This window comes from Domibacillus mangrovi (assembly GCF_001906925.1).
GTDB classification, from domain to species: Bacteria; Bacillota; Bacilli; order Bacillales; family Domibacillaceae; genus Domibacillus; species Domibacillus mangrovi.
This window is the reverse complement of sequence record NZ_MRWQ01000015.1, coordinates 1-57671: the sequence shown is the minus strand read 5'-3', so window position 1 is coordinate 57671 and position 57671 is coordinate 1. Positions and strand designations below refer to the sequence as shown.

The following is a 57671-nucleotide window of genomic DNA, read 5'->3' as shown; positions in this document are numbered from 1 at the left end:
ATGATGATTTCCACGCCGTCATTGCGCATTTTCTGTATGTCTTTCTCTACTTGTTCACGGATTTCTATGCTATCCTGCCAGCCTTCATAACCGAGTGCGCCGACGTTTATTCCTTTAACTTCCGTTTCAAAGTGATTGTCATAGCCAAAATATCCGATCTTTTCTTTTTCCAGATTCACAATCGTGTCATCATAGCCTTGCTGCAAGTAATCATATATATGGTTATTCGCCAAGTTGACCGCTTCAATCCCACCCATTGTCAAAATTTGCGCATAGTCGGGATCCCCTTTAAAGCGGAACTTCTTCTCTGCTTTTTTCGTTGCTTCTGTTAATGTTGTTTCTAAATTAACCGTCGACAGATCATCTTCTTTAAACACACCGCCAAGCCCGCTGACAAAGTGTGACAATCCCTTTTTCTCTGCTTCATGCGGAAATGATCCTTCATATGTGAACGACTCATCCGTACCGAGCGTAAAATCGCCGGCTGCGCTAATCGTAATCGTTGTTTTTTCCGGTTCTTTCGTTTCCACTATTTGTTTCGGCTGCTGCTCAATTTCTACATTGCTCACTTCTTGCTTTGTCGTCACCACATTCACCATAAGTGCCCCGATAATTAATAAAAAAAAGGCTGCTACCGTGAGCCGTATCGACCGTTTCAACCGACGCTTTTTCCGTCTTACCCCACTTCTTTGCCCTGTCATGTAAACATGTGCTCCCCTACTTTTTTGGCTATTATACTATAAAAAACCAAAATAAGCAGACCATACTAGATAAATTATGGTAATATATGCATTTATTCTATTAAAATTGATCTATCATTTCACCATAATAATGGTTATATTTTAATCAAGGAGTGATCTATTTTGAAAATGAAATATTTAACTTTAGGGTTACTTCTTGTTTCATTCATTGGATTTATTGCAATAGAATGGTTATTTACGATACCACCTGATACAACCTCTGGTAATGGAAATCTTGGTATTTTAGCGATATCAGGGTTATCCCCGTTCTTTATTGCCGCCTATTTCCTTACAGCTAAGATGACGAGGACGATACTTATAGATAGAATTAGTAAGAAATTAAACATGATTATCTTAACTCTTTGTTTTGTAAGCTGTTTCTTATTACTATTTTTAATAATTGAGCATACGAATGAACTTGTAGCTGCACTAGGGGGGCGCTAGCCAATGAAAACTCACGAATTTATCGCTTCGGTTGGTTTAACCAATATACAAATAGTCTTTTTTTCAATGTTTATACATTCTTACTAATCTACCTATTGAGTGTTATCGTTGGAGTTCTTTCGTTAGTCAGAAAATCTGATTAAATAGGATAAAGTGAAACTTCATTCAGTGGAGATTAGGTTCACAGGATGTGAATCATGCAGACGTTGTCACAGGACGTGACGATCTTAGTCTGCGTTCCGCTTATCCCCCACTGAATAAAAAGGAACTCAGGTAAAGAGCGCCGCGTCCTGCGGCAATACCTAAGTGACCGGCTTCAGCCGGCCCGAACCAATCGGGCTTTTACGGACAGTTGATCCCCCGCTTATCCTTCTTTTCGACGTCTTGAAACGGGGGTCTTACTGCCCGTTAATGCGGGATAAAAAAACTTCCCATTGACTTCTTATGGAAGGTTACACCTAAGCTTCTCTGTAAAACGTCCTTTTTGTCAGCGCTTTGCTTAACTTGATGGCTATAAGATAATACCCCCTGCTTTTTATGCGTATTCTTTTTCCTTAGAGAGCTTAAGCAATCGGTATTGTATTTCTGTCGGATTAACGATCTTTTGGGCAACACCCGTTTCTATTGCTGCTTTTGCAACAGCGGAAGCTACATATGCGGCTACTCTTCGATCAAATGGATCTGGAATCACATAATCTGTATGGAGGTTTTCAGAGACTAATTCAGCAATCGCATAGACGGCGGCAAGCTTCATTTCTTCGTTAATTTCTTTTGCCTGAACATCTAAAGCCCCACGGAAAATGCCTGGAAATGCAAGTACATTATTGACTTGATTCGGGAAATCAGAACGGCCTGTCCCTACAACGAATGCACCGGCTGCTTTCGCCTTATCTGGAAAAATTTCAGGTGTAGGATTAGCCATCGCGAAAACAATCGGATGATGATTCATAGATCGAACCATCTCTTCCGTGACGGCTCCTGCAGCAGATACGCCGATAAATACATCTGTTCCTACAAGAGCTTCTGCCAATGTCCCTTGTTTTAATTCCTTATTCGTAATACGAGCTAATCTCTCCTTGAATAGGTTCATCCCATCAGGACGACCTTCATAAATAATTCCTTTTGTGTCACATAATAGGACTTCTTTCACTCCTATACGAAGAAGGAGATGAATAATCGCCACCCCTGCAGCACCCGCCCCATTTATCACAACACGAATTTCTTCTACTTTTTTGTCTGCTAGTTTCAAAGCATTGATTAGCCCAGCAACCGTGACAATCGCTGTTCCATGTTGGTCATCATGAAAAACAGGAATTTGACAAACCTTTTTTAAACGAGCTTCTATTTCAAAACATTGAGGGGCCGCAATGTCTTCTAAATTCACTCCACCAAAGGTGGGTTCCAACACTCGAACTGTTTCGACCACTTTATCAGGATCTTCTGTATTTAGACAAAGAGGGAATGCATCAATATCTGCAAATGATTTGAATAATGCTGCTTTTCCTTCCATAACGGGCATGGCTGCTTTCGGGCCAATATTCCCGAGACCAAGTACAGCCGTTCCATTTGATACGACCGCCACAAGATTCCCCTTCATTGTATAATCGTAAACTTTATCCTCATCTTTATGAATTTCTAAGCAAGGCTCCGCTACACCGGGAGAATATGCAAGACTTAAATCTGTTGCATCACGTACTGGAACCTTTAAAGAAACACTTAGTTTCCCTTTCTTTTCTTTGTGCATGTTGAGAGCTTCTTCCCGCAAATTTGACATATTCTCTTTCTCCTAACGTTGCGAATTTTCTTTCCCTTTTAGGCTTTTTCTCTATCATCTATTTTGTTTCTAAACCTCTTATATAAAAAGTACAAAGGTCTGAGACCTTCGTACTTTCAATGTTTAGTATTATGTTATTAACTAACTTTTTCTTTTTCTTCATTGAAGCTTTTTTTTTCTGCCTCATTTTTAAAGGACTTCAATAAAGAGAACATTGTAAGTATCAAAATGATGGCTAGTGGGAATCCAATAATGATTAACGCACTGACTATGGCGCCTAAGCCCCCAGACCATAACAGAATAACGGCAGTTAATGATTGTAGAATACCCCAAATAAATTTCATGGAATTTGATGGATTTAAATTACCATTAGTGCTTTGCATAGCTAGGACGTATGTTCCGGAATCTGCAGTTGTAATAAAGAATGTTCCTATTAATAGAATTCCTAGGAATGATATTATTGTACCTAATGGTAATCCCTTCAATATAGTAAATAATGCAACTTCTACTCCTTGATTTTCCATAATTTCTTTTACTCCAAAATGATCAAACATTTCTAAAGAAATTGCGGTGCCACCGAATACACTAAACCACAATATTCCGAAAATTGTTGGTACGATAAGCACGCCTAATACAAACTCACGTACTGTTCTTCCTTTAGAAACACGTGCAATAAAAGAACCAGCAAATGGCGCAGCAGCAACCCACCAAGCCCAATAAAAAACTGTCCAGTCTTGAAACCAAGAAGATTGCTCAAATGGACGTTGGTTTAAGCTCATATTTGGTAAATTTTGAATGTAATCACCAAATGATGATGTAAACACATTCAGAATAAAGGTTGTTGGTCCTGTAAAAAACACAAAAACCAGTAAGAAGATCGCAAGTATAACATTCGTATTACTTAAATATTTAATTCCTCGCTCAAGACCCGTTTTGGCAGATAGCATAAATAGAACTGTAACAACTCCGATAACGATTACTTGAGTTGTAAAGTTATTTTGTATACCTGTTAAATAGGAAATACCTCCACTAATTTGTGTTGCACCCATCCCTAGTGGACCTGAAATAGCAAAAACAGTTGCCATGATGAAGATGACATTGATAGCTCGTCCAAGTCCACCGTCTACTTTATTGCCCAATATTGGGCGTAATATTTCACTTGGTACTTGTGAAGCCCCTTTCCTAAATGCAAAATATGCTATCGCTAATCCTGTTATAGCGTAAATAGCCCACGCATGAAATCCCCAATGAAAGAATGAATAGCGCATTGCTAAGGCCGCAGATTCAGCTGATTCACCTTTTCCAAACGGTGGATTATGGAAGTGACTAATTGGTTCAGCAGCCCCCCAGAAAACAAGACCGATCCCCATACCTGCACTAAACACCATTGCTAACCAGGTAAAAGTACTAAATTCAGGTTTATCAGTATCTTTCCCTAATCTGATTTGACCATAACGAGAAAAAGCTAAATAAAGTAAAAATACTAAGAATGCGGTAGCAGCAGTTAAATAAAGCCATCCAAAATTCCCTTGTAAAAACGTTTGAATCACACTAGTTACTGAACTCAGATTTTCAGGTACTAATGCACCCCATATAATAAAAATCAATGTTATTGCTGATGAAATAATAAATACTGGCGACAACTTTTTCATTGAAATCCACCTCGCGTTTTTAAGTAAGCCCTTTCAAAAGATGAAAGGAAAATAAATTTATCCATTTTTCATAAGTAACATAAATGACCTTCTTGATCCATGTGAACGACATGAATCAAGAAGATGTGTTAATTAAACTGTTTCAGTAAGCTCTTGTTCATCTTCGTTCTTTGAATGGTCTTGAAATGAAACAACCGTTCTTCCCACATTTACCCCACAACAATCATGGAATCCGTCAAATGCTTTATTAATATCTTCTAATGGAAGTGTATTTAAAATTAATTCATCAAGCATTAATTTTCCGTCTAAATAAAGCTGTGCAAGATTTCGAATGTCGCGAAGTGGATTAATATCTCCGTAGCTGCTTCCTTTTAATGTTTTTCCACGGCGGTGAAACAATTCAGCATTAATGGTTAATTCTTTCGTAGTGTAGAATCCTACAACAACGACTACTCCACCTTTTCGTGTAATATCCCACGCACTTGCAGTTGCCTTCGTATTCCCTGTTGCATCAATCGCAAACTGAACACCAACACCGTCCGTTAATGATTTAACCACTTCTTCTAAATTTCCATCGGCAGGATTCACAACATGTGTAGCACCAAATTTTTTCGCAGCTTCTAAGTTTTGCGGTTTCATATCAACGGCAATTATTTTACTTGCACCTGCAATTCGTGCACCTTGAATCGCGTTAATTCCTACACCCCCACAGCCAAACACTGCAACCGATGATCCTGGTGTAACTTTTGCTGCATTTACTACTGCCCCGTAACCTGTCGCAACACCGCAACCTAATAGTGCTGCTTGCTCTAGCGGCATTGCATCTGGAAGCTTCACACATGACATCTCGTCAACAACTGCATATTCTGCAAACGTTGACAAAACAGAATCATGATAAATCATCTCTCCATCTTTACTTAAACGTGATGATCCCTCTGGTAAGAAACCCTTCTCCATAGGACCGAATGCTGATTCACAAAGATGTACTTGTCCATTTGTACAATATACACACACACCACAATACGGAATCCAGCTTAATGTTACTTTGTCACCCGGCTTTACGCTTTTAACATTTTCTCCAACTTCAACTACTACACCCGCTCCTTCATGCCCAAGAACTACTGGTTTTGGTGTTCCTGGACTTTCCTGTGCAATCAAATCACTGTGACAAACACCTGAAGCTGCGATTTTAACCAGAACCTCGTTGGATTTTGGCGGAGCTAAATCAATTGTTTCAATTTGTAAAGGCTTTCCTACTTCTCTTAAAACAGCTGCTTTCATTTTCATTTAAAGATGTACCCCCGTTATCATTTTATAAATTTTTTATAATAAAATATTGTTAATATTCATTCAACCTTATAAGTGATGCTTCGCTTAGAAATTAAAGGCCTAAAGAAACATATTTTGTTTCTAAATACGGCTCAATGCCTTCAATACCACCTTCACGACCGATACCGCTTTCTTTCATACCACCAAACGGTGCTTGTGCCGTTGACGGTAATGCATCATTCCATCCAACAATACCGTAGTCCAATGATTCCATAATCTTCGTTCCGCGAGTTACGCTTTCTGTGTAAAAATATGCTGAAAGACCATATGGAGTATTATTTGCAAACTCAATTACTTCTTCTTCAGTTTCAAACTTTTGTATGGGTGCGACAGGTCCAAATGTCTCTTCACTCATAATGACCATTTCAGGTGTTACATCTTTTATTATTGTTGGATGATAGAAGCAAGCATTGTCATTTAGGACTTCACCTTGACCACCAATGACTACTTCTGCGCCTTTACTAACTGCGTCCTGTACATGCTTATCAACCTTTTCATACCCTGCTTTATTAATCATTGGCCCAATGTCCACACCTTCATCTAGACCATTTCCTACTTTTAATTGACTAACAGCTTCTTTAAAAGCTGATACAAATTTTTCATACACATTTGCTTGAACATAGATTCTGTTTATGCAAATACACGTTTGACCTGCATTACGGTATTTTGAAGCAATTGCACCTTGAACCGCTTTTTCAATATCCGCATCATCAAAAATAATTAATGGTGCATGGCCACCAAGCTCAAGCGAAATATTTTTCACTGTATCAGCACTTTGTCGAATTAAATGTTTTCCGACTGCTGTTGATCCAGTAAATGTTACTTTACGAACTTTTGGATTACTCATAAACGCTTCCCCAATTTCTCCGGGGTTACCAGTAACTAAGTTGACAACACCTTTTGGCACTCCCGCTTCTTCACAAAATTCCATTAACTTCATTGCTGTTAACGGTGTAGATTCTGCAGGTTTAATAACAATTGTGCATCCTGCCGCAAGTGCCGGACCCAATTTACGAGTAATCATTGCTGCCGGGAAGTTCCATGGTGTAATCGCCGCAACGACGCCAACTGGCTGTTTAACAATTTGAATACGGTTGTTCGCACTTCTACCTGGAACAGTACGTCCATATACACGTCTTGCTTCCTCGGCATACCACTCTAAGAAAGATGCAGCATAATTTACTTCCCCCCTTGATTCAGCAAGTGGTTTCCCCATTTCTAATGTCATGATTTTTGCCAGTTCCTCTTTATTTTCATGCATCATTTCCGCAACTTTTCTTAAAATTTGAGCACGCTCTGTGGCTGCAGTCTTTGACCAGCTTTGAAAGGCTGTATGTGCCGCTTCAATTGCTTCATCTGTTTCAGCTTTTCCACTGTTTGGCACCTTCGCAATTACTTCACCGTTGGCTGGATTAATCACATCAAATGTTTTTAAATTGCCACCGGTCCACTCACCATTAATGAAGTTTAAATGTTTTTCTGCTGCTAGCTGTACGTTTGACATGTTATAACCTCCTGTAAATTTATTCATTCCCCTGCATTTAAACGAGTTTTACACCCTTTTTGTACCTTCAATGGGGGATACCATGCTATATATCTGCCATTACAAACAAATAATGAAAACGCTAACAATGATTCATTCAGAATAAAAAGATGTTCCCATGATAATTTATTACTTCATTCCTCCCTGAAGATATGTTCACATAACGAACATTTTTTTCTTTATTTGAAATCATGCTCAAATTATAATTCGTAATTTGTGAGTTTGTCAATTCAATATTTTCAAAAAAATATTTTAATTAATAGCTCTCTGCGATTTTATTGCGATTATATATATGAAGTATAATGACATCGTTTATCCCCCCAAAAAAGTTAGTATTTCAAAAAAATAGATTTAAAAATTTTTGTTTGACACTTAGCAAATATCTGCTTTATAATTTTAAATAATTCGCGAAACGAAATTTTTGTTCACAATGCGAAAAAATAAGGAGCTGAAAAATATGAAAAATCTTGAAGTAACGAAAGAAGCACAGGAATTATTAACATATTTAGATGGGAAATTTGGTGAAGCGTTTGGTGGAGAGGCGCCAAATGGAAGTCATATAAATGTAATTATTGCAAGAAGAGGATCTAATTCTCATGCTGAAGCAGTTAGAACATTAGCAAACCCTTCAAAAGGGCATGTACCATTTCTTGTTTGCCTAGGACTAGGTAATGTCATCAAACCAGCAACCATTGTAATTAATAAAATTACAATTGAAGATGAAAAATATGAGCGATTCTTTTATGGAGCTGCACAATTAGGTATTGGTCAAGGAGTTTTAGATGCGGTTAAAGAAGGCCTTTTAGATAAAGATTTTTTAGGGGACATTTCGTTACTCGTTGCTTGCTGGATTGATCCGCAATGTGAGGACGAAACAAAAATCAAAGTAAATTCACGTGAAGCAATGTTTAATGCGATTAAAAATGCGCTTATGGCACCTTCAGAGGAAAAAATGTATATTCAAAATCAACTTGAAACATATGAGAGCGCTACAAATAACTTCTACAGCGGTGAATAACGAATCAATTGATAGGAATAACTGCGGAGACAATGACAAGGATATAGCATTACGATATAATATTGATATGAATAATTTGAATAATACAACTAACCAAAAACCGAATAAAAAGCAGGAAGTTTCCTCCGTTCAAGCAGTCGATCGCGCACTGAAATTGCTTACATTAATAGCGGATAGTAATACACCCGTTTTAGCCGCTGACCTAGCGGTTAAAGCAAATTTGAACCGCACAACAGTATGGCGTTTACTTGCTACGTTAGAAGGACAAGACTTTATAGAGCGGGATCCATTCACAAAAGGTTATCAGCTCGGTTATGCATCAACAAAACTTATAAGCGGGATGGATCAATACAATCCGCTCATTCGTCGAGCACGTAGAGCAATGGAGCAATTGCTTGAGAAAGTCCATGAATCTGTTCTCTTAAGTGTACCAAAAACATTTGGTGTACTAACCATTGATCAAATCAATCCTTCTAATCAGAGCATCCGTGTCGCAGATTATATTAACTCGACAATGCCTCTTCATGGAACATCGAACGGGAAGCTTTTATTAAGCTATCTTAGTCAGAATGAGCTAGACATTTTGTTGGATCGAAAGCTTGAACAGTTTACCCTCCATACCATTACGGACCGTGAAAAACTGTATGAAGAAATTGAGCTTATCCGAAAGCAAGGATTCGCAACAAACTTTTTAGAATCAGATGAAAATGAGAACGGTATTTCAGCACCGATTTTAGACAAACAAGGTAATCTCGTTTCCTTTCTTAGCGTAAGCGGTCCAAGCTTCCGTTTTTCAAAGGAAAAGGTATTAAGTTGGGCACCTACTGTTATCGCTTCTGCAAAAGAAATTACACACAATCTTGAAAAATAAGCCCCTATCTTTTAAAAGATGTAATGCACCGTTATAAAATCTAACTTACACATAAAAAGAGGGATCAAATCGGTAAAGTGGGAGAGATATCAATGTATATCGTACATGTTTCAATTCTCGTAAAGGAGGAATATCTCTCTTCTTTCAAGGCAGCAACCATTGAGAATGCCTCAAACAGTTTAAAAGAATCCGGCGTTATTCGCTTTGACGTGTTACAAGACTCAGATGTCCCTTGCCAGTTCGTATTAGTTGAAATGTATCATACACAGGCAGATCAGTTAAAACATCGAGAAACAGAGCATTTCAAAAATTGGCGTGCAGCCATAACTAATATGCTAGTCCAGCCATATTCATTCAAAAGATATAATAATGTATTTACAGGCTAATAGTTATGAAACATTAGCCAGCATGATTAAAATGACATGCGGTAATTTCAGACTCATTCAACGGCTTTTTACACAAATCAAAAGAATCCTAGATATTAATCAACTTACTTCGATTACAACAGAAATTGTAGATGCCGCACTTGACAGTTTAGTTATAGGCATCAAAATAGCATAAAAGCTATCTTTCAGAAAAGGAAAGATAGCTTTTATGCTAGGTGCTAACATGCGTAATTTATCGCCTAAAATGACATCTTTTTTGAACCAGAATGCTTGGTTGGGGTATTTCCTGCCGAGAGCTTTCCAACAGAAATCCGCTCTTCTTGCGTAGGACTTGCAACAGCTGAAAGTAGGTTAAGTGCGGCAGTTGGTACGTTCTTGCTTCCAATGGGGATTGCAAGTATAGGGATTCAATATACAATGCTCTGTCTTACAGCTGTACTTGTTATTAGCGCAATTGTATCAATCGCTTGGGCTCCTGAAACGAAATCACTTACACTAAGCGAGGCAATTATTACCAATAATAAACATTAAAGGTTATTTATAAACCAAACTTGCTACAGGTTATTGTTTTCTCAGCTTACAGAAAAATCCTTCATCTTTTCTGTAAGCTTTTTTGGTTTTTATGTAACTAAAAACTCTGCACTTATAAGTGAGCAGGGGTCCATCCATGGATATATTATTGATCTTTTTACTTCAATTAATTTATGTACCTGTCTATACGCTGCGGATTATTTTTTTAGTAAAAGAAAAGAAGTTCCTTGCTTCTATTTTAGGATTTATAGAAGCTTTAATATATGTATTTGGTTTAGCCATTATCTTTACCGGGGAGCAAAGCATTTGCGCCATGCTTGTATATGCGATTGGTTTTGCTTTAGGTATTGCTATTGGTGGATATGTAGAGGGGAAACTTGCAATTGGGTATACCACAATTGTCGCAAATATTACGAATAGAAATGATGATTTCATCTCATCATTACGCCAAGAAGGCTTTGGTGTCACATTGTTTGTAGGAGAAGGAAAAGACAGTCAACGTTTTCAACTCGAAATTTTAACATTACGAAGCAGGGAAAAAGAGGTATTTTCGATCATACAAGAATATGAGCCTTCCGCTTTTTTAATTTCTTATGAAGCAAGAAAGTTTAAAGGCGGCTACCTAGCGAAATCAGTAAAAAAGCATTCTATATAAGCTCAACTGTGCTCTGTAAAATGGACAGTTTTAAACAAGCTAGGTGCTTATGCATCTAGTTGATGACCTGGGTATTGTGTTATGGCCCCTATCAAGTAAACAAGACTAAAAAGATCTACTTTAGGTTGTAAAAAAAGATCCACCTTTTTGGTTTGTTGTCGAGGTATATCCCCACACCTTACCAATAGGTGGATTTATATTTTATTGATTTATAGAACTTCGAGAAGCCAAAGATTGAGAGTTAAAATCAGCTTGGATAAATCATGATTTTCAGTGTGTTTGTTTTATCATGAATCGCTCTTTCAAAAGCTTCCGCTGTTTCAGCTAATGGATATTCATTTGTAATCATTTTTTCAATATCAATTTTACCTGATGCAAGCATTTCAATGGCCGTTGGATACGTATCGTGGTAACGGAAAATACCTTTAATATCAACTTCTTTGTCGATCATACTAGAAATGCTCATAGGAACTTCATCTTGAGGTGACATTCCCACAATGGCTACTCTTCCACCTTTTCGTACGGATGAAAGTGTTCCTTGAACTGCTTTAGGATTGCCAGCTGTTTCAATTGCCAGGTCTACGCCAAAACCATTCGTATATTCATTCACTTTTTCTTCTAGCTTTTCTTCACGCAAATTAATCGTATGAGTAGCACCCATTTCTTTTGCAACATCCAAACGATTTTGTTCTAAATCGACTCCGATAATCATTTTCGCTCCTGCCACTTTAGCAGCTGCAGCTGTTACTAATCCAATCGGGCCCATTCCCATGATAATAACTGTTTCACCCGGCTGGAGATCGCCCCGGCGAATCGCATGTACCCCTACTGAAAATGGCTCTACTAGTGCAGCTGTTTCATAGCTCATACTGTCTGGAATAGGGAAGACCAAATCAGCTCTCATCGCTATGTACTCACAGAAAGCTCCATCATAAGGAGGAGTAGCAAGGAATTCTACACTTGGACACAAGTTATAACGGCCTTCTTTACAATGGACACACTCACCACAAGTTGCTCCTGGTTCGATTGATACACGCTGACCTTCTTTAAGATGCGTCACATCCTTCCCTACTTTAACGATGTCTCCGGATGCTTCATGACCTAAAATAATTGGTTTTTCGACAATAAAGTTTCCGACTTTACCATGCTCATAATAATGAACGTCCGATCCGCAGAGGCCAACCGCTTTTACACGAATCAAAACTTCATCATTCTTTAGTGTTGGAATATCAATTTGCTGCAATTCGATATTCTTTACACTTGTAAGCACTGCTGACTTCATCGTGCCTTTAAGATCTGTAAAATCTTCTGTTTTTATTGCATCTTTTATCACATTCAACTGCTCCTTCTCCAACATTTTTTAATTATTTTTGCAAGTATTCATCTACGTTTTCTTTTGTTACTAGCTCAAATGGAATTTCATACTTTTTCTCAATTGTTTCACCTTTTGCTGCATTCACTGCCTGTTCAACGACTGTTTTTCCTTGTTCAATTGCATTTTGATAAACTGTTGCAATCATTTCATCTTTTTTCACTGCTTGAAGAGCGTCTTTCACCCCATCAACTCCAACGACCGGTAAATCATTCATGTTTTGAGCACGCAATGCATTGATTGCTCCAATAGCCATTTCATCATTTTGTGCGATAACCGCATCAATTTTATCACCGTGAGTTTGAATCCAGTTTTCCATGATTGTCATCGCTTCTGCTCTTGACCAGTTTGCTGTTTGTTCTGCAATCACCTTAATTTCCGGATTTTTATTAAGGACGTTATAAATACCTTCTTTTCTTTGTGTTTGACCTGTTTGTCCAATTGGTCCTTCAAAAATAACAACATTTCCTTTTCCACCTAAAGCATCTACAATTTCTTGCGCTTCTGTTTCGCCTGCAACTACATCGGGTGAACCAACATAAGAAGTCAACTTTTCAGCTGATAAGAATGCATTCACACCTAATACAGGAATACCCCCATCGACAATGCCATTCACAGTGTTATTTAGAGCTTCTTGATCGATAGGATTAACAATAATCGCATCTACTTGCTGGCTTTCTAAGTTTTTCAATTGTGAAATAGCTGTACTAACATCATAATTTCCATCCATTACGACAAGTTTTACTCCCAATTCTTTTGCTTGTTCTTTCATAGCATTCGTTAAATTTGTCGCAAATTCTCCTCGTAAACCATATACTTGGAAACCAATTGTAATAGAATCTGTATCTTTCTTTTCACTGTTGTCTTTACTGCCTGAATTTGTTTGTAGATTGGAGCTGCATGCTGCCATTAAGAACGTTGCCAAAATAACAAGCATTAAAAATGAACTTTTGATCTTTTTCATGAAAAATTCCCCCTATATTTTAATGTTTATAAAAAAAGGTTGATCCCTTCTCCTACCTTGATTACGTTCGCTTACGGTCAACTAAAACGGCGATAATAATAATGGCTCCTTTAATCACCTGCTGCCAATAAGATGATACAGCCAATAAATCTAATCCATTATTTAAAACACCAATAATGAGTGCCCCGACCAATGTTCCCCATAATCGGCCACGGCCTCCCATTAAACTTGTTCCGCCAATAACAACTGCTGCAATGGCATCTAGTTCATAAGAAACCCCTGATTGCGGTAAACCGGATGAAATACGTGATGTAAGAAGAACCCCTGCAAGTCCCGCAAGCAAGCCGCTAATACAATAAACAGACATTAACGTTCGATCGACATTTAAACCGGATGTTCTAGCAGCATTCTCATTGCCACCCACTGCATAAACATATCGCCCAAATTTCGTACGATAGAGCAATATACTGCAAATGGCAAAGGTAATTAAAACAATCCATACAGCAAATGGTATACCGATAAAACCACCTGTTCCAATGATAAGAAAAGCATCCGATAAACCAGAAATCGGCTGACCTTCACTGTAAATATAAGTAAGTCCCCTTGCAATGGCCATCATTCCTAATGTCGCAATGAATGGGGTTACTTTCCACTTGGCAACGATGATACCATTAACAGCTCCAAGTAATAATCCGGCTCCAAGGCCTGCAATAATTCCAAGAAATAAATTTGTATCGTTTCCTACAACGAAAGAGGCTGTAATAATACCTGAGAAAGCTAAGATGGAACCAACGGATAAATCAATGCCTTTTGTTAAAATAACAAAGGTCATTCCAATAGCTAAAACGGCGTTAATTGATACTTGTTTAAAGAGGTTTAACATATTAGCTGACGTTAAAAAGTTAGGACTTAAAATTGTTAATACAACCACCATACCGAGTAAAGCAAGCAAAATTCCATATTCTGATAACATATGTTTAACATTAGCTTTTCCTTTTGTTTCTTTATAGGTGTTTGTCGATAATTGGCTATTCATTTTAGACCTCCATCTTGTTGGCTGTAGCCAAACTTAAGATTTTTTCCTGCGTAGCGTCTATTGAACTTAGTGTTCCCATCACCTTACCTTCACTAAGTACGATGATCCGATCGCTCATGCCCAACACTTCAGGCATTTCCGATGAAATCATGATAATAGAGTATCCTTCTTGCGTAAGGTGATCCATCAGCTTATAAATCTCTGTTTTAGCGCCTATATCGATGCCTCTCGTTGGTTCATCTAAAATTAAGATCTGTGGATTTGTTAAAAGCCATTTAGCTAAAACAATTTTCTGCTGATTTCCTCCACTCAGCGTTTCTACAAGCTGATTCCGATGATACGTTTTAATTTTGAGTCGCTTAATCATATCATCAGCTACTTCATTTTCATTCTTCCTTTTCATCATAGGTCCTGATGAGACATCCTTTAATGATGTCAGAGTAATATTTTGCTTAACGGACATAGGAAGCACTAGTCCTTCTTCTTTTCGATCTTCTGTTACGAAAGCAATTCCATGTTTAATCGCATCTTTCGGTTCCTTAATTTTTATCGGTTCACCTTTAAGTTTAATGGATCCACTTTCAATAGGGATCATGCCGAATATCGCTTTGGCTACTTCTGTTCTCCCTGCTCCCATTAAACCGGTTAAGCCTAAAATTTCTCCTTTCTTCACTTGAAAACTGACATTTTCAAAATAACCTGGTGCAGAAATTCCTTCGACACTAAGAGCCATTTCCTCTTTAATCGAAGGGCTTCTCTCTGGAAAAACATCTGTAAGCTCTCGACCAACCATTTGTTTAATTAATGTTTCCTGATCCAGATCTTTTGCTAAGTTTGTAGAAATGTATTCTCCATCTCTAAAAACGGTGATATCATCAGCAATACGGAAAATTTCATCCATTTTGTGTGAGATATAAATAATCCCTTTCCCATCTTTTTTCAATCGATTAATAATGCTAAATAGTTGTTCTACTTCTTTATCAGCTAGAGAGGAGGTAGGTTCATCCATAATAATTACTTTCGAATCGTAAGAGACCGCTTTCACAATTTCAACCATTTGAATCTCTGAAACACTTAATTCTTTCATCTTCTTTTTTGGGTTAATCGATAAATCAAGATTTTCAAACATTTTTTTCGTATCTTTATACATTTTGGGATAGTTCACTAAATGGACTTTCGGATATAACGGCTCTCTGCCTAGAAATATATTTTCAGCTACTGTCATTTCAAAAATGGGGCTCAATTCTTGATGAATCATCGCAATTCCATAGTCTAAAGCTGCTTTAGGTGTATGGGGAAAAACTTCTTTCCCCTCCATCAGAATGGTTCCTTCAGTCGGTTTATAAATGCCAGATAAAATCTTCATCGTTGTTGATTTTCCTGCTCCATTTTCACCCATTAATGCATGAACTGTTCCTTTACGGATGTTTAAATTGACATTGCTGATGGCTTTAATTCCATTGAAAAACTTTGAAATCCCTTTCATTTCTATTAAAAATGGTTGAACAGTCATCCAATATCTCTCCTTTCTTAAACGTTTAAGTTCAAGTTAATAAAAATCATGTGGACCCTTATTTTACTGTTCCACATGATTCACGAATAATTAGCTGCAGCGGCAAAGAAGTTGAGATCACTTCTTCACTTGATTTTAATTTGTGTAAGGCATGAACAGCCTGTCTTCCCATTTCAAAAGCTGGTTGAGCGACAATCGTAAAGGTAGGATCGCTTATTTCTTGCCACGGATGATCATCAAAACCGATAAAGCTCATATCTGTAGGAATACGAAGCTTGAGTTCCTTTATCGCTTTCACCGCTCCCATCATTAACAGATGGTTGGTCGCAAAAATAGCGGTTGGAGGTGAGGGCAGTTTCATCATATTCATAACAGCTTGATAGCCCCCGTTCATTTGAGCCTTCGTCCCTGTATAGTTGCCGCCAAATTGAATGAGTTCATCATCTACTTTTATATTTTGGCTGTTTAATGCATCTATGTAGCCTTGTCTTCTCTCTACGGTAGTACTAATTCCTGGTGAAGCTAGTATAAGACCAATTCTCTTATGACCATTTTTCAGTAACGTCTTTGTTGCTTTAAAACTTCCATCAATATTATCTGCTTTTATGACAGACAGCTTCATATTTTCTACTTCACGGTCAATTAATACCATTGGTGCATTTTCGATCATTTTCAATGGGCCCAGTGTATGTGATACAGGTGCTAAAATAATACCGCTTACTTGTTGGGCAGATAGTAATCCAATGAGTTGATTCTGTTTTTTTTCACTTTCTTCCGAATTCGCTACAACAACTTGCCAGTCATAATATTCGCATTCTTCTTGAATGCCGTCTAATATTTCAGTGAAAAATGGGTTATTATCGGGTACGATTAGCCCAATTAATTTACTTTCTCCACTTTTTAAACTTCTAGCCGATTCATTTCTAGAATACCCAAGATACTTTATGGCCTCATTGACCCTCTTCACTGTTTCTGCACTTGCTTCGTCTTTATTATTTAGAACATTGGAGACAGTTGCTATCGAAACGTTAGCCTCTTTTGCCACATCATATAACGTTGGCCTCTTTTTCTTCATTATTTTCTAACTCCCTTTACTGGTAGACCACATTATTTAGCCGATAGCTTTTTGTATATGTCTTGATACTTTGTAAAGCTTTCCTCATATAAATCACAATGCTCTTCATTAGGGGTAATTAAGTCTTTGTTCATCACTTTTTCGGTTGCTTCATCTGGTGTTTTCCAGTGATCAACACCAATACCTGCCAAGATTGCTGCACCTATTGCAGGTCCTTCAAACTGAGCAGATTTTTTTAGAGACACTCCTAATACATCAGCTAAAATTTGACTCCACAATTCACTCTTTACGGCACCGCCTGTTATGACAAAGGAATCTACAGTCGCAATGTTTTTAATCAGCTCATGACAATCTTTTAAGCTGTATGAAACCCCCTCCATCACTGAACGAATAAAATGTCCTTTACGATGGGTCAAATTCATGCCGTAGAAAACACCTCTAGCATTCGAATCATTATGTGGAGTACGTTCTCCTGATAAGTAAGGAGTAAAGATGAGTCCTCCTGATCCCGGGCCCACTGCCTTTGCTTTCATTATTAAGCTTTGGAAGTCATCCTCGATTTCGAATGCATGCCGAAACCATTTAAGCGATTCACCGGCAGTTAACGTAACACCCATGGCGTACCATGTATTTGGCAGAGCGTGACAAAAAATATGAAGAGAAGAATTTGTTTTTGTTAAAAATTCCTTGTCTGGTCTGTTTTTTATAGGTACTAGTACAACTCCTGAGGTACCTATACTAATCAACCCTTTGTCTTCCTTAAAGACACCGTTTCCAATTGCGGCTGCAGCGTTGTCTGCAGCTCCAGCGATAACAGGTATTCCTTCTTTTAATCCAATCGCTTTTGCAACAGCATGTTTGACTTTTCCAATCACCTCTACACTTTCGTATAGGGGAGGAAACCATTCCGGATTGAGTTCAAGTTCTTCGATTATATTTGAATTCCACTCTCGATTATAAACGTCGAAAATTCCTGTCCCGCTAGCATCTGTAACATCAGTTGCCACAACTCCGGTTAATTTATAATTGATAAAATCTTTAGGCATGAAAACCGTCGATATTCGCTCGTAATGTTCTGGCTCATTCTTTTTGAGCCACATGATTTTTGGAAGTGTAAACCCTGGAAAAAGTGTATTCATCGTTAATGTTCGATATTTATCTTCCCCTATATGGTTTAAAACTTCTTTACATTCTACTTCAGTTCTTTGATCGTTCCACAAAATGGCTTTTCGAATAACAGCACCTTGTGAATCCAGTAGTACACTGCTATGCATCTGGCCAGTGACGCCAATCGCTTCCACTTTAGCGGGGTCGTTGTATTCAAATAGTTTAGTTAGCGCTTTCAACGTCGCTGTCCACCATTCATTTGGATCATGTTCACTCCAACCTTCTTTCGGAACATCAAATGAATATGAAATTTCAGACGCCTCAACTAGTTGTCCTTCTTTATTAAGTAAGATCACTTTTGTACCGCCTGATCCTATATCTATACCAAGAAACAATGCGTGTTCCCCCCTTAATTTCAAAGTGACTTAAACGTTTTAGTTAATTTCTTAAGCTTATTAAATTATATTTTTTGATTATTGTCAATCTAATTTTATATCTTTTCACACATGACATCACCTGCCTAATGAGCATGCTGCAGTCATATTCTGAAAAATCGTTCCTACTTCGTGTAGAAACCCTATGTTAAAGCAAAAAAGCAAACAGAGAGATAACAATCCCGCTTCGCTTATTGAAGCGGGATTGTTCCGTTTCCTTCCCTAGCTACTTCCATTCATACAAAATAATGCGATCATAAACGGGATCGAAAAGCGCATTTGATTTAAATTCTTTTACTTTTTTAATTCGGCTCGCAACATTGGGTTCCTGATTTTCAAACCCTTTCAGCACTTTATCGGTTAATAAGATTTTACTGTTTTTATAATAAGATTGGTCATGAAGAAAAACAGAATACGTTTCAACCTGATTGGAGGAAACCGGAACATTCAAGTACTCTAATACTCTCGTTTCTTCCCACGCGTAGATCACAGCAGGCTCATTAAGCTTTTTTAAGTAGCTGGCCAGCTGATACGTCGCTGGCTCGGAAGTAGCTTGTTCTTTTAGAAGCAAAAAAGAGTGAAATGATTGTCCGAGTAAGAGCATCATAAAAAGAATCAACATAATCGAATGGCTAAACTTATGTAATACGTTTACTAACAATAAAAAAAGAAGGAACATAGCTATAGGGAGAATGTGCCTCGGCTTATCAATATTTTGAGCAAAAAGAGCCCAGAAGAAATAAGACATACTCATGATGACAGCTAACTGCGGAGCAGAATGTTGTTTTAGCATACTCCATCTAAAACGATAGAAACACAAACTAATCAATACAACATATAGTACACATAAAAAGAGTGACTGAGAAGAGACGCCAGTCCATATGACGTTATCCACTATCAATATTTTTGCTCTTTCGAAGAAGGGTATGCTGCTTGACACTGCTGTATTGCCCCAGCTATTGAAATGGCCGCTTGTAAAGGCAAGTGATAATTTTACAAATCCTTTTAAACTGCCTTCAGAGACAATAAGAGCCCCTACCCATACAAATTGAAACAGCATGGCTGCACCTAAATGAAAAACAATTTGTTTTATTGTGTACGTTTTCAATGCCCACTTTTTATAAAACAGGTAAAACAGGCCAACAGCGAATGGCAAGTAAGACAGCCGAATGCCTAGCAAAGCACTAAACAAAAACAGTGGTAACACCTTAGCCGTACGGCTGTTTTCCTTGATTGCTTTTTCGATGCTCCAAAAGTACCACCATAAACAAGCGATGGCCGCCCCTTCCGACATGGGCTGATTGACAATAACGAGCATGTAGCTGGAAGAGTATAGAAGAGCAGCCATAAGCAAACTAGAGGAGCGGGTAAGATACTCTCTTGCCAATTGATACATTGGAAATAAAGCGCTAAAGTAAAACAAACTATTAAAAATCGTTAAGGCAGCTGTTTGATTTTCTATCCATATATTTATTAATTTACCACCTAAAATGAAATAAGGATATCCCGGGAAATGCGGCTGCATGGCCATTAGATCATAGCGATCCAATGCCAATGAAAAATCAACCTGATCCCAAGTAGCCGCAAAAGAATTCATATACGTAAATTGAGTCCACAGCAGCAAACCTATAGATAGAATGCTTATCATCATCATGATGCTGGTTAATTGTTTAACAAAAGGTTCTTTCTTCACTATGTCGCCATCCCTTTCTGATGCTCGCCCTTAAGTACTTTTTCAAATGGAAAAAGTACAAGGCATCTGCCTTGTACTCTATGTAGATCATATATTTCCATTATGCTTGTGATTTTATCACGTTGATCTCGTTTGATACTTTTTTCTTCTCAATCCCTTTATTTGATGTTAACAAATAAATTCCGACAAAGTAGCCAATGTATGCAATGACTTCTTCAATGGATGGCATAGAGGAATACCCGAATAACGCTTTCAGAAAAATCCCAATATCTCCTGATAAGAGAGGTGCAACGCCATGATCCCGTAAATAGTGATCATAATCGATCGGATGCTCTGGAAGAAACCACGTCAGATCATACAGGTGCGGAACCACACTTCCGATAATACTTAAATCTTGCATCATTGAAATAGCTTGAACGAAAAGACCTGCGGCAATCAAAATAATAAACGCTCCGGTAATTTTAAAGAATGTTTTAAGCGGGACTTTCATCGTTCCTTTAAAGAAGAAGTAAGAAACCATAACCGCAATGATAACCCCTGTTATAGCTCCCCAGCCCTGCATCGCAGCACCGATATTGCCTCCTGTAATCGCGGCAAAGAAAAAGACCGTTTCGACCCCTTCACGTAAAACAACTAAAAAGGAATGAATGACCATGCCAACGACATTACCGGTTGAAATAAAGCCGTTCATTTTGCCTTCCATCTCGCCTTTTAAATCTTTGCTGTGGCTTGCCATCCAAAATACCATCTGGGTGAGCAAAAGAGCCGAGATGAGCATAATGCCGATCTTTAAATACATTTCGCTGCCCATTGATGTAAAACCGGTCAACACAATTTGGAACAGCATGGCCACGCCAGCACTTGCCAGTACAGCTAGACCTGCACCGAGCCATACGTACTTCGTATATTGTTTATTGTCCATTCGTTTTAAATAAGTCGTAATAATCCCAATAATCAATAAGGCTTCCAATACCTCACGGAACATGATTAACAATGCCTGTACTTCCAAAGTCTGTTCCCCTCCTCATATGGGAAATATGAAGGATGAATGTTTACGATCTTTTACGTTTTGCCACAACTATAACGCCAATGAGCAGTCCGACAATGAGTAAAAGCGGTATCCAATTTCGTATATTTGAAATATCCGTCCATTCATTTTTTCCGTTATCTGTTTCTGTCGCGCTTTCTGAAAAATGTCCAATTTCCAAACTCTTTAAGTCAAACTCTTTTTGAAGTAAAGTTAAAATTGTTTCCTTGCTCGCATTAAACTGGTCTAAATCTGCTTCTTGTTTTCCAACACCAAAGAGTCCCGGATTTCCTAATGCATTTAACGCTTGATCAAACTCAGTTTTTACTTCTTGATCCAATTCTGGATTGCTGGATTCGACTTTAGCAGATAAAGCTTCATATGTCGCATGACCTTTTGCTAGCAGCCGCTTACTCGTATCATATTCCGAGAAGTTTTTTTCTATGTTTTCCAATCGTCTCGCTATATTGAGAACAAGAAGCTTATCCATATTCTTCATTACTTGTTCTTTATCTTCATCTTCAATATTTTGAAGAATGAGTTTTGCCGGTTCCGGCCCCATATGCATGTCCACTTCTTTTTTTATTGTCTCGAAGTGCTTTTTCGCCGTAGTGTAATCGGCTGGTTTTTCATCTAATTCAATCATCATTTTTTTGTATACTTCTGCTAATGCCTCTTCATTGGGGTCTCCATACGTATAAGCATTGGCAGATAATATATTTATATTGCTCAAAATAAATACGAATAAAAAACAAGAAAGTAAACACTTTTTCATTGTACATCCTCCTCTATAATGATAATCATTATCATCTCAAAAGTCAATTTTTATTTTACACTTATGACCGTCGTTTCTTGCTTTTTTATTTTTAATATGCGGTTGTCTCTCACATCTATCTTATGGGCACTAGCATCTATTTCTACTTTTTGAACAGGCCGCCTTAATTCTTTCCAGATGGCCGGTATAACGGACAGCAAGTACCCTCTAAATGTAATAAACGATTCTCCCGTCTCACGCACCTGATATTGAATAGGCACTTCCTTTACGCGAAATCCTTGTCTGACAAGATTAAAGGTCAACACTTGTGCATAATTGTAATCGTGGATAATTTCTCCATGCTTAAGTGCCTGACGTGTAAATGCTCTCATTCCAGATTGTCCATCAAAAATCCACTTTTTCAGTACGAGGCTTTGAAGAAGGGTAAATACATAATTGCCAAGGCGGCGGTGAAGTTTCATGCCTTTGATCGTCCCTAAAAAACGGGAGCCCATCGTATAATCCGCTTCACCTGCAAAGATTGGCTGCAATAGATCCGGAATCTGATTGGCAGGGTATTCACCATCTGCATCAATCATCACCCCAATATCCGCTCCTCTGTCAAAGCATTCCTTTAATCCTGCCCGCACTGCCGCCCCTAAACCGCGGTTTTTTTCAAAGCTGACGATAAAATCAGCTCCTGCAGATTTGGCTACACTAACTGTATTATCTTTTGATCCATCATCGATAACTAGCACTTTTACGTCCACTTGATGATGAAAATGTCTTGGAATACGCTGAATGACTTCTCCAATCGACTGTTCTTCATTATACGCTGGCAGAAAAACAATCACCTGCTGTTTTTTCATGGTTTCTTCTCTTCTTTCTGCACAATGGCGTCCATTAACACTTTTCCCCGGCTATGGCTTGGATAAGGGGCCCCTAACAGATAAGATAAGGTTGGCGCTAATGAAACGAGGCTTTGTTTTTCTTCTACTTTTTTCCCTTTGGCAATATTCGGTCCATGCACAAAGAATGGAACGAAGCGCTCACCTTCATCTAAATGGCCATGCCCGCCAATTCCATCTGCCTGTCCGTGATCTGCACAAATGAAAAGCGTTGTATCGTTCATTTTGCCTTCCCTCTTCAGCCAGGAAACAAAGTCTTCTACTAACGCATCGGCTTCTTGTATTTTTTGTATATATTCATCATATAATACACCTCTACTATGGCCCGTTTGGTCCGTGGCGATCATCTGGACGATAAATAAGTCGGGGTCCTGTTCTTTCATGATCTTTTTCGCTCTTTCCATGATGTTTGGATCGGCTTTGTCGTTATGCATCACAGCGGTCACCGTTTCCACATCACTTCCCATCGAATCCACCAAATGGGCAATGCCGAGCAATCTGCCTGTTTTGCCTACTTTTCGCAAGGAATCAAAAATACTCTCAACCTTGATCCCGAGCTTCCAGACCATATTGGATTTAATGCCGTGCTCCATCGGATAGGTTCCAGTGAACATCGATGAAAAGCAGACGACCGTTCTGGCAGGATAGACGGTTTCCATATTCATGTATTCTGTGCCATTTTCTTTTAAAGAATCCAAAAACGGTGTATGAGCTTCATAAAAGCGCTCTTTTCTCATGCCATCAATGACAATGACTACTACTTTTTCAGAAAGGCTTTTCGCCGGTTCTGGAAACGCTTCTTTCGTGTAACGTTCATACATGGCTGGTTTCCAATCAAAAAGGTTACGGTGAAGGATGTAGGCAAACAGGAAAATAAACCCATAAAACAAACTTAAGTCCATCATATCGACTTCTCCGCCTATTTGGTTTTGACCAAAAATCCATTCCCAAATGGATAAAACCAATAAAAACTTTGGCAGCTGTTCCTGCGCATTGCCACTTGTCGAGTCACTGTTTTTCATAACAAGCTTCCAAAAACGAGTAAAGTTCAACCACGACGTTCCAATGCGCAAGTGATAATAAAAAGTTCCCCAAAAAAACACGGTAAAAAAGAAATAAAGACCGACCGCAAAAAACAGAAGCTCAATCTCTACTTTGTTCCATACAATTAAATAAACGATAAACGGGACCCATAAATAATTTCTTAAAAACAGCGGAAAATCAAACAAATAAAAAAGGATTAACAACGGAACCACGTAAATAAACGCCCCAAAAAGGGCCAACGCTTCGTCCATCGATCCAAGAGCGGCCAAATGATACAATAGCATTGTTCCAACAACAAAAATAGGTGTAAACGGTTTTCCTTCATTTAGTAAATTCCAACAGCGTGCAGCCACTTTCTCAAATTTAGAGGCACTTTTCATTTTTCTCTCACTCTCCTTATCTTGATCCATTCCTTCAATGTGCGAAATGAGACCGGATACAGCAGAAGCACAACGGCTCCCGTTATATACGATATAGCAAATTTCAACGCATGCGTGACAACAGCGATCGTGTAGCCTTCCCTGACCGGAAAGCCAAATAAAGTTAAGGCAAACACAAGAAAGCTTTCATAATTGCCGATGCCGCCTGGCGTGATTTGAAGAACCTGCCCTGCAATTGTCACACTATTGGCAAATACCGATGCCAAAAAAGACAAATCTCCTTGCACCATCATCACTGTCCCATACAAAATGCTGGCTTCAAACAGCCAGCTTAAAAAGGTGCAAGCAATAATGAAAAGCCCCGTTTTCCCAGAAAACGCTTTTTTGAACATTTGAATATGCTTGTTCCAAAAAACGGGCGCATAATGATGGATTGCGGCTAAAACAAGCAGACTAATAAAGCTGCTAACGATAACGAGCCACAGCGGGAAACGGAATTGAACCTTTAAAGCCGATAAGCCGATCATCGCTATCCCAACGAGGCAAAACATATCCAGCAATCTCAATACAACAACAGAATGAAAAGCCTCATCATCTTTCAGCATCGGCTCTCTTGTGCTGGCTATTTTTGCCCGTACCACGTCTCCCACTTTGACAGGAAGCAGATGATTGATTAATAAGCTGTATAAAATGCCGATTAGACAAGTTGAATAGCGGGCTTTCCCATTTAAATACAGTTTCCATGCCGCTGCTTTTAAGCAAAAGGAAAGAAAATAAACGATCAGAATAGCTGCGAGCAGAACAGGTTGCTGAAAGATTTTTTGTATACTGTTTCCTAAATGATTTTCATCGAAGGAATGAATCGTTAAAAAGGCAAAACCAACAAGTGTTAAAATGGAGAGGACCTTTTTAAAGAAACGCTTCATTCTCTTTTGCCCATTTTACGGTTTCAGCGAGCCCTGTTTTAAAATCCACTTTTGGCTCATAGCCAAGCTGCCGTTTCGCTTTGCTAATATCCGCCCACGTTTTGAATACATCTCCGGCACGGGACGTTTCCTTGTTTATTTTCATAGCCGGGAAATGCTGTTGTAATTCCTGCAATAACGTATCCATCGTAATCGGCCTTCCGGAGCCTATATTTAAAACGTCACTGTTCGTTTGGACGGTTAGCGTTAAATAAATCCCTCTGATGATATCCTCTATATAGGTGAAATCACGGACTCTTCCTTCACCAAACACGGTAATTTCTTCCCCGCGCATTAGTTGCTTAATAAACGTGCCGATCGCCATGTCCGGGCGGCCCCATGGACCATACACCGTAAAAAAACGTAAAATATTCATTTGAAAACCGTACAAACCTTCATACACATGGCAAAAAGATTCCGCTGAAAACTTGGAAGCCGCGTAAGGTGAAATCACTTTTCCAACCGCCATTTCCTCGGCAGAAGGCCCCTCTTGATTTCCATATACAGAAGAAGAAGATGCAAACACAACCTTTGAAGCACCGGATTTCCCTGCGGCTTCTAACACATTGATGGTCGCTTTAATATCAAAGTCAACGTACTCAAGCGGTTTTTCAATGGAATAGGCCACGCCTGGCAGAGCAGCTAAATGAATGATTGCGTTCGGCTGTATTCGGATAAATTCATTGATTGTTTCATCCCGGTTCAATAAATTAAGGTCACTAAAATGAAAAGCGCCGTTTGATTCAATTAAGGTTAAGTGTTTTCTCTTTCTCTCAATAGCGTAATAAGGATGGAGAGAATCTATTATGTATACTTCATGGCCTTCTTTTATTAGTTTTTTAGCCAGATGGCTGCCGATAAATCCGGCCCCGCCTGTTACAATGATTTTCAAGCCTAACACCTCAGTCATTTATTCGATTAAACGCTTCTTCTCTATCTTATCAATCCTTTAAGATAAAGTGAAACTTCATTCAGTGGGGGTTAGGTTCACAGGATGTGAATCACGCAGACGTTGTCACAGGACGTGACGATCTTAGTCTGCGTTCCGCTGTCCCCACTGAATAAAAAGGAACTCAGGTAACGAGCGCCGCGTCCTGCGGCAATACCTGAGTGACCGGCTTCTGCCGGCCCGAACCAATCGGGCTTTTACGGGCAGTTGATCCCCCACTTATCCTTCTTTTCTTTTCGAAGTCTTGAAGTAGGGGGCTTACTACCCGTTAATGCGGGATAAAAGGAAAAAACCTTGTGAAATAAACAAGGTTTTTTCAAGTAAAAGACGATTTACTTTGCTTTTTCAATGACTGATTGCAATGTTGCTTCCAATTCTTTCAATACAGGTTCGCCTGCTGCTTTATCTTTTGCTTTTGATGCTTCAAGATACTGCTGTGCTTGTTCTGTTAATTGTGTATAAGCTTCCTCGCCAAGCAATGTTTGAATATCTTGTCCGATTACATCAATGAACAGGGCGCCTTCCAAAGCGGTAATAACCGATTTATCTTCTCCCCATGCTTCCATGCTTTCTTTGTACTCATCAATCGCTGTTTGAGCAAATCCGCGTACAAAGGCTTTATTTACTTGAGCAGCATCTACTGTTTTCACATCTGTCTGTAAATCAAATTGTTTTTCAATAAAAGCGGCTTCTTCAGGCGCATGATTTGCTAAATATTTTGAAACAGACTGATAAAAAGCCCATCCTTCTGCTTGTACCACTTTTGCCATCTGCTCATCTTTCACCGCTTCTGTTGCTACCTTTGTTGCATAGCCATTTGGAATGGCACCTGCTGCGAAGTAGAACGTTTTGATTAATGTTTTATCAACCACTTGTTTTCCAAGCTGGAAGGCAAGCAGGTCGTCGGCTTCAACGGCTTTATCGATTTCGTCAAATCCACCGGCAATCGCATCGACCATTGTGGTTTCGTATGCAGCATCGCGCTTTTCAACGGTTGATTGAATGATGGCATAAAATTCTTTTGCTTCCTCAACTTCCGCTTTGACTGCTTCTTTATCTGCCCAGTTATCAGCCGCTTCCGTAAATTCATGCTTCATTGTTGTATAAAACACTTTTTGCATCAATTTATCAAACACTTGCTTTGCGACAACTTTGTCCATTGAACCATCTTTTCCAGCCTGCAATGCTGCTATAATTTGCTCGTCGTGCTTGCTTTCAAGTTCTGCATCCCGTTCTTGAACTAAACTTTGCAGATTGTTCGTATACAGATCCGTCACTTTATCGAAATCGACTTCTTTTCCTTCTTTTGCTTTATCCAGTTCCGTTTTTGCTTCCTCAAACACTTGAGCGTAGTTTACTTCCTCTGTTGCTTCATCATCCGCCGCATCTTCTGCTGGTGCTGTTTCCTCAGTCGTTTCTGCAGGTTCTTTCGTTTCTCCACCGCTGTTGCAAGCAGTTAAAAGGGTTACGCTGGCACCTACCATTAAGAACTTGGCAAAAATTCGTTTTAATTCTCTTTTTTTCATGAAACTATCCCCTGTCTCGTTAATTTTATGTATTTTGATAATGATTTTCATTTACATTCCGAATTATAAAGAGATTGATTTTCATTGTCAATGAAAATTTATCATTAATTAAACCTTTTTATTTGACTTATGGAATTTATTAACGTATTCTTTCTTGTTTTCGTACATTGCTTTTTGTATAACATAAGAAGACAGCTGCGTTTTACTATTATGCATTGAAAGGAATTATTATGAACAATATTACAATCATAGGTGCGGGACACGTAGGCCTCATAACGGGTGTCTGTTTATCAGATATAGGCCATCACGTGACATGCTGTGATCTAGATCAAGAAAAAGTAGATCAATTACATACAGGTATTTCCCCTTTTTATGAACCGGGGCTCGATGAGTTACTGAAAAAGAATGTGAACAACCACCGCTTATTTTTTACAAACAGCCCTGAGAAAGCCTTATCAGATGCGGACATTATTTATATTGCAGTCGGAACACCAAAACAGCTAAACGGCGACATCGACCTTACCTCTATTTACAAGGCAGCTCGAATGATTGGTGAATATGCGACGAAACATGACGTAATCGTTGTCACAAAAAGCACGGTGCCTGTCGGAACAAATACAGTCATTAAGCAAATCATACAAAAAACGGCCCGAAAAATACGAAACATGACGATCGTGTCAAATCCTGAGTTTTTAAGAGAAGGTTCGGCGATTCGAGATGTTTTTTACGCAGACCGAATCATTGTCGGTTCAGATTGTCCAGAATCTGCCGCAATCATTGAAGAGATCAACAAACCATTTAACGTTCCTATTTTTAGCACAGATCTTCATAGCGCAGAAATGATTAAGTACAGTTCGAATGCTTTTTTGGCCATGAAAATCAGTTTTATCAATGAACTCGCTCATTTATGTGAGAAAGTCGGGGCTGACATAGAAGAAGTTGCTGTTGGAATGGGGCTTGATTCCCGGATTGGCGGTCAATTCTTGAAGGCTGGAATTGGATATGGAGGTTCTTGCTTCCCGAAAGATACCCATGCCATGCTGAAAATGAGTGAAGAAGCTGGAGAAAAACTAGATATCTTAAAGGCCGTGATGAACGTGAATCGCCGTCAACACGATGTATTGGTGGAAAAAGCAAAGAATTACTTTGGGAGCTTGAAAGGAAAAAGAGCCGCGGTATTAGGCTTGTCATTTAAGCCCAATACCGATGATATTCGTGAATCACCGTCCATCCTGATCATAAACGAGTTACTAAAAAACGGTGTATCCATTACGGCCTATGACCCAAAAGCAATGGAAAATACAAAAAAAATGATCGGAGAAAAAATCCAGTACGCAGCGTCTATTGAAGAAACACTGACTGATACAGATATGGTGTTTATCCATACAGATTGGGATGAGATTAAAACATTCCCTCTCAGTCAATACGAAAAGCTGATGAATAAACCGGTTATATTTGATGGCCGGAATTGTTACTCTTTAAACAGAGTATCGGCATACAAGATCGACTATTTTTCAATTGGCAGACAGCCGCACTTTCATGCTTTAAATAGAACTTGAACACCAACACACATAAGACGATCATTTAAATCCCCTCCCTATCTCGCTGAAGAAGGAGGGGATTTTTCCGGAACATCAAGCGTTAGTACATCCGATACGTATAAGGCTCTTTTGGCTCTTCAATTGAATGCCATTCCTCCACTAAAAGAAATGGAATGGTCGCTTTGAAAGGCTGATAATAAACGGATGATAATGTCCCTTTTACATGGATCCATTCATCATCTTGCAGATCCATTTCTTCAGGAAATTCTACTAACATGCCAAAAGCTCCTGAATCGGCTACGCAATGAATCACACCAAAGCGCAGTACAAAGAGTTGGCGATCATTCACGGATTCTCCTTTAAATGAAAAACCATCAAACTCAATCGTTTTGTTCATAAATTCACCCGGGAAATTATAAATGGTTTCCATTCCTTTTAAGAAGTTATCATCCTTTAACACAACGCTCTCTTTAGAGGTGAATTTCTTCAGCTCTTCCTCCATCAATTCATCGTATCCTTCTTTTCCATAATACACACTCGTATCAGGCCGTAAATATTGAGTCTGGGCATATTGATCGGATGCTTCAACCGCTTCAATGGTTTGGAAAGAAAACCCCTTCGATTTCACAAGAGTTGAATCAAGCGTTGCAATCGGTAAAAAAAGACCTGTCATCAATGGAAAAATAAAAATCCCATAATGTATCCATCTCCAAAACAGCGGTTTATCTTTTTCATGCTCATGTGAATGATCACAGCAATGCTTATCTTCAGAATCTGTCGCCACATTATATATTTGTACAATCGTGAGAATAGCAAACGTAAAAATAGCGATATAGGAAATATACTCATATTTCATATTAATATATTTCGATAGGTTCCCTGATGTATGAAGATGCCAAAAGAAATACGTAAAAACCATTAAAACCACTGCACGAAACATTTATTTCCTCCCTCCTTACAAGAGCAGTGAGCCTAGAAATACAAACAGCGCAATAAGACCTATTAAATAAAAAACAAATCGTTTGTTAAATACACTAAGCATCATGAACATATTTTTAATATCAACCATCGGTCCAAAAACGAGGAAAGCGACCAATGCACCTGTTGAAAATGTCCCTCTAAAGGACGAGGCGATAAATGCATCAGCCTCTGAGCATAGTGATAAAATATAGGCCAATCCCATCATGACGAGTGAAGAGGTTGCCTCTGTTTGACCAAGTTCAATCAATGTCGATGTTTTCAAAAATGTCTGCATCGATGCGGCAATAAAAGCGCCGATAATTAAATACTTACCAACTGAAAAAAATTCATCGACCGCATGACGAAGCATATCGATAAACTTTCCCAGGAATGTTTGAGAAGCAGGCTGATGGCTGTGTGTATGCGCTGCTTTTTTCAACAGTTCATTGCCTTTATATTGATAAGATAAAAGAATACCAATTAAAAGGGCAACGACCAAAGACAGTCCACCCCGGTACAGCACCATATCCCACTGATTTCCAAAAGCGATATAGGTCGAAAACAATACGACAGGATTAATAATAGGCCCTGTTAACATAAATGGAATAGCGGTATGAAGAGGTACCCCTTTTAACAATAACCTGCGGACAATCGGAACAATTCCACATTCACAAGCTGGAAATAAAGCACCTATCAATGTTCCATATAAAACGGCCAGGAAGCGGTTCTTCGGCACTACTTTCGCGACCATTTCTTCACTAACAAACATCTGAATAAATCCGGCGACAAAAACACCAATTAACACAAACGGAAATGCTTCTATTAAGATGCTAATAAATATCGTATTTAATTGTAAAAAAACAGACAAAGTAAGCCTTTCCTCTCCATTTTTATTCGATTATTTTTCATGCGTATTTATAATAACACGCACCGTATAAAAACGTTGAATTATCGGCTTTACTAAATAATTAATAAGGTTCAGTTTGATAAAAATAATTTGGCTTTTTAATTTCATTTTCATATGACTTATGAAAAACATGTGTGGCAGCAGGCGCTAATGGCGGGATGAGCCAAGCCCAATTACCCGTAACGGACCTTCCCATATCCATTTCTTTTTCTTCAAATTTTTTAAACTGTTGGGCCGCCGTATGATGATCAACGATACTCACCCCATCTTCCTTAAAAGAATGTAAGACGGCTGTATTCAATTCTAGAAGTGCCCTGTCCTTCCATAAAGATAAATTACTTCTTACATCCAATCCCATTAAAGATCCTATCTGGGGAAGTGTATTATACCGCCATTCATCAGCTAAGTTTCGTGCCCCTATCTCCGTGCCCATGTACCATCCATTAAAGGGAGCCGCCGTATAGGTAATGCCCCCTATTTCAAGCTTCATGTCTGAGACCATCGGGACTGCATACCATTTAAGTTGTAAGTCTTCAAACCACCGGTAATGAGGATGACGAATTGGTACTTGAAGAAGGAGATGATCTGGAATTTCAACTAAACGTGGACGTTGCTCATTTAGTTGAATGACTAAAGGTAAAACATCAAATTTTCCCCGTTTTGGTTCCCAGCCTAGTTTTATGCATATCTCCGTAAAAGCTAAGGAAGCCGGGTCCCCTACAACACCTTGTTCCGTCTGATAACCTGCGTAGCGAATTAATTGGTGATTCCATATACGTACCGTTTTATGAGCAGCCTTCTGTGAGAAAATCGTGATCGTAGGGCGTATCCGGCCTTTATTCGTTGCCGTCTCTATATGCTCAAATAAAGCCTCAATGATCTCATCTTCGGTGTTTAAATGTCTCTTATCTCTTACATCTAAATTTTCCCAAAACAATCTTCCTATACATCGGTTACTGTTTCGCCAAGCCATTTTTGCTCCATATTCTAGTTCCTCTGCTGTATGTTCATAATATCCTTTGCTTCCTACCTGCTTCTGAATATGATTCAGCCTATTTTCTAATTCCTGCTCCGTTTTATGTAATTCCCTATAACAAGAACGAATAAAGTCCTCTGCCTCTTTTAGTATACCGTTCATCATAATATATCCTCCTATGGGCTATCTAGGTCATCATATACCATAAGAAGAGGTGAATCAAAACGAAGCATATCGTTTTTACACAAACTGATTGCAAGAGACGGTAACATGAAGTCATCTCTCCTCGAATACAATAGGTCTGGGTAATACAATAGAAGGAGGAATGTGCGATTCCTACATTTGTGACACAATCATTGGAGGAAATTCAGTTTTGGTCACGGATTATGAAAGAACACGCTTTCTTTTTAAGTCTCGGATTTACCGCAAATGATACAGAACTGATTACAGAAGCTAAACAATTTATTGCGGTGTTTGAACGGATTGAGGAACAAATTAGCCATTATAATGAAAAAACCGATCCCGAGATCATTCGAAAACTAAACATTCAAGTGTATCAAGCCGCTGCTTCCATTTGGGCGTATAAACGAAAAGTACTAGGCTTAATCTTATGTTGTAAAATCACTTCCAACAATATTCCATTATTAGTCGATCATACAAGCCGGGAAGCGTATTATTTTGCGAAACGATTAAAGGAATTAAATGAAGGAATACTGATACCTTTACCTGAAGCCATCATTAAAGAGAATGTGTTTTTCTTAAAGATTATGGCGGATCACTCAAAGTTTATTGGCCATTTGTTAGATCCTTCCGAAAGGAAACTCGTTGATCAAGCCAGAGAATTCAGCAATGATTTTGATCAACTTCTTTTCCAAGCGCAAGATTTAGACAGCATGCGTCCACAATCTGAAACAAAACCACTTTTGGAGCAGTTTCTTGATCAAAACCGAGTATCTGTTGTGTCACTACGAGACTTTAAGAAAACCGCACGGGATTTAATTGAGGCTTGTAAAATTAAGAGCAACATCCCTGCACTTCTTGCTGATCATGTCTACCGCGAAGCAGACCATTTCCTTCATATTATTGATGCGTTCGACGCACACCTTACATCACAAAAGGGGTAACACTTAATACCTGCATTTGAACAAATTGAATGAGGTTTCCCAGAAGAAAAGATGGCGGGATTCGTGTGTCTATCAGCGGAATCTGTCATTAATTAGGGCTTATTCCGCGGTTGGGCCTCATTATCCCGCCATTACGCTCAAAAATCCCGCCAACCTCCAGTGAAATCCTGCCAAAACAAGGAGAAATCCCGCCATTAGACGTTCTGTTTTAAAAACGACAAGAGGCTGTCTCAAAATAGTACTTTTGAGACAGCCTTTTCATTTCATCTTTCTTTATCTTTACTACCTGAGCATTATACGACTAATCGAATGGTATTTCCTGATGGATCTTCCGTCACAAAAAAATCACCTTCAGCCATCACGGAAGCACCGATTTCCTGCAATTGTTCCATTACTTGTCCTCTTGCTTCTTCATTTGGAAAGACGAGTGTATACCAATTTAAACCGACGCTGTTTTTCTTCGGTGCCGGGGCACCTGCACCTTGCCATGTATTTAAGGCAATGTGATGATGATAACCACCTGTAGCGATAAAAACCGCTTGAGGATAATGACTGACGACCGTAAAACCGAGACCTTTCACGTAAAATTCTTCTGCTTTTTGCAGGTCGGATACGTGCAAATGAATATGACCCATTACCGTATCAGCCGGCAGCCCACTCCACTCTGAATCGCTTTCCGCGAGAAGACTTTCTCCATCCAAAGGATCCGTTGCCATCGAGACTTCCTCATTGGACCATGTCCATTCAGAAGATGGCCGATCTCTGTACACTTCAATGCCATTTCCGTCCGGATCCGTAATATAAAGTGCCTCACTGACAAGATGATCCGAAGCGCCAAATCGGTAGCCTGTCTGAAGCAAATGCCGTAAAAAGACAGACAAGTCAGCACGAGTTGGCAGTAAAAGGGCAAAATGATATAAACCGGATGTTCTCCCTTCTTTCGGTGTGACATCAATCGGTTGCTCAAGCGTTAATAACGCTGTTTTTCCGTCTGTCGTTAAGACTGCTTTACGATCTGTTTGTTGTAATATTTGAAACCCGATCACATCTTGATAAAAAGCAAGGGCAGAATCCAAATTGGTTACGTTTATATTGACCTGTCCGACAAATGTATTTGGTTTGCCATGATAATTCTCCATTTTTATGATCTTCCTTTCTTATTTTTCTACGGTATCTGTCCATTGAGGCGGCGCGCCGTTCCCTACAAAGCCCCCGCCAGTCCGCCATCTATATTCACTGCTGTCCCTGTTACATAGGAGGCTGCATCTGAAACAAGAAACGTAATGACTTTAGCTGCCTCTTCTGTATTCCCGATACGTCCGAGAGGGATTTGATGGTCTTTATTCGTTGCATATTGTTCCCATGTAAATTCAGGCGCTTGTTGTTTCCACTTTTTTTCGATTTGATCACTTCGAATTAAGCCGATGCAGACTGTATTCACCCGAATGTTGTCGGGACCGAGGTCTTTGCTCATTGCTTTTGTGAGGGCCATACCTGCCGCTCGGCTCACCGTAGTCGGCAATGAAGAGGCTGGCGGCGTTTTGGCGATCGCCGCGGTCACATTCACAATCGCCCCGCCGCCGACTTGTCGCATGTACGGGATCGCATAGCGGGAACAGTGAATGGCGCCAAATAATTTTAAATCAAGATCTTGATGCCAAAGTTCCGTCCCCACTTGTTCAAATGGGTTTGCAGAGGAAGTGCCGGCATTATTCACAACAATGTCCAATCGCCCATATTTCTCTATGGTGGACGTGATCATTTTTTCACAGTCCTCTTCCTTGCTTACATCCGCTTCAATATAATGTACATGAACAGCTGTTTCTTCAAAAATACGATTCGCAGCAGCCTGTAGATTGGCACTGTTACGCGCACATATCGTGACCTTTACGCCTTCCTTTACTAATTGCAAAGCGGTTTCTAGCCCAATCCCTTTACTTGAACCCGTAATAAGGGCGACTTTTCCCTTTAACCCTAATTCCATTGCTGTCTCCCTTCCACAGCTTACTCATTTGCAGTTTTATGAAACAAAGCCCCGTCAACTGACCAAAGCTTGCTTCCGTTTCCTGCTAAAAATAGAGCGATGACTAAAAAGGCAAGATCAAGTTCGTAACCGGCCATTTCTGCTGTTCCTAAGAAACCGATAGCAAATTTCACTTTTAGTATAGCCCCAATCATAACGAAAGCGAGCAGTGCAGAAACAATTTGTGTTCCCAGTCCTAAAACGAGTGCAATTCCGCCAACCAATTCAATTGTTCCAACAACATAGGCTAAAAATCCGGGGATGCCAATACTTTCAAACCATCCGGCCGTATTACCGATACCGCCTTGGAATTTCACGAGTCCATGTACGAAGAAACTAATTCCTAACACCATTCTTAATAAAAATATACTTATCCCTAATTTATTCATATTTATTTCCTCCAATGTTTTTATTATTTATTAGTTAAGTTTTTGAACCACACTGTAAAATCATTGTAGTTTTCGTTTGAAACGGTATGACCTTGCGGATAGCCAATGAATGTTGAATCAGCTCCATGCTGTTTATAAAATGCTTCGGCCGCAACACCCCATTCAAATGGCAAAACCTGATCATGCTCGCCGTGTGAAATGAACGCCGCCACTTGATCTATCGTTTGAATGTCGTACTCTTCTTTTACGAAAGCCGGGATATAACCGCTTAGGGCTATAATTCCTTTTATGCGGGTTCCGAGCTTTAATCCAAGTGTCATCGAAAGAATCGCCCCTTGGCTAAATCCCATGAAAAAGATCTCGTTCGTATCAACCGGGTACTTTTCTATCGCATAGTCTATAAAATTCTCAAGTTTATGGATTGCACTGTCAAACGCGTCTCTATGCGGGTTTCCGAATCCTTGAATCGTAAAAAAAGCATAACCCGGCGGCTGTTGGATAGGTCCTCTTATACTGAAAACAAACCGGTTTTTATCCATCCCTGAGACGAGCGGCATCATATTCTGTTCGTTGCTACCCATTCCATGTAATAAGAAAATGGCTGGATATTTCTTTCCTGGTTCCATGTTTTCCGGTCGGCGAAGTTCATAAACAAGCTGATTTTCCATATCTTTAAACCCCTCCTCTTATATTCTTTTAAAAATATATTATTCTTATTAGTAAACTATTTCCGTAAAAAAAGAAAGTTAAACGATCTTTATCTTTGATTAAACTTCGCTTTTTAACTTATCTCCAACAGCAAATCGATTTTTCGGCACTTCCTCGACGACGATACGAATGCTTTCCAACGGAATATCCAATGATTTTTGAACCGTACGTGCTACATCACGCATACATTGTTCAATGATTTCATCCTCTCTGCCTTCCAGCATCGTTATGTGTATAATCGGCATCTTTTTCTCCTTTCACGTGATGAATAAAGTATTCTTTTATGAATATTTGTTTTTCATAAGATAACATCATTCTGTAGATATTGTCAATACACTTATGTTACGATATAGGCTACATACCACTATTTTTGGAGGAATGAACGTGGAAATTGGCTCGAAAATACGGGACATTCGTAAACGAAAGAACATAACGATTGCACAAATGAGCGAACAAATAGGGCTGTCAAAAGGGTTCATAAGCAACATCGAAAACGACAATACGTCCCCCTCTCTCAATACACTGCAAGCCATCGCAACCTTTCTAGACGTCCCGCTGCCTTACTTACTTCTTGAAAAAAAGCAGCATATGAAAGTCGTGAGAAAAGACGAAAGAGTGTACACAACGTTTAATGACATTAAAATAGAACATCTTACCTCCAGGAGCGGCCTGCGGATGATGCACGTCGAAGTACCGCCTGGTGCATCGACCGGTGAAGCCATTGCCCATGAAGGAGAAGAAAGTCATCTCGTGCTAAAAGGCACCGTCCTCGCTGAACAAGGCGAAGATTCCATCATTGCAAAGGAAGGCGATTCATTCAGCTGGAATGCCAGTGTACCCCACTTCGTAAAAAATATCGGAGAAGAAGAAGCGATCTTACTGATTGCCGTCCACTCCGAAGATAACAGATTATAATAGCGGCCCTCACAAAAAGGGAGCTGCCCGATCAGTCGGTACATTTTTGACTGAATGGGCAGCTCTTTTGAATTTTACTTATTTCGATTAAAAAAGGAATAGGAGAAGATGTCGAATAAGATTAACCGTTTGACGCCTCTTTCCATATACATATAATAGAAAGGAGTTTCATTATGAATATTTCGTTTTCTATTTTGCTGTTGGCGGCTGCGGTAAGTTTAGATAGTTTTAGCGTGGGGCTCTCTTACGGTCTTAAAAACATGAAGGTCCCTGTAAAATCAATTGTGATAATTGCTCTTTGCTCGGCTTTCTCATTGTTAATCGCCATGATTTTAGGCGAGATGATTCAACCGCTTTTACCTCCCTATATAGCGAATCGAATTGGCGGCATTATTTTCATTTTGATAGGCGGATGGGCATTGTTTCAGTTTTTCCGGCAAAAAGGACCGATCGATGCTGACTTTGACCGCTCCGGAACGATCACGGGTCTTGAGGCTGTCGTACTCGGTTTCGCTCTATCTTTAGATTCATTTGGAGCTGGGATTGCTGCCGCTATCATTGGTTATCCTCCCGTTACACTAGCTGTCTTCATTGCCGTGATGAGTTTTTTATTTTTGACAGCTGGATTGAATATAGGACGAATCTTCTCGCATCTTGGCTGGGTAAAACGGGTATCGTTCTTGCCCGGTGTATTACTCGTTTTAATTGGCATATTAAAGATTAGATAACTACGCCGCCACCTACTTACTTATTTAAGGCCTTGTCGATTGACGACAGATTGAAACTGGAAGCCTCACTGTGAATTAAGGTTTCCTTTGAAAATAGGACGAACCGTGCAAATTACATTTCTCATCTTTATCTCCCCCTTTAAAATCAAGTCCCTTTATATGATATAAAGTTTAGCCCAGTTTGACACTTAGCTTAAGCATCGTCATCCCTTTTCAATTTCCATTGCACAGAAATTGTTCCATTAATTTAAGGAAATGATCCTTTCATTATCATTGTGAAACCTGTACAAAACCTTTGTGAAAATCTTCATGAGGTTCTACACAGCACAAAAAAGGATAGATAAAAGCGGATAAGTTCCGCTTTTATCTATCCTTTTGTTTTTAAAAACGATGCAGCCGTCTTTTTCCACAATATGACCATCATCACCGTCACAACTGTAAATGCGATCAGTGCAAGAAACGGGATGGTGATAAAGCCGAATACATTGATATATTCTCCTGAACATGGTACGCCGCTCGTGCACATTTCAAATTTTTGCACGGCTGGAACTTTTTGAAGGGCATATTGATACCCTGACATGCCCATCCCAAACAAAGACAGCGGCAAAATGTACCGGTAGATGTGGCGGTCGCTCCGGTAAAACGCAATGCCTAGCAGCACAACGAGCGGGTACATCAAAATGCGCTGGTACCAGCAAAGTGTGCACGGCACAAACTCCATCCGCTCGCTGAAAAATAAACTGCCGAGCGTCGCCATAATCGCTGTTAGCCACGCAGCGAGAAGCGGCTTATTTACCATCTGCCGCGGCCTCTTCCACCATTTTCACTAAATCATCAAACGAGTTTCCTGTAAACTCTTGTCCATCTACAAACAAAGTCGGTGTACCTGATACACCGAGCTGTTTCGCCGTTTCTGTATCTTTTTCCCATGCATCCATTGAACCACCGTTCTTCACGACGCTCATCACGCTTGCGACTTCTTCTTCCGTCGCCATTTCAGCCAATGTTTCTTTTAAAAATTCATTCGTGTATAAATCAACCTTCTCAAACGATAAATCTGCCGGCTGCTTGCTGTACATCAATTCATGGAACTTCCAGAACTTCTCATTGCCAAGTTCCTTGTATACAGCTTCCGCAAACTGCGCCGAACGGTTCGAATCGACATTAATGAACGAATAATTCATAAAATAAAATTTCGCTTTCCCTGTCTGCACCAGTTCCTGATCGATCAACGGGAAAAACGAATCGTTGAAATCTTTACATACCGGGCATTTATAATCGCCAAACTCCACAATATTGACCGGCGCCGACTCTTCTCCAACAAACGGCTGGCTCGCATACTCAATATCCACCGACTTTTCCGCTGCATTTGATAAAAAAATAACGCCCACCATACAAACAGCAAACAACCCAACAACCCAAAATATTCCTTTAGCCAAAACCTTCACTCCTAAGTACTACATGATGTAGTGTAATTGATGAAAAAGATCATTTACGACAATGCGTAAATGAACAATAAACAAATAATCGAAAAAATAAACAACGACGTAACAGCTGACTTCAGCGGCACATTTAAAGGGAATTCTGTTAACGGATCTAGTATACAATGAATGCGATAGTTCACGGACGTATCCGCAAATGACACGTACGAAAATGGCATCTTCATCTGTCTGCCCGCTTTCAACATTTTAAGGAGCGCACTGCCAAGATCAACCGATGATCCCTGCTGATGAATCGCATATTCATCCGCCTGCAGTTCTTTCGCCACCTTATACTGTTCCTGTACCCATCTCAAAATTGGCATGTACCACATAATCGACGCGAAAAATGACATGACGAACACCTTCAGCGGATCACGGTGTTGTTTATGGTACATTTCATGATGCACGACTGCCTCAAATTCATCGTCACTCAACATTTCCCGAAGTCCCGTTGACAGCACGATTTTCGGACAAAAAAACCCCATCGTCACGGCAATCGGCGCCGGATATGAAATCATTTGAATATCTCCGCCGTATGCCTCATTCATTTCCCACGTAAGTTGATGATGAGTATATTGCTTAAACGTTTTTTTCATACGGGCTGAATGATACCACTGCGTTCCCATTTTCCAAATTGACGACAGCAGCGTACTGAACACGAGCGCATCGAGTACATGCTTAAGAAAAGATAAACCGAATGCCTTCATCGCATTGTGGCAGACCACAACAAGATTAAATCGCATATCCAGACCTGCGAACATGGACAAAACATACAGCCCCATTTGCGTAAAAATCGTTCCCGCCATGATGAGACACACGATAAACATCGTTTTCGTCTGACGTTTCGACATACGTTATCGTTCCTTCTTCAATTCTTTTATTTTTTGCTCAAGCTGAGCGACGAGATCATCATCCGCATCATCGAGCGCGTCAATCATATGGCTGACGACAACGCTGCCGAATTCGTCCATCAATTCATGCGTCATTTCTTTCGACTGCGTGTTGATGAACTCTTCTCTCGTTAATACCGGCTTAAACATCGTCGTCCTGCCTTCCGCCCGTTTCTGCAGGAGGCCTTTTTCCACGAGCCGGTTCATCACGGTCATGACCGTATTGAAATTCGTCGCTTTCTCTTTTTCAAGTTCAAGCTGCACATCTTTAATGGTCCGCTCCTCGCCGCTCCAAAGAATATCCATTATTTTCGCTTCAAGGGGACCGAAAAAACGGTTCAAGCCGCTTTCGTTCATTTTAAACTTTTGTATTTTCATTGGATGGCCACCTCACATTACTCATTGTAGTGTGAGATCGATTCCGAGTCAAGAATCGTATGTTTAACATTTTTAACACAAATCGTACATGATTATTTTTTAATCTGTGTATTCAGAAATAATTATTGACGTAACGGAGCAGTTAGTTGAATAAGAATGAATAAGGACTAGTTAAATGTCCTTTCGTGATAGGCTCTTTTTGTATTTTTACGAGTTCATAAACAAAGGGGGGAGATTAGAGTATTCATCCTTCAATTAGCCATTATTCTACTTGCATCCAAATTGGCTGGGAGCCTGAGTGTAAAATTAGGACAGCCTTCCGTTCTTGGCAAACTTCTTGTTGGAATTGTGTTAGGACCTTCTGTTTTAGGATTAATAAATGAGACAGAGACCCTAGAGGAATTTAGTAAAATCGGGGTTATATTGTTGATGTTTGCTGCCGGATTAGAAACAGACATTGATGAATTTAAACGGGCTGGAAAAGCATCCGCCTATGTCGGTTTCGGTGGTATGATTGTCCCTTTTGTTTTCAGTTATATCGTTGGAATTATGTTACATTTCACGACTATGCAAGCCTTGTTTTTAGGGTTGCTGCTTTCCGCAACAAGTGTAAGTATTTCCGTTCAAGCACTTAAGGAATTGAAACAATTAAAGACCCGCGAAGGCACGACCATTTTAGGTGCCGCTGTCATCGATGATGTCGTCATCATTGTTGCGTTGGCATTCTTAATGAGTTTTACGGACGGAGATGTTCATTTAACAACGGTTATTTTAAAGAAAGCATTATTTTTCATAGGAACCATTCTAGTTGGCTGGAAAGTCGTTCCTTGGTTCTTAAAAAAGGTTACACGATTAAATGTGACAGAAACGCTCCTTACATCTGCATTAATCATCTGTTTTGTTTTTGCCTACTTCGCAGAATACACAGGGATTGCTGCAATCATCGGAGCCTATATTGCAGGAGTTTCTATTAATATTACGAGTTTTAAAAACGAAGTGTTCAAAAAGGTGGAGACGATTAGTTATTCGATCTTCGTACCAGTCTTCTTTACTTCCATCGGTATATCCGCTCAGTTTGCCGGAATCACTCATTATTTAGATCTTATTGCGATCTTGAGTGTCTTAGCCATTGTAACGAAATTAGCTGGATCTGGTATTGGTGCTAAACTGGCTGGGTTTAGTTGGCACAGCTCCCTTGGGATCGGTTCAGCTATGATTCCCTGTGGCGAAGTGGCGTTGATCATGGCCGCCATTGGTTTAGATTCCAATTTATTGACTCAAGAGATGTTTGCGGTCATCGTTGCGGTCATTTTCGTTACAACCATTGCTACTCTTCCACTGATGAAATTGAGTTTCAAATCAAACATGTAATCAAAAGATAATATCGGATGAGCTTTAAAATACAGCATTTATCTTCTTGATGAAACAAAAAAAGACTCGCTCCCTTAAACATACAGAGAGTGAGCCTGTTTCGTCTATTTGATTTAAAGATTGTCAGCCAATTTGAGCCGCTGTAAATACGACAGGACCAACAATTAAAGCTACATCATCCGCTTCATCTGCAATCACTTCTGCAGTTAAGTAATATCTTGTTTTATCGTTATCGCCGTCACAAGTAGTAAATTTGTTTTTCAACAAAGAATCTACATGGATAAAGGTTGTTGTTTGGGCATTTAGTTCGTTAGTATCTTCCCCTACACCCTGTCTTGTAACAAATATCACATCTCCATTTCTAGAACCTTTTCTAATTTTGAATTCTAGTACTAGACCAGTTGTAGGGGCTGGATCTACTACTCTCCATCCCACTGTAGCAGCTAACCAGACTACATCATGACTACATTTGTCTTTACGGTCATGTTTCGGACAAAACTTAATTTTAGCTAGTACATTTTCCTCTTCGAAAAGAACCGTTCTTAAAGGACGATCCAAAGGCATATTACGTGGCTCATCATAACGAAATGCTTTCAAATCGTCTTGATTCATCCGGTCTTTATCCTCCCTTTCCCTTTTTTCATGTTTACAGCGTTCACAGTTCTTGCGATGCTTGTCTTCACCATGCTTGCAATGCTCTTCACTCAATACAATCTTCCCCTTCCTTTCATTTTATTTAGTTTAAAACAACCAGCGAACTTAACTGGTATACTTCATAGTATGAATTCTTGAATTCTCTGTATAGTTCGTCTAACTATCTTTAAGAAATAGTTTTTACATGTTTTGCTTACATGTCCATGTCCTCCTTCCAAATGAACCCGATTTTAACAGATAACAAGTCTCTTCACTGGAACGAAAAAAAGCCCCGTTAGCCGGGACTTTTTGTTCATTCTTAATGAAAGGGTACGTTGTCAACACCGAGTGCAGAGAGGTCTTCTTTTGCTTGGTCCATTAATGCTTTTGCTTCCTCTTTTGTCTTTTCATCTAAACCTTTCAATATATCACCGCCAGGGCCGCCTTTGCCCCCACGTTTAGGACGTTCAATGCCTAGTTCTGCGAGTTGCTCCTTTGCTTCTTCATGTGTAATTGTGCCGGCACGCTGTTCTTCCATAATCGCTTTTGCTTTCGCTTTCGTTTCAGCATCTAGATTGGCGAATCGATCGCCTTTCTCTTTATGATCTGGACGTGTTATCCCGAGTGCTTCCAGCTTTGTTTTCGCTTCATCTTCTGTGATCGTACCTGCTTTTCTCTCTTCCATAATAGCTTCTGCTTTCGCTTTCGTTTCAGCATCTAAATGAGCGAATCGATCACCCTTTGCGCCCTTCTCTGGCAAGTTCACACCAAGATCGGCGAGTTTTGTGCGAAGTGTATCCATGATTGTGTCCACTTTTTCCTGCGTCGCATCGCCTGCGGCCGTATCACTTGCGGCCAGTGCCGGTAAACCAGCAGCACCTAATACGCCGAGTGACAAGGTGCCTGTCATAATGTAATGGACCAACTTGTTTTTCTTCATTCGTTTTCCTCCTACATGTGTATTGGGATGTTACGTTACCTACTTTAACCATAATTGGTGAAATTATAGTGAAAATCACTTTATTTGTGCACGTAATGTTAAGTGAATCTTTTGAGATACGCCGTTACGGTAAATCTCAATCGTCACTTTATCGCCAATCGACGCTTCATTATATAAATATTTGCGAAATTCAGCCGTCCCGCTCACAGCCGTACCATTCACTGATACGATCACATCGCCCAATTCAAACCCAGCTGAATCAGCCGCTGATCCTGTTTCTACTTGCGTAATCACGGTTCCTTCCGTCACAGTTGCAGGCAGGTTTAACTGCTGCTGTAACACGTTTCTCCGTAAAGCATTCACATCTTCAAGACCAACACCAAGATACGCACGCTGTACTTCGCCTTTGTCCATTAGTTCTTTAATGACTGGAATCGCATCTTCAGTTGGAATCGCAAATCCCAGTCCTTCTACACCCGATTCAGCAATTTTCAAGCTGTTAATGCCAATCACCTGGCCCGCGCTATTTATTAGTGCTCCACCGCTGTTCCCCGGATTGATCGCAGCATCCGTTTGAATGACATTTAGTTCCCATTCACCAGCGGATGTCGTCACCGGCACCATCCGATTGATCCCGCTCACAATGCCTTCTGTGACCGTGCTTGATAAATCAAGACCGAGCGGATTGCCGATCGCTGCGACTTGTTCGCCCAGTTTCAACGCACTTGAATCCCCAAAATCGGCCACTTCCGTTACGTACGAGCTTGAAATCTCAAGAACAGCTAAATCGGTTAATGGGTCTGCTCCAATGACTTTAGCGTCTACACGCTCACCGCCTGTAAGCGCCACTTCTACCGTATCGGCTCCTTCAATGACATGATTATTCGTGACGATGTAGCTCGTCTTTTCTCCTTTTTTAAAAATCACTCCGGAACCTGTACCTCTTTCCGTTTCTTCTGCTTCTCCATTCGATGTTTCCACAGCAGGCCCTCCGAACATATTTATCTGTTCCTGCGCCTGCAAATTGATCACTCCGACGACAGCTTCATCAATTGCATCAATGGCGCTAACGAGATTCGTAGAGGATGACGCTGTTGATGTTGGCTGTACAATAACGCTGCTTGCTGAATCCTTTTCTGCTGGATTCGTTGTTGTATTCATTAGGACTGGCGATAAATAAAACATCATCGTCCCGCCCGCTAAAACACCTGTCAGCGAAGCCGCAGCCATTTTTATAAATCCTCTTTCTTTTTTCTCCCTTGCTGTATATCGTTCTTCCGTTTCCATCTTCACCCGCTCCTTTTATTCATCTCATTTGATCTAACATCATTGTAAAAAAGAAAAGTGAAAACACAGTGAAACGAGAACATGACTTTAAACATTTCTGTTTACGGCAGGATTTTATGCTACAACAGCGGAAAACCCCCTAATTTCAGGACTTTCCCGCTATGAGTTTCGAAAATCCCGCCATAACAAAAAGCGGTCTCAAAAGCTGATTACTTTCTCGCTTTTGAGACTGCTTGATCTAGTGGAATATTCACCGTAAAGATACTTCCTTTATTCAGTTCACTTTCGACGCTGATCGTCCCCTTATGAATATCAACAATCCACTTCGCAATTGATAAACCGAGCCCGTGTCCGCCAAGTGCTCGTGTTCTTGATTTATCGGATCGGTAAAAACGGTCAAAGATACGGGCCTGCTCGTCAGGATGAATGCCGATGCCTTCATCTTTTACGGATATTCTCCACTCACGCTCTTCTTTTGACAACGTCAACGCCACATGGCCGCCGTCTGGCGAATACTTCACCGCATTATCTAGTAATATATATAAAAGCTGCTTGATTCGCTCTCTGTCTCCGGTCACATTCATGTCATCCTGTGCATGAAAATGAAGCGCAATGTGATTGGCTTCGGCATGAGGCATCAATGATTCAATCACATTTCTCGCCTCAACATATAAATCAATCGATTCATACGACCGGTTAACCGTACCAGAATCCGCCCTTGCCAGTACGAGCAAATCGCTCACAAGACCAGTCATCCGTTTCACTTCCAACTTCATGTTTTTTAATAGTTTCCCCGCAAATGGATCTTCTATGGCACCGTCGGTCATCTCCATCGCATCAATCGATGACAACATGACGCTAAGCGGCGTACGCAATTCATGGGATGCATCACCAACAAACTCTTTCTGCCGATTAAAAGCCGCTGAAATTGGCTCCATCGCTTTTTTCGACATCATGTAGCTTATCAAAATTGCCACACCCGCAAACAAAACGGCTAGACCGAGAAGCAAGATCAACAGCCGGTCAAACAGCTTATACGCAAACGACACGTCTTTTCCAATATAAACCATGCCAATAAACTGGTTTTTATAAAAAATCGGACTGCCGTCAATCATGAGCCGTACATGAACGGAAGCAGGCCGGTGATCAATCTGTTCACTGTCAAACCTGCGTTCCTCAAACGTTACATTCAGCGTTTCTTCACGAATTTGATTTCTCTTTGGCACCCATCCTTCGACAAGGGCTAGAAGTTCCTTCCTCATGTGCGGCATCGTTTCACTGCCCATGACAAAATGGCCTTTTGAATCAACTACATAGTAAAAAAACTGATCCACACCGGCGAGTACGAGCTCCTGGCTGCTAAGTCCCCATAATTCATTACGGGTACTTTCAGCTAAATATTCGCTAATAATTCGTGTTTCCTGACGGGTCAAACTTTCTAATTCACGATGCTGATCACGCAAAATCACCACGTAAAGAAGTGTATAAACGACAACGACAAATAACAGGAGAAACAGGAGAAGCAAGCCGCTATACTGCATGGTTAACCTTGTTTGCGTGCCTTTAAATAAATCTGGATCGCCGCGTTTAAAGAACTTATTCTTCAACTTTATAACCGACTCCTCTTATGCTTTGAATAATGTCTTGCGATCCAAACACGTCCAGTTTTTTACGTAAAAGCTTCACGGTCGCATCAATCGTTTTCATCGTCACATCCGTATCATATCCCCAAATACGGTCTAACATTACATCCCGTGTTAACACGTGCCCTTTATTTTGCACGAGCAAATCAAGGAGCTGAAATTCGCGTGGACTTAACTGAATAAACTCCTCACTTTTATGGATCATCTGGCTGTTCCGGTTTAGCTCAATCCCTTGAATAGATACCGTTTCTTCAATGATCGGTGCATAATTTCGGCGCGTCAATGCCCTGATTCGAGCAAGTAATTCATCAATTTCAAACGGCTTGACAAGATAATCGTCTGCTCCCGAATCAAGTCCTGTAATCCGGTCTTCTACCGCATCTTTTGCTGTCAACATTAAAATCGCACCTGGATACCCGTCACGGCGCAAATCGCGGCACACATCAACCCCGTTGCCATTCGGCATCATCCAGTCCAAAATAAGCACATCATAATACGCCGCTTGCGCATAATCATACGCATCTTCCCCTCCCTTTACCCAATCCACTTTATATCCGCCTTTCTTTTTCAACATAAAACAGATTAATTCACCAAGCTGCACATCATCTTCCGCAAGCAAAATATTCATTCCGGTTCACTTCCTTTCATTCCTTATTTTATACTACATGCAGGTGAAATTAGAGTAAAAAAAGCTTGAAGAGAGAAAACCTCTTCAAGCTTCTTGAATGGATGCGCAGGCAATTCGATTCCCGGCGTTTCCGGCTGGATCTGTTTTGTAGTCATCGGCTTTTTCATGAATAATGAGCGCACTGCCATCTGCATCAAGCAATGAATCTGTCCTAAGCTTAACGCCCGGTGCCACGGTCGTCACGTCCACTTTCCCCGACTGTGGCACCTTTATATTCGGCAAATCACCTGCGTGAAAGCCTTTCGGGTTATGAAAACCATGTTCTTTGCCTGTTGGATTAAAGTGGCCGCCGGCTGATTTAAAATCAGGCGGATCACACTTACCGGTTTCATGTATGTGAATGGCTTTCGTTCCCGGTTCCAACTTTTCGGCCGTCACATGAATCTTCACTCCTTTTTTTGTTTCAGTAAAAACGGCTTCGCCAATGATTTCACCAGCTGAATTCATCACTTGAGCGCTCACCGATGGCTTCGACATACTCCCGACCGGCAGCGTTTGACAGCCACTTATCATGACAATAGACAAAAAACCAGTAAAGATCAACCATCCTTTTTTCATGCCTTATCCTCCGTCTCATTTGGATTCTTTAGCATGATGTCCAGACGTTGAATATTTATTCCATCACTACCGGAAAACAGACAGTAACTGAAAGTATGTGCAGACGCCGCGCAGCATGTTACCTGTGTCGCACATTTGAATTTTTAAGGAAAGTGGTTTCCCAAGTACGAATCGTTCACTAGCAATCGTTTCAATCCGGTCAATTTCCTCTTAAATAATGCTATAATGATCATCATTGATAAAGTGAAACTTCATTCAGTGGGGAGGTTAGGTTCACAGGATGTGAATCATGCAGACGTTGTCACAGGACGTGACGATCTTAGTCTGCGTTCCGCTATCCTCACTGAATAAATTGATTACCATTAACGAAAACGAAAAGGACGTGATCGTTTGACTTCATCGAAATTCCGGCTTATCTACCGGATTGTACTGATTATTTTTGCGCTTGTTTACGGCATTATGGCCTACCCTGACGGCTGGAGCCGGTTTGCGCTTTTAATCGCTGTCATCGCTATTTTTATGACATTTGAAGATGTATTTATGAAAAAAGCAAAAAAACAACAGCGCATCGCTTTTGTCCTTATTTTCGCACTCGCTTTCTTCTTGATGTTTTATGTCGCTTTTCTTGCATAACAAAACCCGCCGGATCATTATGTCCTGGCGGGTTTTGTTTATCTCTGTTGATTAAAGTAATGATTGATTTGTTTAAACAATAGGTGAAGTCCGCCGCTGGCTATCGCTATCGCAAGAATGAATGTGATAAACATGATGAGAAAGAACTCCAATTTCGCATATGCCCCTTTCGCATTTCTCTTGAGGCTAGTATACCCGCTCGCGATTACATGCGTATAACAGATGGATTAAATCACATTACGATTTCATTAAAGGGTGAAATATAAAGCTGTGCCGATGACGACAAAGAAAACAACTAAAACGCATAGACCGAGTACAATGAATTTAATCATGACCAAATTCCCCTTCGAATGAATTATACTGGACGAAAAAGAGATATCCCTATGCCGTACTTACTCCCTTTTTGACCGGTTCATCATAGATACGGCAAATACAACGAGCAATACGAAACATCCAATAATGGTAAACATACTACCGCCTTCTTTCTTCCTTTTTCTTACGGTCATTGTACTTCTTTCCCCGACATTGTTCCATTTAAATTAACAACCACCCCGCTGAAAGCGAAGTGGCTGTCGATGTATTTCGTTTACGTACGGTTTGTTTACTCAGCTTCTTTACATTCTACTCCAGTTCCACTTGTTTCGTTTCCCGCCCAAGTGTTGCGAGTACGATGACACCGATGACAATACTGGCGCAAAATAAGCCGAAAATAAAGCCGATCGACTGGCCGGACGCAACGAGTGATCCAACGAGAAGCGGACCTAAAATTCCACCGATTCGGCCAACTGCCGCCGCCATTCCTGTGCCTGTCCCGCGAATGACCGCCGGATATTGCTCCGGCGTGTACGCATATAGCGCACCCCATGCACCAAGGTTAAAGAAGGACAATAACATCCCTGACACGATCAAAATCGACGTCGACTCCGCATTTCCAAACACGAGTGCTGAAGCGGCCGTTCCGAGCAAATACGTCACTAAAACAAACTTTCGTCCAGCCCGTTCAATAAGCCAGGCAGCGCTAAAATAACCTGGCAGCTGCGCCAACGTCATGATGAGCACATATTCAAAGCTTTGAATCATGCTGAACCCTTTTATAACCATGACACTTGGCAGCCAAAGAAACATTCCATAATAGGAAAATACGACCGTAAACCAGACGACCCATAAAACGAGCGTCGAACGCGAATACTTTTTCGACCAGACGTCGCGCATATTTTGGCCAATGGTCCGTTTTTCTGCTTTAGCCGGTGAAAATGCTGGCGAATCCGGCAGCTTTAACCGCAAATACAACGCATAAAATGCCGGCACAGCCCCGATGACAAGTGCTGCTTGCCATCCATATGTTGGTATGACGAAATAAGAAATAACCGCTGCCAGCAGCCAACCAAATGCCCAAAAACTTTCAAGCAACACGACCACTCTCCCGCGGTCTTTCGCTGACACACTTTCCGATACGAGCGTTGACGCCACTGGCAGCTCGCCTCCAAGCCCCATTCCGACAAAAAAACGTAAAATTAAAAAAGCAGCAAGCGTCGTCGTAAGGGCGGACAAGCCGCTCGCGAGTGAAAACATGAGCAACGTAATGATGAATATATTTTTCCGGCCAACGCGGTCCGCGAATACCCCGAACACAAGCGCACCGACCGCCATCCCAATCGAATTCACACTGCCGATCCAGCCCATTTGCTGCGGTGTTAAATCCCAGTCTGCTTTCAATGCTGCAATAACAAACGACAGCATCCCGACATCCATCGCATCAAACATCCAGCCGAGACCTGCCACGCCGAGCAGCTTCTTCTGTGAAATAGTCTTTTCTGCCATCTTGTTTACTCCTGTCTTTACAGTTGTTTTTACCCATTAACTATAGACGGGCTATTTTGAAAAAACAAGCGCTTTTTTGAGCGGCTATACAAAATGATCATTCATCAATCGAAGTGAATAACCTCTCCGCTTGCCGCATGAATGGCCGATCGGCAATCAATTTGTCCACATAATCGATACGTTTCACCATCGTATACATACACCGGTTTCAATTGTAAATAAGGTTTGATTTTTTTAAACGCTTCTTCTTTTGACATGGATGCTTTTTCTGCTTTTTCATACTCCGCAAATTGATCATGCATCCAATTATTATCCTGATAGTGGATAACATCATATGAGTCTTTATTGAAAAAGAGCTTCCATGTCCGTGGAACAACCGTTATGTCTGTTTTGTTCATGAGCCCCACTTCGATCATTCCGTTTGTCCGCTTCATATCCGTCAGTACCCATTGTCCGCTTTCTTTCGGCGAATAGCTTTGAAGGAACCGTACACTATTCTCGATCACTTTGCTGCGTCCTTTTTTTGTGATCTGTTTTGTGTCCGGATGAGCCGGTAAGTGAAAAATGGTCTCTGTATCAATCGGTGCAGGCGCAAATTGAATAAGTTTTCGTTTTACTTTCATGTTCTTCTTCGTTTTCCATTCGAGCACCATTCTGTCATCTTCAATCGGTTCACCCGTTGTATTTGAAATAAATTGTTCGTCAATCATGTATACGGGCAGCCATTTTTCTTCCTCTTTTGACGGCACCTCACAAAACGTTAAACGGGTATAAGCGATTGTTTCCATATTTCCGAGTGTCAATGTGAATTCTTCTTCCTTCACCTGTTTTGATACACAGCCTTGTTTGGAGTAAAACGTGAGTTTTTTCTCCCCATCAAGCGACACATGAATGAATCCTTCTGGAGAAAGGGGAGTACCTTTGTACGCTGTTTGAAATGAAAAGGTGTGCGTCGATTCAGCATCAATAAACTGTTCGCCGTACGTCCAGCCCGTCTCCTGCTCAATCCAGCGAATCACTTCTTCTTTATCACCCGTTAAAAAAGCAAGACCACGCTGCGGCGCTTTTCCACCGGAAAAAATCGCCGTTTTAAGCCGACCTGTTCTTACATCGATTTCAACCACCGCCGTGCCTTCCGGATTTAAGTCTTCTTCCGTCTGGTCTTCAAAACCAGGCGGCAGCCATTCCATCGTAAGTGTATAATCTGTCTCGTTTATATCATTTTTCTCATACGTTGTTGTCGTTGTATAGCGGGTAAAGGACCCTAAACCAAATTTATCTTGCACCATATCAATCCACTGCTGAATTTGTTTATTCATCTTCATTCCTCCGGTCACTTTTGCAAAAAGCCTTTTGATTTCACAAAGTCCATCATGTGTGCGCGGCGCGGTTTAGATAAGTAATCCGCCATGCCTTCTGTCCAGCCCCCTGACTTATTGTTCGTTGAACGATTCGCATAATAAGCGCGAATGACATCGTCGTACTCTGACAAAATCCCATCGTATTTCGTTTCATTATATTCATTTGTATGTAAAACCGCTTCAACTGGAAGACGCGGTTTCACTTCGTTTGCTTCATCCGGTACCCCGAGTGTTAAACCGAATAATGGAATAACATAATCAGGCAACCCTAGCAGTTCACTGATCGGCTCTGGATTGTTTCGCACACCGCCAATATAGCAAATGCCATAGCCTTTTGACTCCGCTGCGATGACGAAATTTTGGGCAAGAAGCGCCGTATCAATGATCGATACCATAAAATTTTCTGTCGTGTCTGCTTCAATGGTTTTCCCATGTTTTTTCACCGCATAATCAAGTCGTTTTAAGTCCGCACAAAAAACGAGCGCACGTGCTGCTCCTAACATTTGAATCGGATTTCTTGAAAGCTCTGCAAGTCTCTCCCGTTTGTCCAGATCCGTCACGTCCACAATCGAATACGCTTGCACAAAATGGGATGTAGCCGCGTGTTGTGCTGCTTCAATTAAATCGTGAAGTGTTTCATCTGAGATCGGTTCATTTTTATATTTGCGCACAGACACATGAGATGTAAGCAACTTTAACATGTTCATCATCCTTCTGTTTGTTTTAAGAAAAAGTCAAACCCAAGCATTGTCCCAATACCGAAAATAAGTGTCCAGAGGCCGATACTAATCGTCAGCCATAGTATTGTCCATTTTTTATCCACTCCGAACGAAAGGCCAATAAAGGCGGCGATGTGCGTACCGATAAAAATCGGTCCGAGCAGCGCCAGTCCCGGCAGACCATATTTATTCATAATGGCTCGTGCCCGTTCCGTCTGCTTCAACTGGGTTTTTCCGGTTTTTTGAAGCTTATTCTTTACCCATTCTTCCACTTTCTTATAGCCGAAAATAAGCATAAGCACCGTTAACATATTGCCTGTGAACCCGAGAAACATAACCCAGTATGGCGACAAGCCACGCACAATCCCGACTGGAATAACAAGCGCAATCTCCATCCAAGGAATCGCTGCCGCAATAAACACAAGCGCATACTCCAATAATTGCATCAATTTTCCTCCAATATGTATTGCTTTTACTTTAATGCACGCACGTTATGAGCGCAACCATAAGCGATTATATGGCTGAAGAAACGAGAGTTGCACTGTTCCCGTCTCTTTTAAAAAAAGGAACGAATAAGATTATTTTAAATGGAGAAGTTATCACTTGTTGTCTTAAAAAAAGAAGGAGGTACATCAATGACGCATAAAAACCCAAAACCGGATGATCGGTCAGATAACGTAGAAAAACTTCGGGACATGGTGCAAAACACGATTGGAAATATCGAAGCGGCTGAAGAAACAATGGTGTTTGCTGAGGGGAAAGAACAGGCAGCCATTAAAGCGAAAAACGAACGCCGCAAAGAAAGCATTGCAAGTATGCGCAATGAAATTGAAGATGAAGCGGCTGCTCGGAAAAACGGCTATTCTGGAAATAAGTAATCTACACTTTTCACCGTAAATTTGAGTTCTATGAAAGATGGAGAATGGATGACTTCTCCATCTTTTTATACTGTCTTATCCTTTTTGTGAAGGATCTGTTTTAATATGATCGATGAGCCATGTCTCGATTGTCTTAAGTCCCTCTTCATGCAGAGGTCGATTTAGTATGTCTTTGAACATTTTTTTCATGCTTAAAATGCTTCGCGGCTCAGTTTGAACACGCAGGCCATGTTCCATGTTGGAAATAATATAGTATTGGCTTTTTCCCTGTACAAGACGGTCAAGTTCCTGTAATACGTGACTTTCTAAAAGCGGATCTTTATCGCCATGCATGGCAAACACTGGACACGTGACGTTTTTCAATGCGCGCCTCGTATCGTAGGCATCATGTTCTCGAAACCATTTTGCAGGCTGTCTAAAAAACAACTGAATTTTAATCGTGTCACGGTCTGACCGCTTCATTTTCTCTAACAATTTCGCATACTGCTTTTCATTTCTCACGTCTATTTTTAATGTCCGGTTAATCCAGCCTTTCAACCCGGGCTTTGCAAACAATTCTTTATAGGCGAACTGGCGCTGATGGTGAAGTGCTTCCATTAAATTATCCACACCGCCGGAAAGAAACATACAGCCGGACGGATTCATCGTTTCAGCAAGTATTGTCGCTAAAATCGTTCCTTCACTATGACCGCATACAATCACTTTTTCCGGATCAACATTCGGGTGTTCACGCAAAAATAGCATGGCTGTCTTCGCATCAGTCGCTAAATCAGACAACCCCGCTTCCATCCAATTACCATTCCGTTTGCCGGTGCCGTGTTTATCATACCGCAATGTTACAAACCCTAACCCCGTCATAAAATGGGCAAGTTCTTTATATAAATTCGTTTGATATTTACCTTTTCGGTCATTCCCGTCACGGTCAATCGGGCCCGATCCTGCCAGCAAAAGAACAGCCGGATACGTATCTTTATCGTCTGGAAGGGCAAGTGTGCCGGAAATCAATGGATGGATCAAAATCTCTTTTTCAATCATATGAAAACCTCCTATTCTGGAATAATAATCGTGGCCAAATTTTTCACTTTTCGCTCAGAAGATGGTTCATTTAATGAGGCTTCCCCAATGAGTGCACCCATTTTTTGAACGAGTTCCACGTATTCTTCATCCGTCACATGCAGATTTGCGATTCTGTATCCCACTCCGTCTTTCACTAAGTCCACATTGCCCTTATTCAAATAGTTTTCATACAATCCAAGAAGCTGTGTCGTGAACATAAAGAACAATTCGATATGTTCTTCTTTCGACCAATTCAAAAATTCTTCTTGTGTCTCAGGCTTTTGCTCTTTTAACGCAAATACTTTTTCCACCGTTCCCCGAATTTGATTTTCCTGCACAACTTCAATGAATTCCGCTTCAAGCAGTGTGTTCATATGCCGGTAAAGCGTCGCCTGTGGAATATCTTTTATCCGTTCTGTTAATTGCTGGACGGTTAATTTCCGGCCATTTACAAGTGACTGAATAATCTTCATCCGCACCGGATGTAAAATCAGTTTCATCTTCGAATGTTTCATCCAAACCACCTCTTCGTTTCCCTATGTTATCATTTTTGATAATAATATTCAATTTGAAAATAATCAACTGTTTTTCACGTAAAAAGAGCCGTCCGAAAAGTCAAAGAATACATGACCCGGACAACTCTTTATAAGCGAAACTTTTTATAATTGAACAATAACCCGGCCCCGCATTTTGCCTTTTAAAATAGTCGGAAACAAGTCAGGCAACTCTTTAAGTGAAACTTCTTTATAAACAAATGTTGAAAGATCATCCGGTTTTAAATCTGTCGCCAAACGGCTCCAAATTGCCTGCCGTGTTTCCATTCTGCAATGCACGGAATCAATTCCGAGTAAATTCACACCGCGCAGAATAAACGGAAAGACACTCGTTGGGACACTCGTTCCACCTGTTAACCCGCTCACAGCAACAGACCCTTGATCACTTATTTTGCTTAAAATAGCCGCTAACGTATCACCGCCAACGGGATCAACTGCACCCGCCCATTGTTTTTTATCCAACGCTTTCACCTGTCCGTTATACACGTCATCGCGGGAGATGATTTCTTTTGCTCCGAGTTTGAACAAATACTCTTTTTCCTCTTTTTTCCCCGTACTTGCTACAACGTCATAGCCCCGCCCTGCTAACATCGATACGGCGAGACTGCCTACCCCTCCCGTTGCACCCGTCACAAGCACCTTTCCTTTATCAGGTGATAGTCCGTTATCTTCTAGCCGCTGCACAGATAAAGCCGCTGTAAACCCGGCTGTACCAAAAATCATGGCTTCTTTTAACGAAAGCCCTTTTGGCAAAGGGACAATCCAATCAGCAGGGATTCGAGCATATTCACTATATCCCCCAAAATGAGATACGCCGATTTCATAGCTTGTCGCAATCACTTCATCGCCTTTACGAAAACGGGGATCTTCCGATGAGACAACGACGCCCGCTAGGTCAATTCCTGGAACCATTGGATACGATTGAACGATTTTTCCATTTGGTATGCTGGCTAGTCCATCTTTGTAATTAACACCGGAATACGCCACTTTAATGAGAACCTCCGCATGTGGCAAATCATCTACTGTCAATTTTTTGACGTTAACCGAAAAATCATTTTCCGTTTTATCAACCATTAATGCGTTAAATTGTTCACTCATTTAAACAGCCTCCTTTTTTGCTATAAGTTAATCATAATTATATCAATACTTTACTTATTGTAGCGGGGATTCTCTCGCATGCACAAAGGACTGCCTAGAAAATACCGGCAGTCCTTTCATTACAGCTATTATTCATTAATCGTGATTCCAATGTCCGTTTCTTCCATCATGATCATGTCGATCATCTCTATATCTCGGATAATATGGATAGTACGGCGGATAAGGGAAGAATGGAAAGTACGGTGAATACGGCGGTCTTGGTCTCGGGTATGGATATGGATACGGGTGGTGTGGATAAGGCGGTCTCGGTTGATGATACGGTTGCTGTACTTCGATTGCGTACTCATCAAAGCCCCCATAATCCGGATAATCCTGTTGGGCTGGCAATTCAAACTCGTCTTCAGGATGTACATGATGATCGTCCAAGATAAAAGCCTCCCTATAATTTTTCACTTCTCTCATACCTTATTCAACGCACTTCATCATGGTGTACATATCCCTTCTTTTTTCGAAAATTTCATCTTTATTCGGCAAGGATACCCCCACCTCACCTACTCCTTTCTGTGTTTGAATTTCCCATTCTCACTAAAATTACGCTATACTATAATTAGTGAAAGGTGGTGAATATAATGCCTACTATAACGGCGAAAATACAACTCTACGTTTCTAAAGAACAAGCTGAAAGTCTACATATAACAATGAATACTTATCGTAAAGCTTGTAATTGGTTATCAAACCTTATTTTTGAAACCAAAAATCAGTCAAGCAAAATTAAATGACTTGTATTATTCTGACTTGCGACATCAATTTGGGTTGAAAAGTCAAATGGCTCAATCCGTTATGAAAACCGTAATTGCAAGATACAAGTCAGCTAAATCTAATCACCACGAATGGACTTTAATTGCATTTAAACGTTTTGAATATGACCTTGTTTGGAATCGGGATTATTCGCTCACTAAACATCAATTTAGTGTAAATACACTTGATGGTCGTCTGAAACTACATTATGAGCGTAAGGCTATGACGAAATATTTTAATGGTACTTGGAAATTTGGCACGGCTAAATTGGTGCATAAGCACAAAAAATGGTTCTTGCATATCCCGATGACAAAAGAGTACCAATCGTTAGATTTAGCCAATGTAAACAATATCGTTGGTATTGATTTAGGTATTAACTTTCTTGCGACTGCTTATGACAGTCAAGGGAAAACCACTTTCTACAGCGGAAATCTTGTAAAACATAAACGTGGCGTATTTAAAGTGATTCGTAAGCAGTTGCAAAGGCGACAAACACCGTCTGCTCGTAAGAAACTAAAACAAATGGGTTCAAGAGAAAACCGTTATGTAACGGATGTGAACCATCAGATTACAAAGGCACTCGTTGATCAATACCCTAGAGGTACGATGTTTGTTTTAGAAGATTTAACAGGTGTTCGTTCTGCGACTGAAAAAGTACGAGTAAAAAATCGTTATGTTTCTGTGTCTTGGGCTTTCTACCAATTCCGTCAAATGCTTGAATATAAAGCTGAATTGAACGGACAAAAAGTAATTGTCGTAGACCCAAAATATACATCTCAAACTTGCCCTAAGTGTGGACATATTGAGAAAGCAAATCGCAATAAAAAACTACACCTATTCAAGTGTAAAAATTGCCAATACCAATCAAACGATGACCGTATTGGTGCTATGAATCTACACCGAAAAGGAATTGAACACATTGG

Annotated in this window: 58 protein-coding genes and 1 pseudogene (1 of these 59 running past the window's edge); 14 read left to right on the top strand and 45 right to left on the bottom strand. The window is 40.3% G+C overall.

Going from position 1 to position 57671, the window contains the following annotated elements:
- On the bottom strand, positions 1 to 701 hold the 5' portion of the coding sequence (locus BLL40_RS14630; RefSeq protein WP_073712604.1) for a CapA family protein. Its footprint begins 445 nt before the window's first position; 701 of the gene's 1146 nt are visible here — the first part of the coding sequence; its start codon is at positions 699 to 701; its stop codon lies off the left edge, out of view.
- A 162-nt stretch (positions 702 to 863) separates the two neighbouring features.
- On the opposite strand from BLL40_RS14630, the gene BLL40_RS14625 reads away from it, so the two are divergent.
- Positions 864 to 1184 (top strand): hypothetical protein, encoded by a 321-nt coding sequence (locus tag BLL40_RS14625; protein ID WP_083566554.1) that lies wholly within the window; start codon positions 864 to 866, stop codon positions 1182 to 1184.
- Between the two features lie 535 nt (positions 1185 to 1719).
- Here BLL40_RS14625 and BLL40_RS14620 read toward each other — a convergent pair.
- The 4 genes from BLL40_RS14620 to BLL40_RS14605 form a co-directional block, all read right to left on the bottom strand.
- A complete protein-coding gene (locus BLL40_RS14620; RefSeq protein WP_073712603.1) occupies positions 1720 to 2958 on the bottom strand; it encodes an NAD(P)-dependent malic enzyme in 1239 nt (412 codons plus the stop codon).
- 137 nt (positions 2959 to 3095) lie between these two features.
- Complete coding sequence (locus tag BLL40_RS14615; protein WP_073712602.1) at positions 3096 to 4610, bottom strand: BCCT family transporter; 1515 nt, start codon at positions 4608 to 4610, stop codon at positions 3096 to 3098.
- Positions 4611 to 4742: 132 nt separating this feature from the next.
- Complete coding sequence (locus tag BLL40_RS14610; RefSeq protein WP_073712601.1) at positions 4743 to 5897, bottom strand: Zn-dependent alcohol dehydrogenase; 1155 nt, start codon at positions 5895 to 5897, stop codon at positions 4743 to 4745.
- Between the two features lie 94 nt (positions 5898 to 5991).
- Positions 5992 to 7443 carry an NAD-dependent succinate-semialdehyde dehydrogenase gene (locus BLL40_RS14605; protein WP_073712600.1) on the bottom strand — a complete coding sequence of 484 codons (1452 nt, stop codon included), beginning with the start codon at positions 7441 to 7443 and terminating at the stop codon, positions 5992 to 5994.
- A 496-nt stretch (positions 7444 to 7939) separates the two neighbouring features.
- On the opposite strand from BLL40_RS14605, the gene BLL40_RS14600 reads away from it, so the two are divergent.
- The 5 genes from BLL40_RS14600 (at position 7940) to BLL40_RS14575 (ending at position 10943) form a co-directional block, all read left to right on the top strand.
- Positions 7940 to 8500, top strand: a complete 561-nt coding sequence (locus BLL40_RS14600) for a formaldehyde-activating enzyme (protein WP_073712599.1) — start codon at positions 7940 to 7942, stop codon at positions 8498 to 8500.
- Between the two features lie 67 nt (positions 8501 to 8567).
- Positions 8568 to 9371 (top strand): IclR family transcriptional regulator, encoded by an 804-nt coding sequence (locus tag BLL40_RS14595; protein WP_073712598.1) that lies wholly within the window; start codon positions 8568 to 8570, stop codon positions 9369 to 9371.
- Between the two features lie 92 nt (positions 9372 to 9463).
- Entirely contained in the window at positions 9464 to 9757 is a 294-nt protein-coding gene (locus BLL40_RS14590) for a putative quinol monooxygenase (protein ID WP_073712597.1), read from the top strand.
- A gap of 270 nt (positions 9758 to 10027) precedes the next feature.
- Entirely contained in the window at positions 10028 to 10288 is a 261-nt protein-coding gene (locus BLL40_RS14580) for an MFS transporter (protein WP_245797965.1), read from the top strand.
- 136 nt (positions 10289 to 10424) lie between these two features.
- On the top strand, positions 10425 to 10943 hold the full coding sequence (locus BLL40_RS14575; protein ID WP_073712596.1) for a DUF2179 domain-containing protein: 519 nt from the start codon (positions 10425 to 10427) through the stop codon (positions 10941 to 10943).
- Between the two features lie 247 nt (positions 10944 to 11190).
- Here BLL40_RS14575 and BLL40_RS14570 read toward each other — a convergent pair whose 3' ends face one another.
- The 14 genes from BLL40_RS14570 to BLL40_RS14505 form a co-directional block, all read right to left on the bottom strand.
- The gene (locus tag BLL40_RS14570; protein WP_281247273.1) at positions 11191 to 12276 is read right to left on the bottom strand and encodes an NAD(P)-dependent alcohol dehydrogenase; all 1086 of its coding nucleotides are present in this window, start codon (positions 12274 to 12276) and stop codon (positions 11191 to 11193) included.
- A gap of 31 nt (positions 12277 to 12307) precedes the next feature.
- On the bottom strand, positions 12308 to 13279 hold the full coding sequence (locus BLL40_RS14565; protein WP_073712595.1) for a substrate-binding domain-containing protein: 972 nt from the start codon (positions 13277 to 13279) through the stop codon (positions 12308 to 12310).
- 61 nt (positions 13280 to 13340) lie between these two features.
- Positions 13341 to 14315, bottom strand: coding sequence for an ABC transporter permease (locus BLL40_RS14560; RefSeq protein WP_073712594.1), 975 nt, complete (start codon positions 14313 to 14315; stop codon positions 13341 to 13343).
- Position 14316: 1 nt separating this feature from the next.
- Complete coding sequence (locus BLL40_RS14555) at positions 14317 to 15828, bottom strand: sugar ABC transporter ATP-binding protein (protein ID WP_083566552.1); 1512 nt, start codon at positions 15826 to 15828, stop codon at positions 14317 to 14319.
- A 58-nt stretch (positions 15829 to 15886) separates the two neighbouring features.
- Positions 15887 to 16903 carry a substrate-binding domain-containing protein gene (locus BLL40_RS14550; protein WP_073712593.1) on the bottom strand — a complete coding sequence of 339 codons (1017 nt, stop codon included), beginning with the start codon at positions 16901 to 16903 and terminating at the stop codon, positions 15887 to 15889.
- 32 nt (positions 16904 to 16935) lie between these two features.
- Positions 16936 to 18405: a xylulokinase gene (gene xylB, locus BLL40_RS14545; RefSeq protein WP_073712592.1), complete on the bottom strand. Its 1470-nt coding sequence runs from the start codon at positions 18403 to 18405 to the stop codon at positions 16936 to 16938.
- Between the two features lie 265 nt (positions 18406 to 18670).
- Positions 18671 to 20137 carry a hypothetical protein gene (locus BLL40_RS14540; protein ID WP_245797964.1) on the bottom strand — a complete coding sequence of 489 codons (1467 nt, stop codon included), beginning with the start codon at positions 20135 to 20137 and terminating at the stop codon, positions 18671 to 18673.
- Positions 20138 to 20237: 100 nt separating this feature from the next.
- A complete protein-coding gene (locus BLL40_RS14535) occupies positions 20238 to 21146 on the bottom strand; it encodes an FTR1 family iron permease (protein WP_073712591.1) in 909 nt (302 codons plus the stop codon).
- A 43-nt stretch (positions 21147 to 21189) separates the two neighbouring features.
- Complete coding sequence (locus BLL40_RS14530; protein ID WP_073712590.1) at positions 21190 to 21939, bottom strand: hypothetical protein; 750 nt, start codon at positions 21937 to 21939, stop codon at positions 21190 to 21192.
- A 50-nt stretch (positions 21940 to 21989) separates the two neighbouring features.
- The gene (locus BLL40_RS14525) at positions 21990 to 22787 is read right to left on the bottom strand and encodes a glycosyltransferase family 2 protein (protein WP_073712589.1); all 798 of its coding nucleotides are present in this window, start codon (positions 22785 to 22787) and stop codon (positions 21990 to 21992) included.
- The gene (locus BLL40_RS14520; protein WP_073712588.1) at positions 22784 to 24250 is read right to left on the bottom strand and encodes an alkaline phosphatase family protein; all 1467 of its coding nucleotides are present in this window, start codon (positions 24248 to 24250) and stop codon (positions 22784 to 22786) included. The genes BLL40_RS14525 and BLL40_RS14520 overlap by 4 nt, the downstream gene beginning before the upstream one ends.
- Positions 24247 to 25176, bottom strand: coding sequence for a lysylphosphatidylglycerol synthase transmembrane domain-containing protein (locus BLL40_RS14515; RefSeq protein WP_073712587.1), 930 nt, complete (start codon positions 25174 to 25176; stop codon positions 24247 to 24249). The genes BLL40_RS14520 and BLL40_RS14515 overlap by 4 nt, the downstream gene beginning before the upstream one ends.
- Entirely contained in the window at positions 25160 to 26107 is a 948-nt protein-coding gene (locus tag BLL40_RS14510; RefSeq protein WP_083566549.1) for an NAD-dependent epimerase/dehydratase family protein, read from the bottom strand. The genes BLL40_RS14515 and BLL40_RS14510 overlap by 17 nt, the downstream gene beginning before the upstream one ends.
- A gap of 389 nt (positions 26108 to 26496) precedes the next feature.
- Positions 26497 to 27690, bottom strand: coding sequence for a hypothetical protein (locus BLL40_RS14505; protein WP_073712585.1), 1194 nt, complete (start codon positions 27688 to 27690; stop codon positions 26497 to 26499).
- Positions 27691 to 27920: 230 nt separating this feature from the next.
- Here BLL40_RS14505 and BLL40_RS14500 point away from each other — a divergent pair, with 230 nt between their 5' ends.
- A complete protein-coding gene (locus BLL40_RS14500; RefSeq protein WP_073712584.1) occupies positions 27921 to 29249 on the top strand; it encodes a UDP-glucose dehydrogenase family protein in 1329 nt (442 codons plus the stop codon).
- An 82-nt stretch (positions 29250 to 29331) separates the two neighbouring features.
- On the opposite strand, the gene BLL40_RS14495 is transcribed toward BLL40_RS14500, so the two are convergent.
- The 3 genes from BLL40_RS14495 to BLL40_RS14485 all read right to left on the bottom strand — a co-directional run bounded on the left by BLL40_RS14495 (position 29332) and on the right by BLL40_RS14485 (position 32239).
- Entirely contained in the window at positions 29332 to 30171 is an 840-nt protein-coding gene (locus BLL40_RS14495) for a TIGR03943 family putative permease subunit (protein WP_073712583.1), read from the bottom strand.
- A gap of 15 nt (positions 30172 to 30186) precedes the next feature.
- Positions 30187 to 31059: a permease gene (locus BLL40_RS14490; protein WP_073712582.1), complete on the bottom strand. Its 873-nt coding sequence runs from the start codon at positions 31057 to 31059 to the stop codon at positions 30187 to 30189.
- 100 nt (positions 31060 to 31159) lie between these two features.
- Complete coding sequence (locus BLL40_RS14485) at positions 31160 to 32239, bottom strand: nitric oxide synthase oxygenase (protein WP_073712581.1); 1080 nt, start codon at positions 32237 to 32239, stop codon at positions 31160 to 31162.
- A 167-nt stretch (positions 32240 to 32406) separates the two neighbouring features.
- Here BLL40_RS14485 and BLL40_RS14480 point away from each other — a divergent pair, with 167 nt between their 5' ends.
- Complete coding sequence (locus tag BLL40_RS14480) at positions 32407 to 33198, top strand: DUF2935 domain-containing protein (protein ID WP_073712580.1); 792 nt, start codon at positions 32407 to 32409, stop codon at positions 33196 to 33198.
- Positions 33199 to 33491: 293 nt separating this feature from the next.
- On the opposite strand, the gene BLL40_RS14475 is transcribed toward BLL40_RS14480, so the two are convergent.
- From BLL40_RS14475 to BLL40_RS14455, 5 genes are all read right to left on the bottom strand, one after another.
- Positions 33492 to 34337: a VOC family protein gene (locus BLL40_RS14475; protein ID WP_073712579.1), complete on the bottom strand. Its 846-nt coding sequence runs from the start codon at positions 34335 to 34337 to the stop codon at positions 33492 to 33494.
- A 62-nt stretch (positions 34338 to 34399) separates the two neighbouring features.
- Entirely contained in the window at positions 34400 to 35182 is a 783-nt protein-coding gene (locus BLL40_RS14470; protein WP_073712578.1) for an SDR family NAD(P)-dependent oxidoreductase, read from the bottom strand.
- Between the two features lie 20 nt (positions 35183 to 35202).
- Positions 35203 to 35610, bottom strand: coding sequence for a DoxX family protein (locus BLL40_RS14465; RefSeq protein ID WP_073712577.1), 408 nt, complete (start codon positions 35608 to 35610; stop codon positions 35203 to 35205).
- A gap of 23 nt (positions 35611 to 35633) precedes the next feature.
- Complete coding sequence (locus BLL40_RS14460; protein WP_073712576.1) at positions 35634 to 36278, bottom strand: alpha/beta hydrolase; 645 nt, start codon at positions 36276 to 36278, stop codon at positions 35634 to 35636.
- A gap of 99 nt (positions 36279 to 36377) precedes the next feature.
- Entirely contained in the window at positions 36378 to 36563 is a 186-nt protein-coding gene (locus BLL40_RS14455; RefSeq protein WP_073712575.1) for a 2-hydroxymuconate tautomerase, read from the bottom strand.
- 139 nt (positions 36564 to 36702) lie between these two features.
- Here BLL40_RS14455 and BLL40_RS14450 point away from each other — a divergent pair, with 139 nt between their 5' ends.
- Positions 36703 to 37233 (top strand): helix-turn-helix domain-containing protein, encoded by a 531-nt coding sequence (locus BLL40_RS14450; protein WP_073712574.1) that lies wholly within the window; start codon positions 36703 to 36705, stop codon positions 37231 to 37233.
- 173 nt (positions 37234 to 37406) lie between these two features.
- Positions 37407 to 37961: a manganese efflux pump gene (locus tag BLL40_RS14445; protein WP_073712573.1), complete on the top strand. Its 555-nt coding sequence runs from the start codon at positions 37407 to 37409 to the stop codon at positions 37959 to 37961.
- Between the two features lie 367 nt (positions 37962 to 38328).
- On the opposite strand, the gene BLL40_RS14440 is transcribed toward BLL40_RS14445, so the two are convergent.
- The 4 genes from BLL40_RS14440 to BLL40_RS14425 are packed head-to-tail and all read right to left on the bottom strand — an operon-like array spanning position 38329 to position 40710.
- A complete protein-coding gene (locus BLL40_RS14440) occupies positions 38329 to 38760 on the bottom strand; it encodes a disulfide oxidoreductase (protein WP_073712572.1) in 432 nt (143 codons plus the stop codon).
- Positions 38750 to 39409, bottom strand: a complete 660-nt coding sequence (locus tag BLL40_RS14435; protein WP_245797963.1) for a DsbA family protein — start codon at positions 39407 to 39409, stop codon at positions 38750 to 38752. The genes BLL40_RS14440 and BLL40_RS14435 overlap by 11 nt, the downstream gene beginning before the upstream one ends.
- 44 nt (positions 39410 to 39453) lie before the next feature.
- Positions 39454 to 40293: a M56 family metallopeptidase gene (locus tag BLL40_RS14430; RefSeq protein ID WP_073712570.1), complete on the bottom strand. Its 840-nt coding sequence runs from the start codon at positions 40291 to 40293 to the stop codon at positions 39454 to 39456.
- A 3-nt stretch (positions 40294 to 40296) separates the two neighbouring features.
- Positions 40297 to 40710: a BlaI/MecI/CopY family transcriptional regulator gene (locus BLL40_RS14425; RefSeq protein WP_073712569.1), complete on the bottom strand. Its 414-nt coding sequence runs from the start codon at positions 40708 to 40710 to the stop codon at positions 40297 to 40299.
- Between the two features lie 234 nt (positions 40711 to 40944).
- Between BLL40_RS14425 and BLL40_RS14420 the strand changes: the two genes are divergently transcribed.
- The gene (locus tag BLL40_RS14420; RefSeq protein ID WP_073712568.1) at positions 40945 to 42081 is read left to right on the top strand and encodes a cation:proton antiporter; all 1137 of its coding nucleotides are present in this window, start codon (positions 40945 to 40947) and stop codon (positions 42079 to 42081) included.
- A 123-nt stretch (positions 42082 to 42204) separates the two neighbouring features.
- Here the strand turns inward: BLL40_RS14420 and BLL40_RS14415 are convergent, their stop codons facing one another.
- The 6 genes from BLL40_RS14415 to BLL40_RS14390 form a co-directional block, all read right to left on the bottom strand.
- Positions 42205 to 42789 (bottom strand): hypothetical protein, encoded by a 585-nt coding sequence (locus BLL40_RS14415; RefSeq protein WP_073712567.1) that lies wholly within the window; start codon positions 42787 to 42789, stop codon positions 42205 to 42207.
- 244 nt (positions 42790 to 43033) lie between these two features.
- On the bottom strand, positions 43034 to 43654 hold the full coding sequence (locus tag BLL40_RS14410) for a hypothetical protein (RefSeq protein WP_073712566.1): 621 nt from the start codon (positions 43652 to 43654) through the stop codon (positions 43034 to 43036).
- A 75-nt stretch (positions 43655 to 43729) separates the two neighbouring features.
- Entirely contained in the window at positions 43730 to 44941 is a 1212-nt protein-coding gene (locus BLL40_RS14405; RefSeq protein ID WP_073712565.1) for a S1C family serine protease, read from the bottom strand.
- A 209-nt stretch (positions 44942 to 45150) separates the two neighbouring features.
- Positions 45151 to 46548: a sensor histidine kinase gene (locus tag BLL40_RS14400; protein ID WP_073712564.1), complete on the bottom strand. Its 1398-nt coding sequence runs from the start codon at positions 46546 to 46548 to the stop codon at positions 45151 to 45153.
- Complete coding sequence (locus tag BLL40_RS14395) at positions 46538 to 47212, bottom strand: response regulator (protein ID WP_073712563.1); 675 nt, start codon at positions 47210 to 47212, stop codon at positions 46538 to 46540. Before BLL40_RS14395 ends, BLL40_RS14400 begins: the two co-directional genes overlap by 11 nt.
- An 84-nt stretch (positions 47213 to 47296) precedes the next feature.
- A complete protein-coding gene (locus tag BLL40_RS14390; RefSeq protein ID WP_073712562.1) occupies positions 47297 to 47830 on the bottom strand; it encodes a superoxide dismutase family protein in 534 nt (177 codons plus the stop codon).
- 390 nt (positions 47831 to 48220) lie between these two features.
- Here BLL40_RS14390 and BLL40_RS14385 point away from each other — a divergent pair, with 390 nt between their 5' ends.
- Positions 48221 to 48463 carry a hypothetical protein gene (locus BLL40_RS14385; protein WP_073712561.1) on the top strand — a complete coding sequence of 81 codons (243 nt, stop codon included), beginning with the start codon at positions 48221 to 48223 and terminating at the stop codon, positions 48461 to 48463.
- 621 nt (positions 48464 to 49084) lie between these two features.
- Here the strand turns inward: BLL40_RS14385 and BLL40_RS14380 are convergent.
- From BLL40_RS14380 to BLL40_RS14365, 4 genes are all read right to left on the bottom strand, one after another.
- Complete coding sequence (locus BLL40_RS14380) at positions 49085 to 50284, bottom strand: MFS transporter (protein WP_073712560.1); 1200 nt, start codon at positions 50282 to 50284, stop codon at positions 49085 to 49087.
- Positions 50285 to 50388: 104 nt separating this feature from the next.
- Positions 50389 to 51603: a hypothetical protein gene (locus BLL40_RS14375; protein ID WP_073712559.1), complete on the bottom strand. Its 1215-nt coding sequence runs from the start codon at positions 51601 to 51603 to the stop codon at positions 50389 to 50391.
- 14 nt (positions 51604 to 51617) lie between these two features.
- On the bottom strand, positions 51618 to 52346 hold the full coding sequence (nfsA, locus tag BLL40_RS14370) for an oxygen-insensitive NADPH nitroreductase (RefSeq protein ID WP_143180127.1): 729 nt from the start codon (positions 52344 to 52346) through the stop codon (positions 51618 to 51620).
- A gap of 5 nt (positions 52347 to 52351) precedes the next feature.
- Positions 52352 to 52810, bottom strand: a complete 459-nt coding sequence (locus BLL40_RS14365; protein WP_073712557.1) for a small multi-drug export protein — start codon at positions 52808 to 52810, stop codon at positions 52352 to 52354.
- Between the two features lie 189 nt (positions 52811 to 52999).
- On the opposite strand from BLL40_RS14365, the gene tlp reads away from it, so the two are divergent.
- Positions 53000 to 53242 (top strand): small acid-soluble spore protein Tlp, encoded by a 243-nt coding sequence (tlp, locus tag BLL40_RS14360; protein WP_073712556.1) that lies wholly within the window; start codon positions 53000 to 53002, stop codon positions 53240 to 53242.
- Positions 53243 to 53317: 75 nt separating this feature from the next.
- Here the strand turns inward: tlp and BLL40_RS14355 are convergent, their stop codons facing one another.
- From BLL40_RS14355 to BLL40_RS17640, 4 genes are all read right to left on the bottom strand, one after another.
- Entirely contained in the window at positions 53318 to 54277 is a 960-nt protein-coding gene (locus tag BLL40_RS14355) for an alpha/beta hydrolase family protein (RefSeq protein ID WP_073712555.1), read from the bottom strand.
- Positions 54278 to 54288: 11 nt separating this feature from the next.
- Positions 54289 to 54813, bottom strand: a complete 525-nt coding sequence (locus BLL40_RS14350) for a helix-turn-helix domain-containing protein (RefSeq protein ID WP_073712554.1) — start codon at positions 54811 to 54813, stop codon at positions 54289 to 54291.
- Between the two features lie 144 nt (positions 54814 to 54957).
- Positions 54958 to 55950 carry an NADPH:quinone oxidoreductase family protein gene (locus BLL40_RS14345; protein ID WP_073712553.1) on the bottom strand — a complete coding sequence of 331 codons (993 nt, stop codon included), beginning with the start codon at positions 55948 to 55950 and terminating at the stop codon, positions 54958 to 54960.
- 135 nt (positions 55951 to 56085) lie between these two features.
- Entirely contained in the window at positions 56086 to 56376 is a 291-nt protein-coding gene (locus BLL40_RS17640; protein ID WP_216820189.1) for a hypothetical protein, read from the bottom strand.
- A gap of 203 nt (positions 56377 to 56579) precedes the next feature.
- On the opposite strand from BLL40_RS17640, the pseudogene BLL40_RS14335 reads away from it, so the two are divergent.
- A pseudogene (locus tag BLL40_RS14335) lies at positions 56580 to 57671 on the top strand (RNA-guided endonuclease InsQ/TnpB family protein); the annotation flags it as partial.

Excerpts from the sequence above, each read along its gene's own strand:
- BLL40_RS14620 (WP_073712603.1), bottom strand. The coding sequence starts at position 2,958 with ATGTCAAATTTGCGGGAAGAAGCTCTCAACATGCACAAAGAAAAGAAA.
- BLL40_RS14615 (WP_073712602.1), bottom strand. The coding sequence starts at position 4,610 with ATGAAAAAGTTGTCGCCAGTATTTATTATTTCATCAGCAATAACATTG.
- BLL40_RS14610 (WP_073712601.1), bottom strand. The coding sequence starts at position 5,897 with ATGAAAATGAAAGCAGCTGTTTTAAGAGAAGTAGGAAAGCCTTTACAA.
- BLL40_RS14605 (WP_073712600.1), bottom strand. The coding sequence starts at position 7,443 with ATGTCAAACGTACAGCTAGCAGCAGAAAAACATTTAAACTTCATTAAT.
- BLL40_RS14600 (WP_073712599.1), top strand. The coding sequence starts at position 7,940 with ATGAAAAATCTTGAAGTAACGAAAGAAGCACAGGAATTATTAACATAT.
- BLL40_RS14595 (WP_073712598.1), top strand. The coding sequence starts at position 8,568 with ATGAATAATTTGAATAATACAACTAACCAAAAACCGAATAAAAAGCAG.
- BLL40_RS14590 (WP_073712597.1), top strand. The coding sequence starts at position 9,464 with ATGTATATCGTACATGTTTCAATTCTCGTAAAGGAGGAATATCTCTCT.
- BLL40_RS14575 (WP_073712596.1), top strand. The coding sequence starts at position 10,425 with ATGGATATATTATTGATCTTTTTACTTCAATTAATTTATGTACCTGTC.
- BLL40_RS14565 (WP_073712595.1), bottom strand. The coding sequence starts at position 13,279 with ATGAAAAAGATCAAAAGTTCATTTTTAATGCTTGTTATTTTGGCAACG.
- BLL40_RS14560 (WP_073712594.1), bottom strand. The coding sequence starts at position 14,315 with ATGAATAGCCAATTATCGACAAACACCTATAAAGAAACAAAAGGAAAA.
- BLL40_RS14555 (WP_083566552.1), bottom strand. The coding sequence starts at position 15,828 with ATGACTGTTCAACCATTTTTAATAGAAATGAAAGGGATTTCAAAGTTT.
- BLL40_RS14550 (WP_073712593.1), bottom strand. The coding sequence starts at position 16,903 with ATGAAGAAAAAGAGGCCAACGTTATATGATGTGGCAAAAGAGGCTAAC.
- BLL40_RS14530 (WP_073712590.1), bottom strand. The coding sequence starts at position 21,939 with ATGAAAAAGTGTTTACTTTCTTGTTTTTTATTCGTATTTATTTTGAGC.
- BLL40_RS14525 (WP_073712589.1), bottom strand. The coding sequence starts at position 22,787 with ATGAAAAAACAGCAGGTGATTGTTTTTCTGCCAGCGTATAATGAAGAA.
- BLL40_RS14520 (WP_073712588.1), bottom strand. The coding sequence starts at position 24,250 with ATGAAAAGTGCCTCTAAATTTGAGAAAGTGGCTGCACGCTGTTGGAAT.
- BLL40_RS14515 (WP_073712587.1), bottom strand. The coding sequence starts at position 25,176 with ATGAAGCGTTTCTTTAAAAAGGTCCTCTCCATTTTAACACTTGTTGGT.
- BLL40_RS14505 (WP_073712585.1), bottom strand. The coding sequence starts at position 27,690 with ATGAAAAAAAGAGAATTAAAACGAATTTTTGCCAAGTTCTTAATGGTA.
- BLL40_RS14500 (WP_073712584.1), top strand. The coding sequence starts at position 27,921 with ATGAACAATATTACAATCATAGGTGCGGGACACGTAGGCCTCATAACG.
- BLL40_RS14495 (WP_073712583.1), bottom strand. The coding sequence starts at position 30,171 with ATGTTTCGTGCAGTGGTTTTAATGGTTTTTACGTATTTCTTTTGGCAT.
- BLL40_RS14485 (WP_073712581.1), bottom strand. The coding sequence starts at position 32,239 with ATGATGAACGGTATACTAAAAGAGGCAGAGGACTTTATTCGTTCTTGT.
- BLL40_RS14475 (WP_073712579.1), bottom strand. The coding sequence starts at position 34,337 with ATGGAGAATTATCATGGCAAACCAAATACATTTGTCGGACAGGTCAAT.
- BLL40_RS14470 (WP_073712578.1), bottom strand. The coding sequence starts at position 35,182 with ATGGAATTAGGGTTAAAGGGAAAAGTCGCCCTTATTACGGGTTCAAGT.
- BLL40_RS14465 (WP_073712577.1), bottom strand. The coding sequence starts at position 35,610 with ATGAATAAATTAGGGATAAGTATATTTTTATTAAGAATGGTGTTAGGA.
- BLL40_RS14460 (WP_073712576.1), bottom strand. The coding sequence starts at position 36,278 with ATGGAAAATCAGCTTGTTTATGAACTTCGCCGACCGGAAAACATGGAA.
- BLL40_RS14455 (WP_073712575.1), bottom strand. The coding sequence starts at position 36,563 with ATGCCGATTATACACATAACGATGCTGGAAGGCAGAGAGGATGAAATC.
- BLL40_RS14445 (WP_073712573.1), top strand. The coding sequence starts at position 37,407 with ATGAATATTTCGTTTTCTATTTTGCTGTTGGCGGCTGCGGTAAGTTTA.
- BLL40_RS14440 (WP_073712572.1), bottom strand. The coding sequence starts at position 38,760 with ATGGTAAATAAGCCGCTTCTCGCTGCGTGGCTAACAGCGATTATGGCG.
- BLL40_RS14430 (WP_073712570.1), bottom strand. The coding sequence starts at position 40,293 with ATGTCGAAACGTCAGACGAAAACGATGTTTATCGTGTGTCTCATCATG.
- BLL40_RS14425 (WP_073712569.1), bottom strand. The coding sequence starts at position 40,710 with ATGAAAATACAAAAGTTTAAAATGAACGAAAGCGGCTTGAACCGTTTT.
- BLL40_RS14410 (WP_073712566.1), bottom strand. The coding sequence starts at position 43,654 with ATGAAGAAAAACAAGTTGGTCCATTACATTATGACAGGCACCTTGTCA.
- BLL40_RS14405 (WP_073712565.1), bottom strand. The coding sequence starts at position 44,941 with ATGGAAACGGAAGAACGATATACAGCAAGGGAGAAAAAAGAAAGAGGA.
- BLL40_RS14395 (WP_073712563.1), bottom strand. The coding sequence starts at position 47,212 with ATGAATATTTTGCTTGCGGAAGATGATGTGCAGCTTGGTGAATTAATC.
- BLL40_RS14390 (WP_073712562.1), bottom strand. The coding sequence starts at position 47,830 with ATGAAAAAAGGATGGTTGATCTTTACTGGTTTTTTGTCTATTGTCATG.
- BLL40_RS14380 (WP_073712560.1), bottom strand. The coding sequence starts at position 50,284 with ATGGCAGAAAAGACTATTTCACAGAAGAAGCTGCTCGGCGTGGCAGGT.
- BLL40_RS14375 (WP_073712559.1), bottom strand. The coding sequence starts at position 51,603 with ATGAATAAACAAATTCAGCAGTGGATTGATATGGTGCAAGATAAATTT.
- nfsA (WP_143180127.1), bottom strand. The coding sequence starts at position 52,346 with ATGTTAAAGTTGCTTACATCTCATGTGTCTGTGCGCAAATATAAAAAT.
- BLL40_RS14365 (WP_073712557.1), bottom strand. The coding sequence starts at position 52,810 with ATGCAATTATTGGAGTATGCGCTTGTGTTTATTGCGGCAGCGATTCCT.
- tlp (WP_073712556.1), top strand. The coding sequence starts at position 53,000 with ATGACGCATAAAAACCCAAAACCGGATGATCGGTCAGATAACGTAGAA.
- BLL40_RS14355 (WP_073712555.1), bottom strand. The coding sequence starts at position 54,277 with ATGATTGAAAAAGAGATTTTGATCCATCCATTGATTTCCGGCACACTT.
- BLL40_RS14350 (WP_073712554.1), bottom strand. The coding sequence starts at position 54,813 with ATGAAACATTCGAAGATGAAACTGATTTTACATCCGGTGCGGATGAAG.
- BLL40_RS14345 (WP_073712553.1), bottom strand. The coding sequence starts at position 55,950 with ATGAGTGAACAATTTAACGCATTAATGGTTGATAAAACGGAAAATGAT.